The organism is Streptomyces yangpuensis, from assembly GCF_001005295.1.
Lineage (GTDB): Bacteria > Actinomycetota > Actinomycetes > Streptomycetales > Streptomycetaceae > Streptomyces > Streptomyces yangpuensis.
Window position 1 is genome coordinate 382,735 of the sequence record NZ_LBMK01000001.1, and the last position, 57,671, is coordinate 440,405.

Annotated in this window: 46 protein-coding genes, 2 tRNA genes and 2 pseudogenes (1 of these 50 running past the window's edge); 43 read left to right on the forward strand and 7 right to left on the reverse strand. The window is 71.4% G+C overall.

Annotation, left to right across the window (positions count from 1 at the left end; all coding sequences use genetic code 11):
* From AAT21_RS01660 to galE, 8 genes are all read left to right on the forward strand, one after another.
* The coding region (locus tag AAT21_RS01660; RefSeq protein ID WP_046774915.1) for a LamG domain-containing protein at positions 1-1,392 on the forward strand (1,392 nt) is incomplete at its 5' end.
* A gap of 94 nt (positions 1,393-1,486) precedes the next feature.
* Positions 1,487-8,386 (forward strand): RHS repeat-associated core domain-containing protein, encoded by a 6,900-nt coding sequence (locus AAT21_RS01665; RefSeq protein ID WP_079025382.1) that lies wholly within the window; start codon positions 1,487-1,489, stop codon positions 8,384-8,386.
* Positions 8,387-8,395: 9 nt separating this feature from the next.
* On the forward strand, positions 8,396-8,836 hold the full coding sequence (locus tag AAT21_RS34300; protein ID WP_052757613.1) for a hypothetical protein: 441 nt from the start codon (positions 8,396-8,398) through the stop codon (positions 8,834-8,836).
* Positions 8,837-9,024: 188 nt separating this feature from the next.
* The gene (gene rplU / locus AAT21_RS01675; protein ID WP_015033583.1) at positions 9,025-9,345 is read left to right on the forward strand and encodes a 50S ribosomal protein L21; all 321 of its coding nucleotides are present in this window, start codon (positions 9,025-9,027) and stop codon (positions 9,343-9,345) included.
* A gap of 13 nt (positions 9,346-9,358) precedes the next feature.
* Positions 9,359-9,613, forward strand: a complete 255-nt coding sequence (gene rpmA / locus AAT21_RS01680) for a 50S ribosomal protein L27 (protein WP_030840805.1) — start codon at positions 9,359-9,361, stop codon at positions 9,611-9,613.
* Between the two features lie 176 nt (positions 9,614-9,789).
* Entirely contained in the window at positions 9,790-11,235 is a 1,446-nt protein-coding gene (obgE, locus tag AAT21_RS01685; protein ID WP_030840809.1) for a GTPase ObgE, read from the forward strand.
* Between the two features lie 59 nt (positions 11,236-11,294).
* On the forward strand, positions 11,295-12,911 hold the full coding sequence (locus tag AAT21_RS01690) for a glycosyltransferase family 2 protein (protein WP_046774916.1): 1,617 nt from the start codon (positions 11,295-11,297) through the stop codon (positions 12,909-12,911).
* Positions 12,912-12,970: 59 nt separating this feature from the next.
* The gene (gene galE, locus AAT21_RS01695; RefSeq protein WP_046774917.1) at positions 12,971-13,984 is read left to right on the forward strand and encodes a UDP-glucose 4-epimerase GalE; all 1,014 of its coding nucleotides are present in this window, start codon (positions 12,971-12,973) and stop codon (positions 13,982-13,984) included.
* Between the two features lie 115 nt (positions 13,985-14,099).
* Here the strand turns inward: galE and AAT21_RS01700 are convergent, their stop codons facing one another.
* Both AAT21_RS01700 and AAT21_RS01705 read right to left on the reverse strand, forming a co-directional pair.
* A complete protein-coding gene (locus tag AAT21_RS01700) occupies positions 14,100-15,248 on the reverse strand; it encodes a glycosyltransferase (protein WP_046774918.1) in 1,149 nt (382 codons plus the stop codon).
* Entirely contained in the window at positions 15,245-18,124 is a 2,880-nt protein-coding gene (locus tag AAT21_RS01705; protein WP_046774919.1) for a bifunctional glycosyltransferase/CDP-glycerol:glycerophosphate glycerophosphotransferase, read from the reverse strand. The genes AAT21_RS01700 and AAT21_RS01705 overlap by 4 nt, the downstream gene beginning before the upstream one ends.
* Positions 18,125-18,302: 178 nt before the next feature.
* Here AAT21_RS01705 and AAT21_RS01710 point away from each other — a divergent pair, with 178 nt between their 5' ends.
* The 7 genes from AAT21_RS01710 (at position 18,303) to AAT21_RS01740 (ending at position 24,772) form a co-directional block, all read left to right on the forward strand.
* A complete protein-coding gene (locus AAT21_RS01710) occupies positions 18,303-19,298 on the forward strand; it encodes a glycosyltransferase family 2 protein (protein ID WP_046774920.1) in 996 nt (331 codons plus the stop codon).
* A complete protein-coding gene (locus AAT21_RS01715; RefSeq protein ID WP_046774921.1) occupies positions 19,295-19,732 on the forward strand; it encodes a GtrA family protein in 438 nt (145 codons plus the stop codon). The genes AAT21_RS01710 and AAT21_RS01715 overlap by 4 nt, the downstream gene beginning before the upstream one ends.
* 77 nt (positions 19,733-19,809) lie before the next feature.
* Positions 19,810-20,937, forward strand: coding sequence for a glutamate 5-kinase (gene proB / locus AAT21_RS01720; protein WP_079025440.1), 1,128 nt, complete (start codon positions 19,810-19,812; stop codon positions 20,935-20,937).
* Between the two features lie 105 nt (positions 20,938-21,042).
* Complete coding sequence (locus AAT21_RS01725) at positions 21,043-21,444, forward strand: hypothetical protein (RefSeq protein WP_386390950.1); 402 nt, start codon at positions 21,043-21,045, stop codon at positions 21,442-21,444.
* A gap of 192 nt (positions 21,445-21,636) precedes the next feature.
* Positions 21,637-22,920, forward strand: a complete 1,284-nt coding sequence (locus AAT21_RS01730; RefSeq protein ID WP_046774924.1) for a glutamate-5-semialdehyde dehydrogenase — start codon at positions 21,637-21,639, stop codon at positions 22,918-22,920.
* Positions 22,921-22,997: 77 nt separating this feature from the next.
* The gene (locus tag AAT21_RS01735; RefSeq protein WP_046774925.1) at positions 22,998-23,564 is read left to right on the forward strand and encodes an SCO2584 family spore wall biosynthesis protein; all 567 of its coding nucleotides are present in this window, start codon (positions 22,998-23,000) and stop codon (positions 23,562-23,564) included.
* A gap of 68 nt (positions 23,565-23,632) precedes the next feature.
* Positions 23,633-24,772 (forward strand): SCO2583 family membrane protein, encoded by a 1,140-nt coding sequence (locus tag AAT21_RS01740; RefSeq protein WP_046774926.1) that lies wholly within the window; start codon positions 23,633-23,635, stop codon positions 24,770-24,772.
* Here the strand turns inward: AAT21_RS01740 and AAT21_RS01745 are convergent.
* Positions 24,756-25,850 carry a M48 family metallopeptidase gene (locus AAT21_RS01745; protein WP_046774927.1) on the reverse strand — a complete coding sequence of 365 codons (1,095 nt, stop codon included), beginning with the start codon at positions 25,848-25,850 and terminating at the stop codon, positions 24,756-24,758. The genes AAT21_RS01740 and AAT21_RS01745 overlap by 17 nt on opposite strands.
* A gap of 139 nt (positions 25,851-25,989) precedes the next feature.
* Between AAT21_RS01745 and AAT21_RS37880 the strand changes: the two genes are divergently transcribed.
* The 14 genes and pseudogenes from AAT21_RS37880 (at position 25,990) to AAT21_RS01815 (ending at position 40,113) form a co-directional block, all read left to right on the forward strand.
* On the forward strand, positions 25,990-26,157 hold the full coding sequence (locus AAT21_RS37880; RefSeq protein WP_037661433.1) for a hypothetical protein: 168 nt from the start codon (positions 25,990-25,992) through the stop codon (positions 26,155-26,157).
* A gap of 36 nt (positions 26,158-26,193) precedes the next feature.
* The gene (nadD, locus tag AAT21_RS01755; protein WP_030760999.1) at positions 26,194-26,811 is read left to right on the forward strand and encodes a nicotinate-nucleotide adenylyltransferase; all 618 of its coding nucleotides are present in this window, start codon (positions 26,194-26,196) and stop codon (positions 26,809-26,811) included.
* 24 nt (positions 26,812-26,835) lie between these two features.
* Positions 26,836-28,530: an LCP family protein gene (locus AAT21_RS01760; protein ID WP_046774928.1), complete on the forward strand. Its 1,695-nt coding sequence runs from the start codon at positions 26,836-26,838 to the stop codon at positions 28,528-28,530.
* 119 nt (positions 28,531-28,649) lie between these two features.
* Positions 28,650-29,096, forward strand: coding sequence for a ribosome silencing factor (gene rsfS, locus AAT21_RS01765; protein WP_030027741.1), 447 nt, complete (start codon positions 28,650-28,652; stop codon positions 29,094-29,096).
* On the forward strand, positions 29,093-29,749 hold the full coding sequence (locus AAT21_RS01770; RefSeq protein WP_046774929.1) for a histidine phosphatase family protein: 657 nt from the start codon (positions 29,093-29,095) through the stop codon (positions 29,747-29,749). The genes rsfS and AAT21_RS01770 overlap by 4 nt, the downstream gene beginning before the upstream one ends.
* 124 nt (positions 29,750-29,873) lie before the next feature.
* Positions 29,874-29,946: transfer RNA gene (locus AAT21_RS01775), tRNA-Ala, on the forward strand.
* 143 nt (positions 29,947-30,089) lie between these two features.
* Positions 30,090-30,323 (forward strand): hypothetical protein, encoded by a 234-nt coding sequence (locus AAT21_RS01780; protein ID WP_008738908.1) that lies wholly within the window; start codon positions 30,090-30,092, stop codon positions 30,321-30,323.
* 131 nt (positions 30,324-30,454) lie between these two features.
* Positions 30,455-30,527, forward strand: a tRNA-Ala gene (locus tag AAT21_RS01785).
* Between the two features lie 254 nt (positions 30,528-30,781).
* A complete protein-coding gene (gene leuS / locus AAT21_RS01790; RefSeq protein ID WP_046774930.1) occupies positions 30,782-33,646 on the forward strand; it encodes a leucine--tRNA ligase in 2,865 nt (954 codons plus the stop codon).
* 132 nt (positions 33,647-33,778) lie between these two features.
* Positions 33,779-34,516: a hypothetical protein gene (locus AAT21_RS01795; RefSeq protein ID WP_046774931.1), complete on the forward strand. Its 738-nt coding sequence runs from the start codon at positions 33,779-33,781 to the stop codon at positions 34,514-34,516.
* 279 nt (positions 34,517-34,795) lie between these two features.
* The gene (locus AAT21_RS01800; protein ID WP_046774932.1) at positions 34,796-35,641 is read left to right on the forward strand and encodes a DegV family protein; all 846 of its coding nucleotides are present in this window, start codon (positions 34,796-34,798) and stop codon (positions 35,639-35,641) included.
* A 317-nt stretch (positions 35,642-35,958) separates the two neighbouring features.
* A complete protein-coding gene (locus AAT21_RS01805) occupies positions 35,959-36,723 on the forward strand; it encodes a helix-hairpin-helix domain-containing protein (RefSeq protein WP_412180290.1) in 765 nt (254 codons plus the stop codon).
* Positions 36,720-39,095 (forward strand): annotated as a pseudogene (locus AAT21_RS35085) (ComEC/Rec2 family competence protein); the annotation flags it as partial. The gene AAT21_RS01805 and the pseudogene AAT21_RS35085, both read left to right, overlap by 4 nt.
* A 136-nt stretch (positions 39,096-39,231) precedes the next feature.
* On the forward strand, positions 39,232-40,113 hold the full coding sequence (locus AAT21_RS01815) for a YceI family protein (RefSeq protein ID WP_046774933.1): 882 nt from the start codon (positions 39,232-39,234) through the stop codon (positions 40,111-40,113).
* A gap of 12 nt (positions 40,114-40,125) precedes the next feature.
* Here the strand turns inward: AAT21_RS01815 and AAT21_RS01820 are convergent, their stop codons facing one another.
* Positions 40,126-40,368 carry a hypothetical protein gene (locus tag AAT21_RS01820; RefSeq protein ID WP_046775519.1) on the reverse strand — a complete coding sequence of 81 codons (243 nt, stop codon included), beginning with the start codon at positions 40,366-40,368 and terminating at the stop codon, positions 40,126-40,128.
* Between the two features lie 76 nt (positions 40,369-40,444).
* On the opposite strand from AAT21_RS01820, the gene holA reads away from it, so the two are divergent.
* Positions 40,445-41,437: a DNA polymerase III subunit delta gene (gene holA / locus AAT21_RS01825; RefSeq protein ID WP_200904320.1), complete on the forward strand. Its 993-nt coding sequence runs from the start codon at positions 40,445-40,447 to the stop codon at positions 41,435-41,437.
* 179 nt (positions 41,438-41,616) lie between these two features.
* Here holA and rpsT read toward each other — a convergent pair whose 3' ends face one another.
* Positions 41,617-41,877 carry a 30S ribosomal protein S20 gene (rpsT, locus tag AAT21_RS01830; protein ID WP_030030523.1) on the reverse strand — a complete coding sequence of 87 codons (261 nt, stop codon included), beginning with the start codon at positions 41,875-41,877 and terminating at the stop codon, positions 41,617-41,619.
* Positions 41,878-42,133: 256 nt separating this feature from the next.
* Between rpsT and lepA the strand changes: the two genes are divergently transcribed.
* The 4 genes from lepA (at position 42,134) to AAT21_RS01850 (ending at position 48,197) form a co-directional block, all read left to right on the forward strand.
* Positions 42,134-43,999: a translation elongation factor 4 gene (gene lepA / locus AAT21_RS01835; protein ID WP_046774935.1), complete on the forward strand. Its 1,866-nt coding sequence runs from the start codon at positions 42,134-42,136 to the stop codon at positions 43,997-43,999.
* A gap of 234 nt (positions 44,000-44,233) precedes the next feature.
* Entirely contained in the window at positions 44,234-46,126 is a 1,893-nt protein-coding gene (locus AAT21_RS01840) for an AMP-dependent synthetase/ligase (RefSeq protein ID WP_046774936.1), read from the forward strand.
* Positions 46,127-46,285: 159 nt separating this feature from the next.
* Positions 46,286-47,518 (forward strand): radical SAM family heme chaperone HemW, encoded by a 1,233-nt coding sequence (hemW, locus tag AAT21_RS01845; RefSeq protein ID WP_046774937.1) that lies wholly within the window; start codon positions 46,286-46,288, stop codon positions 47,516-47,518.
* 82 nt (positions 47,519-47,600) lie between these two features.
* A complete protein-coding gene (locus tag AAT21_RS01850; RefSeq protein ID WP_046774938.1) occupies positions 47,601-48,197 on the forward strand; it encodes a Uma2 family endonuclease in 597 nt (198 codons plus the stop codon).
* On the opposite strand, the gene AAT21_RS01855 is transcribed toward AAT21_RS01850, so the two are convergent.
* Together AAT21_RS01855 and AAT21_RS01860 are read right to left on the reverse strand one after the other, a co-directional pair.
* Positions 48,175-48,984, reverse strand: coding sequence for a DUF3097 domain-containing protein (locus tag AAT21_RS01855; RefSeq protein WP_046774939.1), 810 nt, complete (start codon positions 48,982-48,984; stop codon positions 48,175-48,177). The two genes, AAT21_RS01850 and AAT21_RS01855, sit on opposite strands and share 23 nt — an antisense overlap.
* A gap of 34 nt (positions 48,985-49,018) precedes the next feature.
* Positions 49,019-49,738, reverse strand: coding sequence for an MBL fold metallo-hydrolase (locus AAT21_RS01860; RefSeq protein ID WP_046774940.1), 720 nt, complete (start codon positions 49,736-49,738; stop codon positions 49,019-49,021).
* 163 nt (positions 49,739-49,901) lie between these two features.
* Between AAT21_RS01860 and hrcA the strand changes: the two genes are divergently transcribed.
* From hrcA to AAT21_RS01900, 9 genes and pseudogenes are all read left to right on the forward strand, one after another.
* On the forward strand, positions 49,902-50,918 hold the full coding sequence (hrcA, locus tag AAT21_RS01865; RefSeq protein WP_030027783.1) for a heat-inducible transcriptional repressor HrcA: 1,017 nt from the start codon (positions 49,902-49,904) through the stop codon (positions 50,916-50,918).
* Entirely contained in the window at positions 50,919-52,058 is a 1,140-nt protein-coding gene (gene dnaJ / locus AAT21_RS01870; protein WP_030840893.1) for a molecular chaperone DnaJ, read from the forward strand.
* A gap of 158 nt (positions 52,059-52,216) precedes the next feature.
* Positions 52,217-53,308, forward strand: a complete 1,092-nt coding sequence (locus AAT21_RS01875) for a nitronate monooxygenase (protein WP_046774941.1) — start codon at positions 52,217-52,219, stop codon at positions 53,306-53,308.
* On the forward strand, positions 53,305-53,968 hold a 664-nt coding region (locus AAT21_RS01880), incomplete at its 3' end, for a 16S rRNA (uracil(1498)-N(3))-methyltransferase (protein ID WP_235438644.1). The genes AAT21_RS01875 and AAT21_RS01880, both read left to right, overlap by 4 nt.
* A 1-nt stretch (position 53,969) precedes the next feature.
* A pseudogene (locus tag AAT21_RS38540) lies at positions 53,970-54,072 on the forward strand (16S rRNA (uracil(1498)-N(3))-methyltransferase); the annotation flags it as partial.
* Positions 54,073-54,151: 79 nt separating this feature from the next.
* Positions 54,152-54,511, forward strand: coding sequence for a histidine triad nucleotide-binding protein (locus tag AAT21_RS01885; RefSeq protein WP_046774943.1), 360 nt, complete (start codon positions 54,152-54,154; stop codon positions 54,509-54,511).
* A 3-nt stretch (positions 54,512-54,514) separates the two neighbouring features.
* On the forward strand, positions 54,515-55,420 hold the full coding sequence (locus AAT21_RS01890) for a ribonuclease Z (protein WP_046774944.1): 906 nt from the start codon (positions 54,515-54,517) through the stop codon (positions 55,418-55,420).
* A 181-nt stretch (positions 55,421-55,601) separates the two neighbouring features.
* Positions 55,602-56,696: a PfkB family carbohydrate kinase gene (locus AAT21_RS01895; protein ID WP_046774945.1), complete on the forward strand. Its 1,095-nt coding sequence runs from the start codon at positions 55,602-55,604 to the stop codon at positions 56,694-56,696.
* A 175-nt stretch (positions 56,697-56,871) separates the two neighbouring features.
* Positions 56,872-57,671: the 5' portion of a PhoH family protein gene (locus AAT21_RS01900; RefSeq protein WP_079025385.1), read on the forward strand. Its footprint extends 238 nt past the window's final position; 800 of the gene's 1,038 nt are visible here — the first part of the coding sequence; its start codon is at positions 56,872-56,874; the stop codon falls past the right edge of the window.

Sequence of the window (57,671 nt, forward strand, 5' to 3'; positions counted from 1 at the left end):
CCCCCCCCCCGCCACTCCTTCTACGTCGCCGCGGGCGCGGCCGCGGCCGCGCAGTGGAACCTCGCCGACGAGGCGGGCGGCAACGCCGCCGACGAGGAGCAGGGCAAGTACCCGGCCGCCTTCGGTCCGGGTGTCACCTTCGGCGTGCCCGGACCGGGCGGGACCATCGACCGCGCGGCCCGCTTCGACGGCACCGCCGGCAGCTGGGTCGACGCGGGCAGCACGGTGCTGGACACCCTCAAGGGCTTCAGCGTCAGCGCCTGGGTCCGGCCCGGCGACCTGAGCCGGGACATGACGGTGGTCAGCCAGGACGGCACCGGTGAGCCGGGCTTCGTCCTCGGCTACGACGCCACGGCCAAGACCTGGAAGTTCTCCATCCCGGCCGGCGACGTCGACACCCTCGGTGAATGGAAGGCCGTGTCCACCGGTGTCACCCCGGTCAAGGACCAGTGGGTGCTGCTGACCGGCATCTACGACGGCGCCGCGGGCAGGATCCAGCTGTACGTCGACAAGGACCTCAAGGGCGAGACGGTCCGCCGTTCGACCTGGAAGTCGTACGGCGCACTCCAGATCGGCCGCCACATCGACAAGGCGGGCTACGAGGACGCCTTCGTCGGTGACCTCGCCGAGGTCCGGGTCTTCAGCCGGCCGCTGCTGCCCGCCCAGATCACGGACATCAAGACGGTCCGCCCGGAGCGCAAGGGCTACTGGAAGCTCAACGCCGTCCAGTCCGGCGCCTCTCCCGAGGCCGGCGGCGGCCAGGCCCTGACGATGGCGGGCAACGCGGCCATCTACATCCCGAACCCCGACCCGCTGGCCGACCCGCCGCCGGTCGACGCCATGGTCGGCACCGGCCACCTGGTCCTCGACGGCAACGGGGACTACGCCTCCACGGCGGCCGCCCCGGTCACCGGAGCCACGAGCTTCACGCTCTCGGCGCGCGTCCAGATCGCCTCGCAGGACGCCACGGCCTCGCAGACCGTGTTCTCGCTGCCCGGTACGAACGCCAACCGGGTCCAGGTCCGCTACCAGGGCGCCACCAAGCGCTGGGAGCTGGCCGTGGCCACGACCGACACGGCCGGAGCCACGGTGAAGGCCTTCTCCGAGACCCAGGTCCTGCCGGAGACCAACCCGGTCGGCCAGCACCTTGCCGTCGTCTACGACGCGTTCGCCGGCCAGATCCGCCTGTACGTCAACGGCCAGCTGGCCGCGGCGCAGGGCGTGGACAACACGACCTGGGCCGCCACCGGCGGCCTCCAGGTGGGCCGTTCGCTCCGCGGGAACGCCGAGTACTTCGCCGGAGCCATCGACGAGGTCCGCGCCTACAACGGCGCCCTCGATCCGGTCTCCGTCGTCCAGCTCGCCGGCACCGTCGAGCTGACGGAGAGCTAGACCCTTCCCGGACAGGTGTGCCCGCCCCTCGCAGGGCGGGCACACCTGTCCGTTTCCGCAGCACCTTCCTGCCCCTCTTCTGTGGAGTGCACTGATGTCTCTACGCGGCCGATTGCTCAATCGGCGCATACACCGGCGAACACTGGGCTCGGTCGTCATCGGCCTGAGCCTCGCCCTGTCCGCCTCCTCCGTCCAGGCGCTGGAAACGGCCCCCGGCGGCACCAAGCGGCCCGGAGTCCAGAACTTCGGCGACCCCGTCAAGGGAACCAAGGCCAAGTCCAAGGGGCGCCCGGCGAACGCCACCGCGAAGGCGGCCGTCAAGAAGCTGGACAAGCCCGTCTGGCCCGGCACGGGCAGCGCCGAACTGGCCGTCCCGGCCACCGGCGGAACGCCTGCGGCCCAGGTGAAGGTGGGCGGCCTGCCCGTCACCGTCACCGCCCCGAAGGAAGCCGGCGCGAAGGCCTCGGCCACCTCCTTCTCGGCCGCCGCCATCGGCGGGGCCAAGCAGCCCGGCAAGGTCCGGGTCGACGTCGTCGACCCGAAGCGCGCCACCCAGCTCGGCGCCGGCGCCCTGCTGCGCGTCCAGCGGGCCGACCAGGCTGCCGACGGCGGTCAGGTCCGGCTGAACGTCGACTACGCGGCGTTCGCCGACGGCTTCGGCGGCAGCTACGGATCCCGCCTCCAGCTGGTCGAGCTCCCGGCCTGTGCGGCGGTCGCCGACCCCGGCACCGCGGCCTGCCCCGAACTCCCCAAGCCGCTCAAGACGGTCAACAACGCGAAGACGAAGACGGTCTCCGCGGACCTGACCGCTCCGGCGCGCCCGGCCGGCATGTCCGTGATGGCGGCCGGTCCCGCGGCGGGCGGCTCGATGGTGGCCCTCGCGGCGAGCGGCTCCTCCTCGCAGGGCAACTACGCAGCCACTCCGCTCGCCCCGTCGGCGAAGTGGAGCGTGTCGAACTCCTCGGGCGGCTTCTCCTGGTCGTACCCGCTGCGCACACCCCCGGTCCCCGGTGGCCAGGTGCCGTCGCTCGGCCTCGGCTACTCCTCCCAGTCCGCGGACGGCCGCACCTCCGACACCAACAACCAGGGCTCCTGGGTCGGTGAGGGCTTCTCGTACGAGCCCGGCTATGTCGAGCGCAGCTACAAGCCCTGCGCGAAGGACGGCCAGAAGACCTCCGCCGAGCAGTGCTGGGCCTTCGACAACGCCACCGTCATGCTCAACGGCTCGGCCACCGAGCTGATCAAGGGTGACGCCGACGGCAAGTGGCGGCTCGCGTCCGACGACGGCTCCAAGGTCGAGCAGCTCAACGGCGCCGTGAACGGCGACAACGACGGCGAGCACTGGAAGATCACCACGACCGACGGTACCGAGTACTACTTCGGCAAGAACCGTCTGCCGGGCTGGGCCACGGGCAACGAGGAGACCTCGTCCGTGTGGACGACCCCGGTCTTCGGCAACAACACCGGCGAGCCCTGCTACAACGCGACCTTCGCGAACGCCTCCTGCCAGCAGGGCTGGCGCTGGAACCTGGACTACGTCAAGGACCGCCAGGGCAACGTCATGTCGTACTTCTACGGCAAGGAGACGAACCACTACGCCCTGAACGGCAAGACCGACGTCAACGGCACCCCGTACACGGCGGGCGGCTACCTCAAGCGCATCGACTACGGCCAGCGCGAGGCCACCGTCTACTCCGCCAAGGCCCCGGCCCGCGTCGTGTTCACCACGAAGGAGCGGTGCCTGGAGACCGATACCTTCAAGTGCCTCCCGGCCGACTTCAAGACGGCGAACGCCGCCCACTGGCCGGACGTCCCGATGGACCGCTACTGCGCGCCGAACACCAAGTGCAATGCCACCCAGGTCGCGGCCTCCTTCTGGACCCGCCAGCGGCTGACCGGCGTCACCACGCAGATCCGCAAGGACGCCACGACCTACGACGACGTCGAGGCCTGGACGTTCACGCACCAGTTCACCGACAACGGTGACCAGTCCAAGACCCTGTGGCTGTCCAAGATCGACCACGAGGGCCGCAGGGGCGGCACCGCCAAGGTTCCCTCGGTCGAACTGATGGGTACCCAGCTCAAGAACCGGGTCGACGGCCTGAACGAGAGCATCGATCCCTTCTACCGCTTCCGCCTGTCCACCGTCCTGAGCGAGACCGGCGCCCAGCTGGACGTCAACTACGCCCCGGCGGAGTGCACCAAGGACACCCTGCCCAAGCCGGGCGAGTCCACCAAGCGCTGCTACCCGGTCGTCTGGTCCCCGCCGGGATTCCTCGAACCGATCACCGACTGGTTCCACAAGTACGTCGTCGCCCGGGTCATCGAGACCGACCGGACCGGCGGCGCCCCGGAACAGGTCACCGAGTACGACTACCAGGGCCCCGCGGGCTGGCGTAAGGCCGAGCCGGACGGCATGACCGAGGACAAGTACCTCACCTGGGGCGGCTGGCAGGGCTACGGCAAGGTCAAGGTGACCACCGGCGGCACCGCCACCACCAAAACCCGGATCGACTACACGTACCTCCAGGGCCTGGACGGCGACAAGAAGCCGGACGGCACCGCCCGCTCGGTGACGGTCGCCGACTCCGAGGGCGGCACGTACACCGACCACAAGGAGTTCAGCGGCCACGAGCTGGAGTCCGCCACCTACGACGGCGACAAGCTCGTCTCCAAGGTCATCAAGACCCCGATGCGGCACTACACCGCGACGGACACCAACACCTGGGGCACCAGCCACGCCTCGCTCACCAGGACCGTCAAGACGCGCGGCTACACGGTGACCGAAGGCGGCGACGGCCGTCGCGAGTCCGAGTCGAACGCGACGTACGACCTGACGAACGGCACCGGCCGGATCCTGCAGGCGGAGGACCTCGGCGACCTGTCGACCACGGCCGACGACACCTGCACCCGCACGTCCTACGCGGACAACGCGGCGGCCAACATCCTCGGCGCGGCCTCCCGGGTCGAGTCCGTCTCGGTCAAGTGCGCCACCACCCCCGACCGCAGGACGCAGGTGATCTCGGACGAGCGCACCGCGTACGACGGCCTGGCCTTCGGCGCCGCGCCCACCGTGGGCAACGCGACGCAGACCGAGCGCATGACGTCCCACAACGGGACGACGGCCACCTACAAGGTCACCGGTACGACCACGTACGACGCCTTCGGCCGGCCCGCCTCGCAGACCGACGCCCTGGGCGCGGAGACCAAGACGGCGTACACCGACGTCAACGGCCTCATCTCCCAGACCAAGGTCACCAACGCCCTCGGCCACGTCAACACGAGGGACTTCGACCCCGCCTGGGGCCTGTCCACCGGTCAGACCGACCCCAACGGCAAGCGCGGCGACCTCGCGTTCGACCCGCTCGGCCGCCTGGTCTCGGTCTGGCTCCCGGACCGCTCGAAGAGCGGTGGCCAGACGCCGAGCATCAAGTACAGCTACAACTACCGTCTCGACAAGCCGGTCTCCGTGAAGACCGAGAAGATCGAGATCGACGGCTCCTACGGCGCCGAGTACGAGCTCTACGACAGCCTGCTGCGTCCGCGCCAGAAGCAGACGGAAGGCCCCTCCGGCACCCGCATGGTGGCGGACACCTTCTACACGCCGACCGGCAAGATCGCCAAGGTCAACGCCACGTACAACGCGGCGGGTGCGGCCTCCGACGAGCTGCTGATCGTCCGCAACGGCGACGTCGGCGCGCAGACCCTCTACGAGTACGACGGCCTGGGCCGCACCACCGCCCAGATCAGCGCGGTGGCCGGCGGTGAGCAGTGGCGCACCACGATCGTCCACGGCGGCGACCGCATCCACGTGGACCCGCCCGTCGGCGGCACGCCCACGACGAGGCTGACCGACGGCCAGGGCCGGACCACCGAGGTACGTCACTACAAGGGCGCCTTCCCGGTGCCGAACGGTCCGACCTCGGGCTACGACACCACCAAGTACTCGTACACGCCGACGGGCAAGCTCAAGCAGCTCACCGACCCGGCGAACAACGTGTGGACCTACAAGTACGACCAGCTCGACCGGCCGGTCGAGGCGATTGACCCGGACTCGGGCAAGCGCACGACCACCTACGACGCGGCCGACCGGCCGACGTCCACCACGGACGCCCGCGGCAAGACGGTCTCGACGGTCTACGACAAGCTCGACCGCGTCCTGACGACGTGGGACGGCCCCGCGGACACCGGGACCAAGCTCACCGAGCAGCGGTACGACAAGGCGGGCTGGCTGGGCAAGCAGTGGGCCTCGCTGCGCTACGTCAACGCGACGGAGTACTTCGCCTCGGTCACCCAGGCGATGGACGAGTTCTACCAGCCGCTGAAGACGGCCTACACGGTCCCCGCCTCCTCCGGCACGGGCCTGGCCGGCACCTACGTCTTCGCCAGCGCCTACAACCGTGACGGCACCAAGCAGAGCGACTCGCTCCCGGCGGCGGGCGGCCTCGACGCCGAGACCCTCGCCTACGGCTACGACGACATCCAGCGCCTGAAGAGCATGACGGGCACGACGTCGTACGTCACCAACGCCATCTGGTCCGGCCGCACCCTCCTGCAGCAGCTGGAGCTGAACAACGGCGGCAAGAAGGTCTGGCAGACCTTCCAGTACGAGACCGGTACCGACCGGCTCATGAGCTCCAAGGTGGACGTCTACGGCTCCACCACGGGTCCGGTGAAGGAGTCGAACTACTCCTACGACCAGATCGGCAACGTCCGGTCCATCGCCGACGTCGCCGGCAGCGGCACGCCCGACCTGCAGTGCTTCGCGTACGACTACCAGGCCCGCATGACGGAGTCCTGGACCCCGGCCACCACCAAGGCCGCGGCCGCCGCGTCCGGCACGGTCGGCAGCCAGGTCCCGGTCTCGGGCTCGGGTCCGGCGGCCTGCAACACGGCCCCCGGCTCCGCCGCACTGGGCGGTCCGGCCCCGTACTGGAACTCGTACACCTTCGACTCGGTCGGCAACCGCCTCACCGAGACGGCGCACGACACCGGGCTGAACGCCACGAAGGACGTCAAGCGCACCTTCACCTACAAGGCGGGCAGCCACCAGGTCCAGAAGGTCGTGGAGAACACCCCGACCGGTGACCGCCAGTACAGCTACGGCTACGACGCGGCCGGCAACACCACCACCCGCACGATCGGAGGCAATACCCAGACCCTGGAGTACGACGCCCTCGGCGACCCGGTGAAGAACAGCCGGCCGGACGACGTCACCACGCCGGGCACGAACGAGGCGTCGGAGACGACGTTCCTCTACGGCCCCGACGGCGGCCGGGTCCAGCGCAAGGACGCCACCGGTACCACCGTGTACCTGCCGGGTATGGAACTGCGCCTGGACGCGGGGACGACCACGGCCAAGGCGACGCGCTACTACGCCTTCGCGGGACAGAGCGTCGCGATCCGCACCCCGGACAAGAAGCTGTCCTTCCTGGCCTCCGACCACCACGGCACGGCCGAGATGTCGATCGACGCCACGACGGGCGCGGTCACCCAGCGGCGCATGGACCCCTACGGCAACAGCCGCGGGACTCCGCAGGGCACCTGGAAGGGCGAGAAGGGCTTCGTCGGCGGCACGATCGACGCGTCCACGGGCCTCACGACGATCGGGGCCCGCGAATACGACTCGTTCCTGGGCAAGTTCATCACCCCGGACCCGGTCGTCGACACGAATGACGCGCAGCAGCTGAACGCGTACGCCTACGCGCACAACCGCCCGGTCTCGGCGAGCGACCCGAGCGGTCTGTACGACCCGGACATGCGGGAGTTCTGCCGGGGCCGAACCGACTGCACGGGCGGCAGGTGGACCCCGAAGCCGGACAAGAATCCCGACCCGCCGACCACGGAGGCCGAAACCAACCTTCGCAACGCCGAGGGCGAGCACAACCGCACCAAGACGAAGATCAAGAACGCCGTCAAGCAGATCACCAAGATCCTCATGGACGAGCTCGGTGTGACGGCGGCTCTGGACTGCTTCTCCAGTGGCGACCTGGGCGCGTGTGGTGAAACAGCGCTCAACATCGCGAGCAGCTTCGCCGGCGGCATCGCAGGCAAGGTCCTCAAGAAGTACGGGTGGCCGACCGAGTGGAAGAAGGCCGGCGCCCTCATCAAGAAGCTGGGCGGGCTCGCGCTCGACCTGGTGGACGGGGTCAAGACCTGGTTCAAGACCTCGGAGAAGGTCGAAAAGGCCAAGGGAGCCCTGGCGGCGGCCAAGGCCCGGTTCAAGGGATCCGGCGGCAGCTGCCCCGTCCCGCACAGCTTCCTGCCGGGCACCGAGGTCCTTCTCGACGACGGATCGACGAAGAAGATCGAGGACGTCAAGGTCGGGGACCGTATCACCACGACGGACCCGTCCACCGGCGAGACGCTTACGCGCGAGGTCGTCGGCACGATCGTCACCCGCGACGACAAGCATTTCGTCGACCTGACGATGAGCACCGCATCGGGCGAAGCGGCACTCGTCTCCACCGTCACCCACCCGTTCTGGGTTGAGTCGGAACAGCGTTTCATCGAGGCCGGCGATCTCAAGCCGGGAATGCGCCTGCGTACGCCAGACGGTGACACGGTTCCGCTGACGGGGCTGCGCTTCTTCGAGGAACGCAGCCGGACTCACGATCTCACCATCGACGGCATTCACGCGTATTACGTCCTTGCAGGGGAGACCCCCCTGCTGGTGCACAATCAGGATCAGGCCTGCCCGACCCCTCGCGGATACCCGAACCGTGAGCTTCCGAGGAACGCCCGCTCCGGTGAGCCGTCCCCCGATCCGGCTGCCGAGGGATACCCGCACACCCAGCTAGGGGTGAAGAAGAGCAAGCGCAATCCGCCATATGCCCAGGCGCGAGAATTTGATGCGGACGGGAAGCCCGTCAGAGACGTGGACTTCACCGACCACGGGCGTCCCCAGAACCACGACAATCCGCACCAGCACACTTGGGATGAGAACGCCACCGGTGGAACCCGGAGCCGGTCGGGCCCCAAGCCCATGGATTAGAGGTGACCGATGAGTGACTTCATTGAGTTTCCGATGCATGACGACAAGGGAGGGGTGCGCCACCTCGACGATCTGCTGTCCCTGGTCCCGGACAATGACTGGACATGGAGCGTGCTCGAATTCGATGGAATCGGACACGGCCCCGCGGAACAGGGCTACGCGGAATTCCGGGAGAAGGTGAACGCCTCGCCTCAGGGGTACGTAATGTCATGGCCGGAGGTGGCTGAGTTCTCCGCCGGCATCCGCCAGTACTTCGACCTGATCTTGGTGGCGGCGAGCAATCGCGACCTGCTCAGCGCGGAGAGACTCGAGGCTCAGGACTTCGGCCAGTGCCTTGTGGTCTTCACCGCAGGTGACAGCACTTGGTGGGCCGTGCGAGTCGACGAAGCAGTCGAGGCGGCCTCCGGTCTCGTGGCCGGCCTCCGGGCCCGCTACGGAGTCGCGCAATAGGTGGGGGCCCCGGTTTGACCCATCAAACCGGGGCCCGTAACCTAGGTCGCTGGCGTGTCTACGTGCACGCCATCCACTGAGCACCTCACCTCCCGCACCGCCTCGCGGCGCGGGGGAGGCCGGTCTGCGGGTTCCCGCGGGGCCGGCTGGCTTCAGGGGTTCCCGAATCGAGTGAGAGAGAGATCCGCGTGTACGCCATCGTGCGCAGCGGTGGTCGCCAGCACAAGGTTGCTGTCGGCGACATCGTTGAGGTTGACAAGATTTCCACTGCCAAGGTTGGCGACACGGTCGAGCTCTCGACCCTGCTCGTTGTCGACGGCGACGCCGTGACCAGCGACCCGTGGGTCCTGGCCGGCATCAAGGTCACGGCCGAGGTCGTGGACCACCACAAGGGCGCCAAGATCGACATCCTGCGCTACAAGAACAAGACCGGCTACCGCCGTCGCCAGGGTCACCGCCAGCAGTACACGGCGATCAAGGTCACCGGTATCCCCGCGGCTGCGAAGTAAGAGGGACTGAGACATGGCACACAAGAAGGGCGCATCGTCCACCCGGAACGGGCGCGACTCCAATGCCCAGCGGCTCGGCGTGAAGCGCTTCGGCGGTCAGGTCGTCTCCGCCGGCGAGATCCTCGTCCGCCAGCGCGGCACCCACTTCCACCCGGGCTCGGGTGTCGGTCGTGGTGGCGACGACACGCTGTTCGCGCTGCAGGCCGGTTCCGTGCAGTTCGGCACGCACCGTGGCCGCAAGGTCGTCAACATCGTTCCGGCCGCCTGATCCAGCTTCGGCTGATCGAGCGTTCGTAACTTCCCGAGGGCGGATCTCAGCTCTTCCCGGCTCAGGCCGGGAAGAGAGGTCCGCCCTCGGCGCGTTGTCCCATAGACACGTTTAATGGCAGCAAGGCCTGCCACCGGACATTCCGGACTATCACCGCTGTATCTGGAGGAACAACCATGACCACCTTCGTGGACCGCGTCGAGCTGCACGTCGCCGCGGGTAACGGAGGCCACGGCTGCGCCTCCGTTCACCGGGAGAAGTTCAAGCCGCTCGGCGGCCCCGACGGCGGCAACGGCGGCCGTGGCGGCGACGTCATCCTGGTGGTGGAGCAGGCGATCACCACCCTGCTGGACTACCACCACAGCCCGCACCGCAAGGCCACCAACGGCAAGCCCGGCGAGGGCGGCAACCGCTCCGGCAAGGACGGCCAGGACCTGATCCTGCCCGTTCCGGACGGCACCGTCGTTCTCGACAAGCAGGGCAACGTGCTCGCCGACCTCGTCGGCCAGGGGACCACCTACGTGGCCGCCGAGGGCGGCCGCGGCGGCCTCGGCAACGCCGCGCTCGCCTCCGCCCGCCGCAAGGCCCCCGGCTTCGCCCTCCTCGGCGTCCCCGGCACCACCGGCGACATCGTGCTGGAGCTCAAGACCGTCGCGGACGTGGCGCTGGTCGGCTTCCCGAGCGCCGGCAAGTCCTCGCTGATCTCGGTGCTCTCCTCCGCCAAGCCGAAGATCGCGGACTACCCCTTCACCACCCTCGTCCCGAACCTGGGCGTCGTCACCGCCGGCTCGACCGTCTACACGATCGCCGACGTCCCGGGCCTGATCCCCGGCGCCAGCCAGGGCAGGGGCCTCGGCCTGGAGTTCCTGCGGCACGTCGAGCGCTGCTCGGTGCTCGTGCACGTCCTGGACACGGCCACCCTGGAGACCGACCGCGACCCGATCGCCGACCTCGACGTCATCGAGGAGGAGCTCAAGCTCTACGGCGGCGGCCTGGAGAAGCGCCCGCGTCTCGTCGTCCTCAACAAGGTCGACATCCCCGACGGCCAGGAGCTCGCCGACATGGTGCGCCCCGACCTGGAGGCGCGCGGCTACAAGGTCTTCGAGGTCTCCGCTGTCGCCCGTACGGGCCTGAAGGAGCTCTCCTACTTCCTCGCCGAGGTCATCGCCAAGGCCCGCGCCCGCAAGCCGAAGGAGGAGGCGACCCGTATCGTCATCCGCCCGAAGGCCGTGGACGACGCCGGCTTCACCGTCGCCTACGACGAGGCCGAGGACGTTTACGTGGTGCGCGGCGAGAAGCCGGAGCGCTGGGTCCGCCAGACCGACTTCAACAACGACGAGGCCGTCGGCTACCTGGCCGACCGGCTCAACCGCCTCGGTGTCGAGGACGCGCTCAAGAAGGCCGGCGCCCGCGCCGGTGACGGCGTCGCCATCGGCTCCGACGAGAACGCGGTCGTCTTCGACTGGGAGCCGACCATGATGGCCGGTGCCGAGATGCTGGGCCGCCGCGGTGAGGACCACCGCATGGAGGCGCCGCGCCCGGCCACCCAGCGCCGCAAGGAGAAGGAAGCCAAGCGCGGGGACTCGGCGCAGAAGGAGTACGACGAGTTCCGGCCGTTCTAGGGGGTGTCCGCCCGGAGGGTTTGAAGGCGTCTTTATACGGGTCGCCTAGGATCCTCCGGGTGAACAGCAGCAACCTCCCCACGGTCTCCGTCGTGGTCATCGCGTACAACGACGCCGGGCTCGTGGGCGAGGCCGTCTCCTCGGCCCTCGCCCAGGGCCCGGTGGTCGCCGAGGTCATCGCGGTGAACGACGCCTCCTCCGACGGCACCGCGCGGGTGCTGGACGAGCTGGCCTCCGTCCATCCCCGCCTCAAGGTCGTGCACCGGACGGAGAACAGCGGCGGGTGCGGCACCCCCCGCAACGACGGGATCGCCGCGGCCTCCGGCCGGTACGTGCTCTTCCTCGACAGCGACGACATCCTGCCGCCGGGCGCGGCGGACGCCCTGGTGCGCACCGCCGAGAAGCACAACGCCCCGGTCACCGTCGGCGCGGCCGTACGGCGCGAGCTGCCCCAGCACCACGACGTGCCGTGGATGCCCGGTCTCTACACCCCGGGCGACGTCATCGAGCGCCCGGCGGACCGGCCCGAGATCGTCCGCGACACCCTCTGCGTCAACAAGCTCTACGAGCGCGCCTTCCTGGAGGAGCACGGCCTGCGCTTCCCGGACGGCCGCTTCATCTACGAGGACTTCGTCTTCACCTCCCGCGTGCTGGCCGCGGCCCCCCGCATCGCCGTCACCGGCGACCTCGTCTACGTCTGGCACGTGCGCCGCAGCGCTGCCCAGGTGTCGATCTCCCTGGACCGCAAGGACGTCGGGAACTGGCGCTTCCGCATCGAGGCCCACCGCACGGCCGCCCGGACCCTCGCCGCGGCCTCCCCGGTCCTCGGCAGCGCCTGCCAGGTGAAGTTCCTGGAGTACGACCTGCGCATGTACCTGCGCGAGCTCGGCACGGACCCCGACTACCGGGCCGCCTGGTGGACCCTCACCCGCGAGTACCTCGACACCTTCGCCGAGGCGGACGTCGAGGCGGCCGCGGCCCACGCCCGCTGGATCGTCCGGGTGCTGCGCGCCACCGCGGCGCCGCCCGCCGACGTCGAGCGGCTCACCCGCCTGGCCGCGCAGCCGCCGCGCCTGCTGCCCCCGTACGCCCTCGGCGCCTCCGGCGAGCCGGTGTGGAGCGAGGACCTCCCCGTCGAGCTGGACGGCCTGCCGACGCTGCCGGCCGAGGAGCTGCCCGTCACCGTCGACGCCGAGCCGGCCGGCCGCGGCGCCGTCCGGATCCGCGTGCACGACCTCTACGGACGCCTCGCCGAGGCCGGCCCGCAGACCGCCCGGCTGAGCTTCATGCCCCGCGCCGGGGGCGAGCCCGTCCTCGCGCACCCCGTCGAGCTGCTGCCCGACCGCAGCGGCGGCTGGACGGCCGTACTGCCGTTCCGGCTCGCCGACCTGGCCGTCACCGGCCGCCGCCAGGGGCTGCGCAGGATGCAGGCCTGGAACGTCGGGGTGGGCGTGCAGTGTGCCGACGGGAGCTCGGTGCACACCTCCCTGCGCCCCCGCGGCCGGCTGCTCCGCCGTCGGGCCCTGCCCAGCAGCCGGTACGGTGTTCTGCTGGCGCAGCCCTACCGGACGGGGGCCGGCGCCCTCGCGCTGCGCCTCGCGCCGGGCGCCGAGGGAGCCCTGCAGCTCGTACGCAACCGCCTCCACCGGGCCCGGGCGGCCCGGGGGGCGGGCTGAACCGGATGCGCCCCGCTGCGCTTTCCCCACCGAAGTCGGACAGGACCAAGGAGATACACATGACGTTTCTGATCACCGGTGGCGCCGGTTACATCGGCGCGCACGTCGTCCGCGCGATGCTGCTCGCGGGGGAGGAGGTCGTCGTCCTCGACGACCTGTCCACGGGCAACGAGGACCGCGTCCCGGAGGGCGTCCCGCTGGTGGTCGGTTCCGTCCTGGACCGGCTGGTGCTGGAGAAGACCATCCGCGAGCACAAGATCACGGGTGTGGTGCACCTGGCGGGCAAGAAGCAGGTCGGCGAGTCCGTCGAGAAGCCGCTGTACTACTACCACGAGAACGTCCAGGGCCTCACGGTCCTGCTCCAGGCCGTGGCCGACGCGGGCGTGCGCAACTTCCTCTTCTCCTCCTCCGCCTCCGTGTACGGCATGCCCGACGTGGACCTGGTCACCGAGGACACCCCGTGCGCGCCGCTGAGCCCGTACGGCGAGACCAAGCTGGCCGGCGAGTGGCTGGTCCGCGCCGCGGGCAAGGCGCACGGCATCTCCACCGCCTGCCTGCGCTACTTCAACGTGGCGGGCGCCGCGACCCCGGAGCTCGCGGACACCGGCGTCTTCAACCTGGTGCCGATGGTCTTCGAGCGGTACGACGCCGGCGAGGGCGCCAGGATCTTCGGAGACGACTACCCGACGCCGGACGGCACCTGCATCCGCGACTACATCCACGTCGAGGACCTGGCGGAGGCCCACGTGGCGGCCGCCCGCAAGCTGGCCGAGTGGGCCGCGGCCGAGGACTACAAGGACCTCACCGTCAACATCGGGCGCGGCGAGGGCGTCTCGGTCGCCGAGATGGTCGAGCTCCTGAACAAGGGCACCGGACACGACCGCGCCCCGGTGATCCTCCCGCGCCGCCCCGGCGACCCGGCGAAGGTCGTGGCCTCCGCCGACAGGATCAACACGGTGCTCGGCTGGAAGGCCCGCCACGACGTCAGCGAGATGGTCACCTCCGCCTGGGCCGGCTGGGAGGCCAACAAGGTCGCCCGCAAGGACGCGCACCGCGACGTCCACAAGGCCTGACGGGTACCGCCCGCCGTACGACGAAGCCGCCCGCCCGGGGATGTCCGGGACGGGCGGCTTCGCCGTGTCGTGTGCGGCCGTGCCGGCAGCGACCGGCAGCGGTCGTCAGTGACGGTCAGCGCTCCAGGAAGGAGAACAGCTCCTCCCACCGGTCGGTGATCTCGGTGCTGGAGTAGCGCTTCACCGAACGGAAGGCGTTGTCCCCGAGCCGGTCGCGCAGCTCCCGGTCGGACATCAGCGCGTGCAGATGGCCGGCGAGCTCCATCGTGTTGCCCAGCCGGGCCAGCAGGCCGTCCTCGCCGTGCTCGACGATCTCCCGTACGCCCGGCGCGCAGTCGAAGGCGGCCGGAGCCACGCCCGCCGCCATCGCCTCCAGCAGCGTGATGGGGAAGCCCTCGGCGCGCGAGGCCTGCGCGAACACCGAGGCCTCGCGCAGCGCCCCGAGCACGTCGTCGGTGCTGCCCATCCATTCGACACTGTCGTCGAGGCCGAGCGCGGTGCAGTGCGCCCGCAGCGCCGCCTCCTCCACGCCCGCGCCGTAGATCCGCAGGACCCAGTCGGGGTGGTGCGGGGCGGCGTCCGCCCACGCGTCGAGCAGCAGGTCGACGCCCTTCTCGAAGGCGAGGCGGCCGACGCTCGCCACGACCTTCCCGGTGCGCGGAGCGGGGGTGTCGGGCATGAAGGGGATCGGATTCGGCATGCTGGCGACGTTCTCCATGCCCGCCCGGATCCACAGGTCCGCGTCCTCGGCGGTCAGCACCAGCAGCCGGTCGACCTCCGGGTAGTACCGGCGGACCCGCTCGCCGCGGGTGGACTTCTGGCTGGCCTCGAACGACTCGTGGCTCATGCCGATGACCGACAGCCCCTTGGTGTCGGCGAGCGCCACCCACTCCATCGCCCACACCTGGGTGACGATGACGACCCCGCCCGGACGGGCCCCGCGCAGCAGCTCGCTCAGCCGGTCCGCCTTGACCCGCATCTGCGCCCGGCGGGCCGCCTGGCGGCGCCGCTCGGGCGCGTTCAGCCGGCCCTTGATGCCGCGCAGCCGGCGCGCCGACGGCGGGTGGGCCTCGTACAGCGTGGTCGTCGCGTAGGGAAGGTCCTGCGGCAGCTTCTGCCGGATCTCCTCGGCGACCGGGGCGATGCCGACGACGTGCACCCTGTGCCCGCGGTCGGTGAACTGCCGGGCCATCTGGTGCGACCAGGTGGTCACGCCGCCGATCTCGTCGACGCTGTTGGAGACGATGAAGATGTCCCGGCTCACTTGCCGCTCCCGGTGAAGAACTTCTCGACGATTCTGCGGGCCGCGTCCCCGCGGTCGTACTCGCCGAACTCGGTGAGGAAACGCTGCCGCGCCTCCGCGTACTTGGCGTCCGCCTCCTCGAAGGCCGCCAGTGCCTGCAGGAGTTCGTCGGCGGTCGCCACCACCGGGCCCGGAGCCTTCTCCTTCAGGTCGAAGTACGTGCCGCGGATGTCGGTGGCGTACTTCTCGTAGTCGTACGCGAAGAACACCATCGGCCGGTCCAGGACCGCGTAGTCGAACATCACGGACGAGTAGTCGGTGATCAGTCCGTCGGCGAGGGCCAGCAGCGGGGTGATGTCGTGGTGCCGTGACACGTCGACGACCCGGCCGGCGACCGACGGCGGCAGCGAGACGCTGTTGAGGTAGTGGGTCCGCACCAGCAGCGTGAAGCGGTCGCCGAGCCGGTCCGCGAACTCCTCCACGTCGAAGGGGAAGGTGAAGCCCTCCACCGCGCCGTCCGCGCCCGCCCGGAAGGTCGGCGCGTACAGCAGCACCTTCTTGTCCGGGTCGATGCCCAGTTCCGCGGCGAGGGCGCCGCGGACCCGCTCGCCGCTGTCGACCTCGGCCCGGTGCGCCTCGACGAGGGCGTCGTTGCGCGGGTAGCCCGTGCGCAGCAGTACCTCGTCGCGCAGCCGGAAGCCCTTGGCGAGGGTGCGGGCGTCGTGCTCGGAGCGGATCAGGAAGTGGTCGAAGCGGTCGACGGCCGCCTGGAAGCGGGCCTGCCCGGCCCGGCCCTGCGCCTTGGTACGGGGCTCGTGGAAGCCCATCCGCTTGAGCGCGGAGCCGTGCCAGGTCTGGATGTACGTGGTGCCCGGCCGCTTGGCGAGGGCCAGCGGGAAGCCCTGGTTGTCGATCCAGAACTCGGCCTGGGCCAGGGCGCGCAGGTACTGCCAGCTCCAGCGCTTGACCAGGGTGGCCTCCTTCGGGAAGCCGGTGGGCTTGGCGCCCGCGTACGACCAGATCGCCTCGAAGGGCACGCCCTGGCGGACCATCTCCTCGTAGACGGCCTTCGGGCTGTCGCTGTACTGCTTGCCCATGTGGCTCTCGAAGACGACCGTGCCCTTCTTGATCGGCAGCTTCGAGAAGACCTCGTGGTAGATCTTCACCTTCTGCTCGCCGGAGCCCATGTTCCGGCGGGCCCGCAGCGCCTTGCGCAGCCCCCGCTTGACCACCCCGGCCGCCTTGCCCTGTATGGCGTTGTTGATCAGCGACTGGGTGCGGACGGCGGCGGCGCCCTCGGCGGTCAGGACGTAGGAGAGGTTGCCCTTCTTGGTCATCTCCGCCGCGAAGCGGTCGGAGACCAGACGGGTCAGCCGCGGCCGGACGCGCAGCCGGGCCGCCGAGTCCAGGTCGAGGCCGCCGACCGAGACGCGGGTGATGATCTTCTCGCCGCCGGCGGTCAGTCTGAGGCGGACGTCCCAGACGGCGTCGATGATGCCGAGGGGGCGGACGGTGCCGCCGATGTCGGCCGTGGTGCGCCACTCGATCGTGTCACCGGCGTGGCGCACGGTTGCCACCGGGAAGCTGAAGGAACGCACGCCGACCTGGCGGCGGGCCCGGAGCTCCAGCGTGGCCTTCAGCTCGGCGTCGTCGGCGATGCGGCCCAGCGGGTTCACGACGGTGCCGGACAGCGTGACGGTGCCGCGGCCGTCGTCCTCGTAGGAGGTGAGGCGGTTGCCCAGGGTGAGGGAGGGGAGCGGGGTGGTGTGGAAGCCCTGCTCGGTGACGTCCAGTATCCGGCGGGCCTCGGCGGCGTCGGGGCCGTCGAGGTGCTGTGCGCACCAGTAGACGCGGCCGTCGCGCTCGGCGAGCGGGGAGGTCAGCCGACCCTTGTTGATCATGGCGTCGGCGGCCGGGAGCAGGTTGTCCCAGTCCTCCTTGCCCAGCAGGTACGCGCAGATCGCCTGGAGGTGCGTGACGTGCTCGTACGCCTCCGGGTCGATGCCGGCGAGGTAGCCGTTGGCGAGGCCCGCGAACTCCTGGCGGTACTCGTCGCTCAGCAGCGGCAGGTCGCGCAGGTGCAGGACCAGGTCGTGCTTGAGGAACTTGGCGTCCTTGGCGGACTTGATGTCCGTGTGGCCCTTGGCCGCCAGCAGCTCGTCGACACGCCGGTGGATCTCCATCCGGTGGACGAAGTTCGCGATCTCGTGGCGCCGGTTGCTGATCGACTTGGCCGCGGCCTTCTCGACCACGTTCCAGAAGTACACGTGGTTGGGGATCAGCGTGATCCGCCGGGCCGCCACGTACGCCTGCGCGGAGAACAGCAGGTCCTCGTAGTGGATGCCGACCGGGAACTCCAGGCCCTGCTCCAGCAGGAACGCACGCCGGTAGCACTTGTTGGTGGAGAGCGTGTCGTAGACCAGCAGGTCCGGGAACTCGGTGATCGACTCCAGCGTGCGGGTGTGCGCGTAGATCCAGGGGTACCACTCGGTGGTCTTGCCCCACCGGTTGTCGAGGTGCACGCGTACGCACATGCCCGAGACCAGGTCGGAGCCGGTCCGCTCGGCGGCGGCCAGCATGTTCCGGCAGGCGTTGCGCTCCAGCACGTCGTCGCTGTCCAGGAACATCACGTACGTTCCGGTCGCCTGCTGGATGCCGTGGTTGCGCGGCGCACCGCAGCCGCCGCTGTTCTGCGGCAGCTGGAAGGCACGCACCCTCCCCGGGTGCGCGGACTCGAGTTCCTGGGCGACCGCGAAGGAGCGGTCCTGGCTGCAGTCGTCGACGATCACGACCTCGACACCCTGAAGTGTCTGGTCGAGAACCGACTGGACTGCTGTCGACAGACGCTCTGCGTCGTTGTAGACGATGACGACCACGGAGACGTCGGGCACGTGCACCTCGATCCCTTCGTTTCGTTCCGCTCATTCCGCTTATCCCGTCAAAGCTACCGTGTGCCGCCCTCGGCTCAGGCAGGGCGACTCTCGGCAGCCCCTCGCCGTGCATACTTCTAAGGAAGAGGTGAGAGGCGGGTCCGGTCGCCGACAATCACCCGTTCGGATCCAGCAGGAAGTGTCCATGACCAAGCTGTCCGTAGTTGTCCCCTGCTACAACGAAGAAGCAGTCATCGACCGGTTCGACTTGGAGATCCGCAAGGTCCTGGACGCCCTCCCCGTCGAGTACGAGGTCTGCTACGTGGACGACGGAAGTCGCGACGGGACCCTCGACAAGCTCCGGAAGATCGCCGCGGAACACGGCGAACAGACCCGCTACGTCTCCTTCAGCCGCAACTTCGGCAAGGAGGCCGGCATGCTCGCCGGCCTGCGCGAGGCCACCGGCGACGCCGTCGTGATCATGGATGCGGACCTGCAGCACCCGCCGGAACTAATCGCGACCATGCTGGAGCACCACCGGCAGGGCCACGACCAGATCATCGCCCGCCGCACCCGCGAGGGCGACAAGAAGGTACGCTCCGCGCTCAGCCGCCTCTACTACCGGGGCGTCAACCGCTGGGTCGACGTGGAGCTCACCGACGGCGTCGGCGACTTCCGGATGCTGTCCCGCCCGGCCGTGGACGCCCTGCTGTCCCTGCCGGAGTACAACCGCTTCTCCAAGGGCCTGTTCTCCTGGATCGGCTTCGACACCGTCCACTTCGACTACCGCAACGCCCAGCGCGAGGCCGGCGAGACCAAGTGGAAGTTCGGCTCCCTGCTCAACTACGGCATGGACGGCCTGATCTCCTTCAACAACCGCCCGCTGCGGATCGGCATCTGGTTCGGCGTGTCGCTGGTCGCCCTGACCGGGCTGTACGCGCTGTGGATCACGATCATGGCGATCACCTACGGCGTGGACTCCCCGGGCTACGTCACCCTTGTGGCCATCATCACGGGCCTGGGCGGCGTGCAGCTGATCATGCTGGGCCTCGTCGGCGAGTACATCGGGCGCATCTACTACGAGACCAAGCGCCGGCCGCACTTCCTGGTGAAGGAGTCGCACGGCTCCGCGCCCCCGCCGAGGACCGCAGGCACCACCTCGGCGGCGGAACCGACGATCGTGGAGCGCAGCGCCCGATGACCCGCAAGGAGCAGCTCGGCCAGGTATTCCGCTTCGCCCTCGTGGGCGGGGTCAACACCGGCACCTTCTTCGGCATCTACCTGCTCCTGCACCCGTGGATGCCGTACTTCGCCGCCTACTCGCTCGCCTTCGTGCTGGCGATGGTCGGCTCGTTCTTCATGAACACCTACTTCACCTACCGGACCCGGCCGACCTGGAAGAAGTTCCTGCTCTTCCCGCTGACGAACGTGACCAACTACGTCATCCAGTCCGCCGGCCTGTACGCCCTGGTGACCTGGGCGGGCATGGACACCCGGATCGCCCCGCTGGTCGCGGCGGTCGTGGCCATCCCGTTCACCTTCCTGCTGTCCCGCAAGATCCTCGTGCCCGGCGCCGCCCGGGCCGCCGGGGAGGAAGAGCGCCAGGGACGGACCAGGACCTCGTCCACGGTCTGAAACCCCTGAGCGGCTCCCGTCCGCCACCCCGTAGATTGAGGTGGCAGGCAATGAAGGCAAGGGGCAAGGGGAAGAACGTGTCAGCGGCTAGGCAAGGTGTCGTGGACGCCCGCAGGATCGTGGTCAAGGTCGGCTCCTCCTCCTTGACCACCGCGGCCGGCGGACTCGACGCCGACCGGGTGGACGCCCTCGTCGACGTCCTCGCCAAGGTCCGCAGCGGCGGTGAGAAGGAGATCGTCCTGGTCTCCAGCGGAGCCATCGCCGCCGGGCTCTCCCCGCTCGGCCTGCGCCGCCGGCCCAAGGACCTGGCCCGCCAGCAGGCCGCCGCCAGCGTCGGGCAGGGCCTGCTCGTCGCCCGCTACACCGCCTCCTTCGCGCGGTACGGCCTGCGCGTCGGCCAGGTGCTGCTCACCACCGACGACACCAGCCGGCGCGCCCACTACCGCAACGCGTACCGCACCCTCGACCAGCTGCTGGCCATGGGCGCCCTCCCGGTCGTCAACGAGAACGACACCGTCGCCACGGACGAGATCCGCTTCGGCGACAACGACCGGCTGGCCGCCCTCGTCGCCCACCTCGTCCGCGCGGACCTCCTCGTCCTCCTCTCCGACGTCGACGGCCTCTACGACGGCGACCCGTCCCAGCCCGGCACCACCCGCATCGAGGAGGTCCGCGGGCCCGAGGACATCGCGCACGTCTCCATCGGCAGCGCCGGCAAGGCGGGCGTGGGCACCGGCGGCATGGTCACCAAGGTCGAGGCGGCCCGGATCGCGGCCGCAGCGGGGATCCCGGTGGTGCTCACCTCCGCCAGCCAGGCCGCCGACGCCCTGGCGGGCCGGGGGACCGGCACCTTCTTCCACGCGACCGGGCGCCGCTCCGCCGACCGGCTGCTCTGGCTCCAGCACGCCTCGACCCCGCAGGGCCATCTGGTCCTCGACGACGGGGCGGTCAGAGCGGTCACCCAGCGCGGCAGCTCGCTGCTGCCCGCGGGCATCGCGGCCGTCGAAGGCGACTTCGTGGCCGGGGACCCGGTGGAGCTGCGCTCCGCCGACGGCCGCGCCGTGGCCCGGGGGCTCGTCAACTTCGACGCCAAGGAGCTCCCGCAGCTCCTCGGCCGCTCCACTCGCGAGCTCGCACGGGAACTCGGACCCGCGTACGAGCGGGAGGTCGTCCACCGTGACGATCTGGTCCTGCTCCAGGGCTGAGGTTCGGCAAAACCGCAGCGCGGCCGCCCGGGGACTGGTCAACTGTGATGGGCGGAGCAGGCGGACACGCGTAGCGGAGACAGGAGGCGGCTGGTGAGACGAGCGCTGACCAGCGTCGGTCCGGGGGACGGTGACGGCGGCGGCCACGAGCACGAACAGGACCAGGCCTCGCGCCTGTGGCACGTGACCCTGAGCGTCTCCGGCAAGCCGGCCCCGCTGTCCGAGGTCCGGCGGGGACTGGAGCAACTGGCCCATGACCACCCCTTCCTCCTGACCAGCCGGTACGCCGACGACCACGCGGAGATCCGCTACTGGGAGGAGGCCCGCGACCTCCACGACGCGGCGGCCGTCGCCCTGCGCCTGTGGGGCGAGCACCGCTCCTCGGCGCAGCTGCCGCCGTGGGAGATCGTCGGCCTGGAGGTCATCGACCGCCCCACCTACCACCTCCGCGTCGCGGAGGGCTACGGCCCGCCCCCGGCCCACCCCGTAGGCGTCCACCCGTACTGACCTCGAAGCCCCGCCGTCACCCTTCGAGCCCCGCCGGCGATCGAGGCCCCGGGGCTCCGGGGGCGGAGCCCCGGGGAAACGGCGGAAGGGCGGGGCGGGGAGCAGGCTCCGCGCGGCGGCGTCCCGCAGAGCCCGTCTCGCGGGATGGAAGCCCCACCGGGAGTGTGTCCCCGGCGCACTACCCTGGACGGCATGACCTCGCTCGATGCCACCACCGCCACCTCGCCCGTCCTCACCGCCGCGCACCGCGCCCGGACCGCCGCCGCGGCCATCGCCCCACTCCCGCGGTCCGCCAAGGACACGGCCCTGCTGGCGATCGCGGACGCGCTGGAGGCCCGTACCGCCGAGATCATCGCGGCCAATTCCGTCGACACGGACAAGGCCCGCACCGCCGGCACGAGCGAAACCGTCATCGACCGCCTCACCCTGACCCCGGAGCGCATCGCCGCCATCGCCTCCGACGTACGGGACGTCGCCGCCCTCCCGGACCCCGTCGGCGAGGTCGTCCGCGGCAGCACCCTGCCCAACGGCATCGACCTGCGCCAGATCCGCGTCCCCCTCGGGGTCGTCGGCATCATCTACGAGGCCCGCCCCAACGTCACCGTCGACGCCGCGGCGCTCTGCCTGAAGTCCGGCAACGCGGTCCTCCTGCGCGGCAGCTCCTCGGCCTACGCCTCCAACACCGCTCTCGTCGCCATCCTCCGCGACGCCGCCCTGAGCACCGGACTGCCCGCCGACGCGATCCAGCTCGTCCCCGGCGAGTCCCGTGACTCCGTCCGTGAGCTGATGCGCGCCCGCGGCCTCGTCGACGTACTCATCCCGCGCGGCGGTGCCTCCCTCATCAGGACCGTGGTCGAGGAGTCCACCGTCCCGGTCATCGAGACCGGTACCGGCAACTGCCACGTCTACGTCGACGCCCAGGCCGACCTCGACATGGCCGTGGACATCCTCATCAACTCCAAGGCGCAGCGGCCCTCCGTCTGCAACGCCGCCGAGACCCTCCTGGTCCACCGCGAGATCGCCGACGCCTTCCTGCCGCGCGCCCTCGACGCGCTCGCCGGCGCCGGCGTCACCGTCCACGGCGACCCGGCCGTCCTCGCAGCCGCCGAGGGCACCAAGGCCACCGTTCTCCCCGCCACCGACGAGGACTGGGCCGCGGAGTACCTCTCCTACGACATCGCCGCGGCCGTCGTGGACTCCCTCGACGACGCCGTCACCCACATCCGCCGCTGGACCTCCGGTCACACCGAGGCGATCGTCACCACCTCGCAGGCCGCCGCGCGCCGCTTCACCCAGCTGGTCGACTCCACCACCGTCGCCGTGAATGCATCCACCCGGTTCACCGACGGTGGCCAGTTCGGTTTCGGTGCCGAGATCGGCATCTCCACGCAGAAGCTGCACGCCCGGGGCCCGATGGGGCTTCCCGAGCTCACCTCCACCAAGTACATCGTCACCGGCGACGGTCACGTTCGGTAGTTCCACCACCCACCCCGGGTGGCCGGAATTCGGCATTCACCCTGCCCAACGGTGCCCCTCAGGTCTACGCTGTTCCCGTGCCGGACGACGTGGGGGGCAAGCCGTTCCCGGACGACGGGGAGCCCGACGACGACCGCGGAGGCGCGGAAGAGTACTTCGCCTCCGTGGTGTTCGACGAGGACTTCGTCCGGAACGCCGAGATTCATGAACCGAGCGCCGCCGAGCGCCAGCGGGCGGCCGACCGGGCGCGCGCGGAGGCGGAAGCCGCCCGTGCCGTCCCCGGCGGCTGGACGGGCGACGACGACCACGACGGCTACGGCTACGGCCACCCCGACGGGTACGACGCCGACGGATACGGCTGGGAGTACGGCGGCGACCACGAGCGGGGCCATGGCCACCCCGACGGCCCGTACGGGGCGTACGGCGGCAGCCTGCGCCCCTACCGAGGCCGCGCACCGTGGCTGCGGCCGGTCGCCTGGGTGCTCGCCTTCGTGATGGGCCTCGGCATGGTCGCGCTGGCCTTCAGCGCCGTCTACCGCAGTGCCTCGGGCGAAGCGGACCCCGCTCCGGCGCCCGCCAGCACCCCCGGGCGCGAAGTCACCGGCGTCGGCGCGTTTACGTACCCCTCAGTACGCCAACCCTGAAGGTACGACCCCGCTCGCGTCCGCCGGAGCTGGGGGCTTCTCTGAAGCGGGGACAGCGGGGAGAAGCGATGGCCGTGCCAGGAGATCCACCCAACGGCACCCCCGACGGTACCGGCGGGGGCGACGACGACTTCCGGTCGGACGAGTACCGGTCGGTGGTGTTCGACGAGGACTTCGTCCGTGCTGCCCGGCTCCAGGAGTACTCCGCCCAGGAACGCATGGGCGAGCACGCCCGGGCCGTCCGCAGCCGGTCCATCTGGTCCGGCGGTTCCACGCCCGGGACCAGCACCCCCGGCCGTGGCGCCCGGCAGGGCATGCTGCTCGTGCTGCTCATCGCCACGGCCTTCGCCGTCGCCGTCTACCTGGGGCTGCGCAACCCCTATGTGCCCCCGCCCGGCGGGCCCGCCCAGGCGCTCACCAGCACCGTGGTGCCGCTCGCGCCGGCCGCCGCCGTGCCCGGCGGGCTGCCGCCCGAGCTGTTCGCGAAGAGCCCCGCCGCCGACTACCGGGTCGGCGCGGCCGGCATCACCCTGCCCGCGGTGCGCCGCACGCACCACTTCACCGACGTCCAGGTCGTCACCGCGCTGTCCATCGCCAAGGACTACCTGGTGCAGTCCTCGCTGGACCCCGACGTCCTGGCCGGATCCGCCACCCGGCCCGTGCGCGTGCTGCTCGACCCCGACCAGCTGGCGCAGTTCGACCGCAGCATGACCTCGCCCTCCGGCGACGGCCGGCACGCGGTCACCGGCTGGCTGGTCCGCTTCGATCCCGCCACCGCCGTCATGGCCGACTCCCGGGTCCGGGTGAGCGGCACCCTCGCCTTCGAGGAGGTGGCCCAGGACGTCCTGGAGGTCACCACCGATCACACCTTCGTGTACGCCGTACGGCCGGCCACCGGGGCCCCGTCGGCGGCCGACGGCGCATCGCTCTTCACCGTCCGGCGCGAGCTGCGGATGCGCTTCGACCGCGACGACCTGAGCGCCCGCCGGCTGGAGCTGGCATCGGCCTATGTGATGGCCGGACCGCAGGACTGCTCCGCCGACCCGGCCGGGGGCTTCCGTCCGCTCCTGGCCGGGGCCGGCCCCACCACCGTGGGACCGGCCGCGAGCGACCCGTACGCCAGCGGTCAGCCCCGGCGCTCGGCCGGGCTGTGCGGCGTACTGGCCCCCTCCGCGACTCCGGGCGCCCCGGTCAGCCCTGCCCCGTAGCCCCGCCCTTGCCCCCGGAGGCCGTGTCCGTACCGGAGCCGCCACCGGACCCGGCACCGGCTCCGGTGAACTTGTCACGGAGCCTGCCGCCCATGTCGGCCGCCCCGCCCGCGATGTCGCCCACCAGCTTGAACAGCGGGTCCTTGCTGGTGCGCACGGAGTCCGCGTAGTGCGCGGCCGACTCCCGGAAGGAGTCCGTCACCGAGGTGTCCTTGTCCTCCTCGCGTCGCGGGTAGTGGCCGTCCATGACCCGCTGGTAGTCCCGGCTCTGCGACCACTTCTTCAGCTCGGCCGCCCGGACCGTGGTGAAGGGGTGCGTGCGCGGCAGCATGTTGAGGATCTTCAGCACGGAGTCCCGCAGGTCGCCGCCCTTCTCGTACTCGTCGGCCTGCTCCAGGAAGGCGTCCACGTTCATCTCGTGGAGGTGGTTGCCGCCCGCCAGCTTCATCAGGCCGCGCATGGAGGCGGTCACGTCCTGACCCACCAGCAGCCCGGCCCGGTCGGCCGAGAGCTCAGACTTGCGGAACCACTCCCGCAGCGCGGTCACCAGCGTCATGATCGCCACATTGCCCAGCGGGATCCACGCGACCTTGAGCGCCAGGTTCGTCAGGAACAGCAGGATCGTGCGGTACACCGAGTGCCCCGACAGGGCGTGGCCCACCTCGTGGCCGACCACCGCCCGCATCTCCTCCTCGTCGAGCAGCTCGACGAGGCTCGTGGTCACCACGATGATCGGCTCGTCCAGCCCGATGCACATGGCATTGGGCCGCGGGTCCTGCTGCACGTACATCTGCGGGACCTTCTCCAGGTCCAGGATGTAACAGGCGTCGCGGAGCATCGCGTGCAGGTGCGGGAACTGCGTCTCGCCCACCCGCACCGAGTCCGACAGGAACAGCAGCCGCAGGCTCCGCTCCGGAAGGAGACCGCTGAGGGCCTTGAAGACCGTGTCGAAGCCGCTCAGCTTGCGCAGCGCCACCAGGGCCGAACGGTCCGCCGGGTGCTCGTACGCCCGCGAGGAGATTCCGGGGAACCTCCTGCGGTCCCGCGCCGGTACCTTCTCGAAACCCGTCTCCGTCATTGCGCCCTCCCCTGATGGAACTGCCGGACCATGCGTCTATCCTCTCCAACGCCTGAGTCGGCGCGAGCGTGCCCCGGGCACCCGCATACGATGTGAGCGAAGTCTCCGCCCGCTCCCCGACTCGATAGGTACCTGCCTGATGAGCCTCTCCTCCACCGCCCACAACCTGGTCGTCCTCGCCTCGGAGGGGGCCGAGCAGCACGGCGGCAACCACGACAGCCTCAACCCCTACGTGACCGGCGGCGCCGCCTTCATCATCCTGATGCTGATGCTCTGGGTCACCACGCGTCTGAACCGCGACCGCTAGTCGAACCGGCCCGCCGGGCCAGTAGGCTCTGCGCTCATGGGAGAGCAGGAGACGCCTACCGGTCCGGTCAAGCGCCGGCTCGGCGTGATGGGCGGGACATTCGACCCGATCCACCACGGACACCTGGTGGCCGCCAGCGAGGTGGCCGCCCTGTTCCACCTCGACGAGGTGGTGTTCGTGCCGACCGGTGAGCCGTGGCAGAAGTCCCAGCGGGCCGTCTCGCCCGCCGAGGACCGCTACCTGATGACGGTCATCGCCACGGCGTCGAACCCGCAGTTCTCGGTGAGCCGCATCGACATCGACCGCGGCGGACCGACCTACACGATCGACACCCTGCGGGACCTGAAGGCGCTGAACGACGACGCCGACCTGTTCTTCATCACGGGTGCCGACGCGCTCGCCCAGATCCTGACCTGGCGGAACGCCGACGAGCTCTTCTCGCTCGCCCACTTCATCGGAGTCACCCGGCCGGGCCATGTGCTCACCGACGACGGGCTCCCCGAGGGCGGCGTCTCCCTGGTAGAGGTGCCCGCACTGGCGATCTCGTCCACGGACTGCCGCGCACGGGTCGCCCAGGGTGATCCCGTCTGGTACCTGGTGCCGGACGGCGTGGTGCGCTACATCGACAAGCGTGAGCTGTACCGGGGAGCCTGAGCTTCCGGAGAGAGGGGCCCCGCGGTGAACGACCGACAGGATCAGTACGGCCGATACGATCCGCATACAGCCCACGAGCAGCAGCTCATCGGCTACGACGCGTACGGGCGGCCGGTGTACGGCCGGGCGCCCGCGCAGTCCGCCCCCCAGTACGAGCAGCAGCAGGGCTACGCCTACGACTACCAGGACTACGGGCAGCAGCAGCAGTACTACCAGCAGCAGCCGACGGCCCAGGAGTACGGGCAGCAGGAGTACACCCAGGCGCCCTCCTACGGGTACGACGCGCAGCAGAGCCCCCAGCAGGCCCCGCAGCAGACGCAGCAGCAGGCCCAGCAGTGGATCCCGCAGCAGACGGCGCCCGAGCCGGCGCCGGCCGGGCAGCCCGCCTCCCCGGCGCAGCGGCCGGCCGCCCAGGTCCCCGAGCCGCGCCGGCCCGAGGGCGGGTCCGAGGCGGGGCGGGACTACCGCACCGAGATGTTCGCCTTCATCGACCAGCCGGACGAGGACTCCGAGGACGTCATCGACTGGCTCAAGTTCACCGAGAGCCGCACCGAGCGCCGCGAGGAGGCCCGCCGCCGCGGCCGCAACCGGGTGGTCGCGCTCATCGTCGTCCTGGCGGTGTTCGTCGTCGCCGGCCTCGGCTACCTCTGGTACGCGGGCAAGCTGCCGTTCCTCGACGGTCCCGGGAAGAAGACCGCCGCCACCGCGGAGGCCGGCGCGCAGAAGCGCGACATGATCGTCGTACATCTGCACAACACCAAGAAGGGCGGCACCTCCTCGGCGCTGCTCGTCGACAACGTCACCACCAAGCAGGGCGCCACCGTCCTGCTGCCGAACACCCTCGCCCTCACCGGCCAGGACGGGACCGCCACGGCACTCGGCAAGGCGGTCGGGGAGGGCGGCCTCGGCACCCGCGAGGCTCTCGACTCCGTGCTCGGCACCCGCATCGGCGGCACCTGGCGCCTGGACACCCCCTTCCTGGAGAACCTGGTCGAGCTGGTCGGCGGCATCGAGGCCGACACCGACACCGCGGTCCCGGCCGACGACGCGGCCAGGACCCCGGCCGTGGGCCAGGGCCAGAAGCAGAGCCTGAGCGGCCCGATGGCCGTCGCGTACGCCACGTACCGCGCCCAGGGCGAACCGGAGGCCAAGCAGCTGGAGCGCACGGGCAAGGTGCTCCACGCGGTCCTGCGCAAGTTCCCGAGCGACCCGAAGGCGGGGGCGGTCACGGTCGAGAGCATCGGCCAGATCCTCGATCCCGCACTGAACGCGCAGACCCTCGGGACGATGCTGTCCAAGCTCGGCGCGCACGCCAAGGTGGGCGCCTACCGCACCGACGTCATCGCGGTGAAGCCGGACGGGACGCTCACGGACGACGCCAACAAGAAGGTCGTCAAGGAGGTGCTCGGCGGCTCCGCTGGCGCGGCGCAGCCCGGCGCCAGCCCGCGCGTCGGTCTCAAGGACGCCTCCGGCGACGAGAAGACGCAGGTCGCGGCCAAGGCGGCGCTGATGAACGGCGGCTACGCCTTCGTGGACGGCGGCAAGGCCGACAAGACCGCGGCCGCCTCGCAGATCACCTACCAGGACGACGCCCAGCGCGACCGCGCGATCGAGGTCGCCAAGACGCTGGGGTTGCCGGAGACGGTCGTGAAGAAGGCCGAGAACGTCGTGAACGCCGACGTGGTGGTGATCCTCGGGAAGGACTACAAGGCCCCCTGACCGGGCCGCGGCCCGGTCGGCAGGGGGCGCTCGCGCCCGCGCGGAACGTTCCGCGCGGGCGTCGTCGGCGTACATGAGACCCTTGTAAGGATCTGCCCGCCAACCCGAAAGCATGGCCAGTGACCGCCACGGACCGCTCCATCGAGCTCATCACCACCGCTGCCCAGGCCGCGGCCGACCGGCTCGCGCACGACATCATCGCGTACGACGTCAGCGACGTGCTGTCGATCACCGACGCCTTCCTGCTCGCCTCGGCGCCCAACGACCGTCAGGTCAAGTCGATCGTCGACGAGATCGAGGAGCGCCTGCAGAAGGAGCTCGGCGCCAAGCCGGTGCGCCGTGAGGGCGACCGCGACGCCCGCTGGATCCTGCTCGACTACGTCGACATCGTCGTCCACGTCCAGCACAGCGAGGAGCGGGTCTTCTACGCGCTGGAGCGCCTGTGGAAGGACTGCCCCGAGATCGAGCTCCCCGAGGACGCCAAGCTCACCATCGGCAAGGCCGAGGAGCATGCCAAGCTGCGCGAGGCGGCGGGCGACGACGACCTGGACGGTGATCTGTTCTGAGCGCGACCACCTCGGGCCGGTCCGGCCGGAAGATCGTCCTCTGGCGGCACGGCCAGACCTCGTGGAACCTGGAGCGGCGCTTCCAGGGCTCGACGGACATCGAGCTGACCGAGACGGGCCTGGCGCAGGCGCGCCGCTCGGCGCGGCTGCTCGCCTCGCTGAAGCCGGACGCCATCGTCGCGTCCGACCTGAAGCGCGCCGCCGCCACGGCGGCCGAGCTGGCCGCGGTCACGGGCCTGCCCGTGACGCACACCGGCGCGCTGCGCGAGACGTACGCCGGCGAGTGGCAGGGCCTGACGCACGAGGAGATCGTCGAGAAGTACGGCGAGCAGTACGCGGCGTGGAAGCGCGGCGAGCCGGTCCGCCGGGGCGGCGGTGAGCTGGAGACCGAGGTCGCCGACCGCGCCGCGCCCGTGGTGCTGGACCACAGCGACCGGCTGCCGGTGAACGGCACCCTGGTCGTGGTCAGCCACGGCGGCACCATCCGTACGACCATCGGCCGGCTGCTGGGCCTGGAGGCGCGTTCCTGGGAGAGCCTGGGCGGGCTCTCCAACTGCTGCTGGTCCGTCCTCGGCGAGGGCGCACGCGGCTGGCGCCTGCTGGAGCACAACGCCGGCACCCTGCCGGAACCGGTGCTCGGCGACGACGACTGAGCGGGCTCCCTGCCGCTTCCCACAGGGGCTCCGACCCGGATTTCACTTTCCGGCTGGTCACAGGCTAGAGTTCTTCTTGTTCGCAGCGAAGAACACCGGAGACGGGGGAAGCGCAGCGGAGAGCGGGGCTATAGCTCAGTTGGTAGAGCGCCTGCATGGCATGCAGGAGGTCAGGAGTTCAATTCTCCTTAGCTCCACAATCAGGATCCCGTCCCCAAGTGGGGGCGGGATCCTTGTTTTTGTACCCTTTGCGTTTGCTGACCTGGCCCGCACCGGCGTGGCAGAATCGGACGGCCGGAGGGGGAGTCGACGGCCCGACGCGGGAGGGAGTCGCGAACGGATGGGTGCACACCGGCGCCGGTGCGACTGGTGCAACAACGGGACGCCGATCGTGCGGGACATGGACCCGGTCAACCCCGACTACCAGTACTGGTGCGAGGAATGCGCGCGGGCGCTGATCATAAAAGGCGACCCGATCGAGACGTACCGGGAGCTGGAAGGGGAGCCGATCTACGGACGGCTGCTCGACGAGCACTGCACGCTCAAACGGTTCTATCAGTTCGCGAGAGCGTGACAGACCGTCGCAAAGCGGACATGGCCCGAGGTTGATGGAAACCGATTTTTGGACCAGGGCCATGACCGTGTAATGTTTGGGACGTCGCCAAGGGGAACCAGCAAGGGAAACCGAAGCGGCAGGCAGGGCAAGGGGCTATAGCTCAGTTGGTAGAGCGCCTGCATGGCATGCAGGAGGTCAGGAGTTCAATTCTCCTTAGCTCCACAGTGAAGAAGCGGGCCACCCGGATCGGGTGGCCCGCTTCTCGTTGTGTCACCGGGTGGAACGGCCGAGCGTCGGCGGGGGCCGCTGCGGTACCCTGACGCCATGCGTGCCGTACGCCTCCTGCTTACCGAGCCGCGCTGATCAGTACCGACCTTCGAAACGGTCGGCCTCGGCGCGGCGCCCCCTCCTGTGCGAGGGGTTTTTTCGTTTGGACAGCAGAGACGGCAGAGACGATCGATGGAGCTTCAGAAATCATGAGCGAGACGAACACCCCGGCCCCCGAGGCGGCCGAGGCGCACCGTTACACGGCTGCCATGGCCGCCGACATCGAGGCACGCTGGCAGGACGTCTGGGACGCGCAGGGCACCTACGAGGCCCCGAACCCGACCGGTGACCTGGCCGGGGACCCGGCGGTCGTCGCGCGGCCCAAGAAGTTCATCATGGACATGTTCCCCTACCCGTCCGGCGCGGGCCTGCACGTCGGTCACCCGCTCGGGTACATCGCCACCGACGTCTATGCCCGCCACCAGCGGATGACCGGCCACAACGTCCTGCACACCCTGGGATTCGACGCCTTCGGCCTGCCGGCCGAGCAGTACGCCGTGCAGACCGGCACGCACCCGCGCGTGTCGACCGAGGCCAACATCGAGAACATGAAGATCCAGCTGCGCCGGCTGGGCCTGGGCCACGACAAGCGCCGGTCGTTCGCCACGATCGACCCGGACTACTACAAGTGGACCCAGTGGATCTTCCTGCAGATCTACAACTCCTGGTACGACGCGGCCGCGAAGAAGGCCCGGCCGATCGCCGAGCTGGTCGCTGCCTTCGAGGACGGCTCCCGTGAGGTCCCCGGCGGCCGCGCCTGGGCCGCCCTGACCGCGGCCGAGCGGGCCGACGTACTGAACGGTTTCCGGCTGGCCTACTCCTCCGACGCGCCCGTCAACTGGTGCCCCGGGCTGGGCACCGTACTGGCCAACGAGGAGGTCACCGCCGACGGCCGCTCCGAGCGCGGCAACTTCCCGGTCTTCAAGTCCAAGCTGAGCCAGTGGAACATGCGGATCACCGCGTACGCCGACCGGCTGCTGGACGACCTGGACGCGCTGGACTGGCCCGAGGCCATCAAGCTGCAGCAGCGCAACTGGATCGGCCGCAGCGAGGGCGCGCGCGTCGACTTCGCGCTGGGCGACGAGGCCATCACCGTCTTCACCACCCGCCCGGACACGCTGTTCGGCGCCACGTACATGGTGCTGGCGCCCGAGCACCCGCTGGTCGAGAAGTTCATCCCGGCCGCCTGGCCCGAGGGCACCCACGACGTGTGGACGGGCGGGCACGCCACCCCGGCCGAGGCCGTCACCGCCTACCGCAAGCAGGCTGCCTCGAAGTCGGACGTCGAGCGCCAGGCCGAGGCCAAGGACAAGACCGGTGTCTTCACCGGCGAGTACGCGATCAACCCGGTCAGCGGCGACAAGGTCCCCGTCTTCATCGCCGACTACGTCCTGATGGGCTACGGCACCGGCGCGATCATGGCCGTTCCGGCCCACGACAGCCGGGACTTCGAGTTCGCGCGCGCCTTCGAGCTGCCGATGCGCTGCGTCGTGCAGCCCTCCGACGGCCGCGGCACCGACCCGGCCGAGTGGGACGACGCCTTCGCCTCGTACGACGCGAAGCTGGTCAACTCCACGGGCGAGGGCATCTCGCTGGACGGCCTGGGCGTCGTCGAGGCGAAGGCCGCGATCACCGAGTGGCTGGCCGAGCGCGGCATCGGTGAGGGGACGGTCAACTTCCGCCTGCGCGACTGGCTGTTCAGCCGTCAGCGGTACTGGGGCGAGCCCTTCCCGATCGTCTACGACGAGGACGGCGTCGCGCACTCCCTGCCCGAGTCGATGCTGCCGCTGGAGCTGCCGGAGGTCGAGGACTACTCGCCGCGCACCTTCGAGCCGGACGACGCGGACTCGCAGCCGGAGACCCCGCTGTCGCGCAAGGCCGACTGGGTCAACGTCGAGCTGGACCTGGGCGACGGCGTGAAGTCCTACCGGCGCGAGACCAACACCATGCCCAACTGGGCCGGTTCCTGCTGGTACGAGCTGCGCTACCTGGACCCGAACAATGCCTCCGCGCTGGTCGACCCGGAGATCGAGCAGTACTGGATGGGCCCCCGCGAGGGCGCTCCGCACGGCGGTGTCGACCTGTACGTGGGCGGCGCCGAGCACGCGGTGCTGCACCTGCTGTACGCCCGCTTCTGGTCGAAGGTGCTGTTCGACCTGGGCCACGTGTCGTCGGCGGAGCCGTTCCACAAGCTGTTCAACCAGGGCATGATCCAGGCGTACGCCTACACCGACGAGCGCGGTGTGTACGTCCCGGCGGCCGAGGTCGAGGAGCGCGACGGCGCGTACTTCCACGAGGGCAAGCAGGTCAAGCGCGAGCACGGCAAGATGGGCAAGTCCCTGAAGAACGCCGTCACGCCCGACGAGATCTGCGAGGAGTACGGCGCCGACACGCTGCGCCTGTACGAGATGGCGATGGGCCCGCTGGACGTCTCCCGTCCGTGGGACACGCGCGCCGTGGTCGGCCAGTACCGGCTGCTGCAGCGCCTGTGGCGCAACATCGTGGACGAGGAGAGCGGCGCGGTCACCGTCGTCGACGCCGAGCCCGCCGAGGACACCCTGCGCGCGCTGCACAAGGCCATCGACGGGGCCGGCGCCGACCTGGCGGGGCTGCGGTTCAACACCGCCATCGCCAAGATCACCGAGCTGAACAACACCCTGACGAAGGCGGGCCGCCCGCTGGAGCGCTCGGTGGCCGAGCGGCTGGTCCTGCTGGTCGCCCCGCTGGCCCCGCACATCGCGGAGGAGCTGTGGCACCGGCTGGGCCACACCGACTCGGTGGTCCACCAGGACTTCCCCGTGGCGGACCCGGCGTACGTCGTGGACGAGACCGTCACGTGCGTGGTGCAGGTCAAGGGCAAGGTCAAGGCGCGCCTGGAGGTCCCGCCCGCGATCACCGACGCCGACCTGGAGCAGCTGGCCGTGACCGACGCCGGTGTCGTCGCCGCGCTGGGCGGCGCGGAGATCCGCAAGGTGATCGTGCGCGCGCCGAAGCTGGTGAACATCGTGATCTGAGCCGCCGGAAGGCGCCACCCCCGCATGGGGGAGATCCCGTACGGGCAGGTTGGGGGTTCGAATGGAACCCCTGGCCTGCCCGTGGCGTTTACCTTGGAGGGGAAGAGCCGACGCCTGGGGAAAGGGGCCGTCATGGAGGCCGCGTTGATCATCTTCGCGCTGATGTTGCTGATGGTCGTGGGCCTCGGCGCGTACCTCACGGTCAAGGCGGTGGGCGCGGCCAAGAGAGGCGTCGAGCGCACCGTCGTACAGGCGCGGCGCACGGTGGAGGACACCACGCTGCGGGCCAAGAGCTTCGGCCAGGTCGGAGTGGCGGGCGCGCTGGCCCAGCTACGGCTCGACCTGCGGACGTCGATGCGCGCCACCCAGCAGGCGCTGGCGGACGGGGCCCGGACGGATGCCTCGCTGCGGGAGTCCCTCACGCTGTTCGAGCGGCTGAGTGCCCACGGGCACGATCTCGACGGCGAGCTGAAGCGACTGGAGCAGGAGCCCGACAAGCAGCGCACGGCACAGCTCCTGCCGGACCTGCGGGAGCGCGCGCGCCAGATCATCGAGGCGGCGGACTCGCTGCGGTGGGCCGCCCGCGACCGGGCCCGGCGCTTCGCGGAGGACGAGCTGTCGCTGCTGTCGGAGCAGATCGAGATGGAGTCGGGCGCGCTGCGCGACTGGTCCCGGGAACCGGTGGACCACCTGGCGGCGGCGGCCGCCGAATGGGACGCGGCCCAGACCTCGCCGAGCCAGTCCCCGACCCCGACCCCGGAACCGGCCCCGAAGCCGGCGTCCACGCCTGCGCCGGCGGCCCTGAACCCGCCGACCCCGACGGTGCAGTACCCCTGGCAGAAGGCCCCCCGCCCGGAGAGCGCGGGCTGACGCGCGGCGCAGCCGGGTACGGGCCCGGGACGGGGTCCGGGGGGCGGAGCCCCTCAGGGGCGTCCCGGGCCTGGCCCCGGGAGCGGGGTCCTGGGGCGGAGCCCCTGGCTTCGGGAAGGGGCGGGGTGGGGGAGAGCCCCGCAGCGCTCCCGGCGCCGACCGCCCGCCACGTGCTCCGTAGGCTCTGCTCACCCCGGCGGGAGCCGAGTGGGGCCCGCTCACGCCCCCGGGAAGGGCCCCGGCTGCCGTCGCGGCCCCGCGAGCGGTAACCTCCGCCTCATGTCCCGCCATGTCGCCATCGTCACCGATTCCACGGCCTACCTGCCCCGACCGGCCATGGCACGGCACGGAATCACCTCCGTCCCGCTCACCGTGGTGCTCGGCGGCGAGGCGCTCGAAGAAGGCACGGAGATCTCGGCACGCAGCCTGGCCCTCGCCCTGCAGAAGCGCCGCTCGGTCACCACGTCCCGCCCCAGCCCGGAGGAGTTCGTCCGGGCCTACCGGGCCGCCGCCGACGCCGGGGCGACCGGCATCGTCAGCCTGCACCTGTCCGCCGAGTTCTCCGGGACCTACGACGCCGCCGTGGTGGCCGCCAGGACCGCGCCCGTACCCGTACGCGTCGTGGACACCGGCATGGTCGCGATGGCCCTCGGGTTCTGCGCGCTCGCCGCGGCCGAGGCCGCGGAGGCCGGCGGCTCGGTGGACGAGGCCGTGGCGGCGGCCGAGAAGCGGGCGGCGGACATGGCCGCCTACTTCTACGTCGACACCCTCGACTACCTGCGCCGCGGCGGCCGGATCGGGGCCGCGCAGGCCCTGCTCGGTTCGGCCCTGGCGGTGAAGCCGCTGCTGACCCTGGACGGCGGGCGGATCGAGATGCTGGAGAAGGTGCGTACGGCCTCCAAGGCCATCGCCCGCCTGGAGGAGCTGGCGGTCGAGCGTGCCGGCTCGGCCGATGTGGACGTGGCGGTGCACCACCTCGCGGCACCGGAGCGGGCCGAGAAGCTAGCGGAGCGGCTCCGCGAGCGGATCCCCGGCCTGGTCGAGCTGCACGTCAGCGAGGTCGGCGCGGTGATCGGCGCGCACACCGGGCCGGGGCTTCTGGCGGCGGTCGTCTCGCCCCGCTGATCACCGGAACGAGTGGCCCGGTTATCCACAACGGGGCGGATATCCACCGGAATTGAAGGGTCCGCGCAGCGGTCGGGATCTGCCCCTACCGTCGTGCCATGACTCTCCGAACGCGTCCTTTCCGTCCTTCCCGTACCTTCCGTCCGTCGGGCGCCACCAGCGGCCCGGGCCGCTCCCGCCTCTCCGACAGCCGTCTGCGCCACGGCGGTGGCCCCGGCAGGCGCCGCCACGGTCTCCGGGCCGCGCCTCCGCCTTCGCCTCCGTATCCCGGTCCGGGTCCCGCTCCCGGTCCGTATTCCGATCCGGGGGCGGAAGCGGTGCGGCGCAGGGCCGAAGCGCTGCTCGGTGGTGGCCCGCCGCAGCAACCGCCGCCGGCCGCGGCGGATCCCCCGGCACCGCCCGGCGAAGCGGCCGGAGCACTGCCCGCCGAGAGGGCGCGCAGGCTGGCGGTGCGGGAGCGGCTGCCGCTGTGGCTGCAGGCCCGGTGTGCGGTGGAGCCGCGCACGGTGGCCGCGGTCGGGGTGGTGCTGGTCGTCGCCGTGGGCCTGGCCGGGCAGCAGTACTGGTCGGCCAGGCCGCAGGAGGTGACCGCCCCGGCGGTGCTGCCGGCGGGGGCCACCGCTTCGGCGGCGACACCGGCCGCGGCGGGCGGCGGCGCGGGGCCCGAGCGGATCGTCGTCGACGTCGGCGGCAAGGTCCGGGATCCGGGAGTGCGGCGGCTGCCGGCCGGTTCCCGGGTCGAGGACGCGCTGGCCGCGGCCGGGGGAGTGCGTCCGGGCACGGACACCACCGGGCTGAACCGGGCCCGGGTGCTGGTGGACGGCGAGCAGGTACTGGTGGGGGTGACGGCGCAGCCGCAGCCGGGAGCGGGCGCGGGCGGGACGGCCGCCGGGCCGCTCAGCCTGGGCTCGGCCACCGTCGAGCAGCTGGACGGCCTGCCGGGGGTGGGTCCCGTCCTCGCCCAGCACATCGTGGACTTCCGCACCGCCCGCGGCGGCTTCCGTTCCGTGGAGGATCTCCGCCAGGTCAACGGCATCGGTGAGCGGCGCTTCGCCGACCTGCGCAAGCTGGTGCGGCCGTGAGCCGCCCGGAGGGGGCGGGCGGCCCGGCGGATCTGCGTCTGGCGGTGCCGGCCCTGGCCGCCTGGGCGGCGGCCGCCCTGGCCCTCGACGCACCCGTCGGGCGCACCGCCCTCGGCGTGGGCCTGGCGGCGGTCTGCGCGGGGCTCCTGCTGCTGGTCCAGGGACGCCGCCCGGGGGGCCTGTGGAGGGTCGCTCCGGCCGCGGCGGCGGCCCTGCTGTGCGCGGCCGCCGGAGCCGGTGTCGCGGGGCTCCAGCTGGCCGAGGCGCGGGCCGGGCCGGTCGCCGGGCTGGCACGGCAGCACGCCAGGGTCCTCGCGGAGCTCACCGTCGATTCCGACCCCAGGACCGCGCGGGGCGGGAGCGGGCCGCCGGTGGTGGTGCTGGACGCGGTGGTGACCCGGGTGACCGGGCCCGACGGGGTGAGCACCCGGGTCGAGACCCCGGTGCGGGTGCTGGCCGCTCACACGGGATGGGCCGGGCTCCTGCCCTCCACCCGCGTGGCGGTGGTCGCCCGGCTGGCCCCGGCGGGGGACGGGGATCGGGCCGTGGCGCTGCTCCGCCCCGGCGGTGACACGCCGCCTGGGGTGACCGGCGGTCCGGACGCCGCCCAGCGGCTGGCGGGGCGGCTTCGGGCCGGGCTGCGCGGGGCCACCGCGGGGCTCGCACCGGATGCGCGGGCCCTGCTGCCGGGACTGGTCGTCGGGGACACCTCCAGGGTTCCGCCCGACCTGCACGAGGCATTCCGGGCCACCGATCTGCTGCACCTGCTGGCCGTCTCCGGGTCGAATCTGACCGTGGTGCTGTTCCTGCTCATCGGGCCCCCGGCGCGCGCCCAGCAGGCGGAGCGGCGCGGGCTGGCGCCCCGGCTCGGACTTTCGCTGCGGGCGACCGCCCTGTGCGGGGCGGCGCTGACGCTGGCGTTCGTGGTGGTATGCCGGCCGGAGCCGAGCGTGCTGCGGGCAGCGGCCTGCGGGGCGGTCACCCTGCTGGCCATCGCCACCGGCCGGCGCAGATCCCTGATCCCCGCGCTGGGGGCCGCGGTGCTGCTGCTGGTGCTCTTCGATCCGTGGCTGGCCCGCAGTTACGGCTTCCTGCTCTCGGTCCTGGCCACCGGGGCGCTGCTGACGCTCGCCCCCCGGTGGAGCGAGGCGCTGCGGCGGCGCGGGATGGGTCCCCGGCTCGCCGATGCCGTGGGCGCCGCCGCTGCCGCTCAGGCGGTGTGCGCGCCGGTGGTCGCCGTGCTCGCGGCCCGGGTCAGCCTGGTGGCGGTGCCCTGCAACCTGCTGGCCGAGCTGGCCGCCGGGCCGGCGACCGTCCTCGGCTTCGCCGCGCTGGCGGCGGCCCCGCTGTCGATGCCCGTCGCGGAGGTGCTCGCCCGGTGCGCGGGGGTGCCCGCGGGGTGGATCGCGGCCGTCGCACGGGCCGGGGCCGGGTTTCCCGGCGCGGAGCTGTCCTGGCCGGGCGGGCTCGCCGGCGGGCTGCTGCTGGCCGCGGTCACCCTGGCGGTCGTCGTCCTCGGTGCCCGGTGGGGGCGGCGGCGGTGGCTTTGCTGCGTGCTGGCGGTGCTGCTGCTCCTCGCCGTGCTGCGGCCGCCGCAGCTCACCCGTACGCTCACCGGCTGGCCTCCGCCCGACTGGAGCTACGTCCAGTGCGCCGTGGGACAGGGGGACGCGGCCGTCCTCTCCACCGGGCCGGGGGAGGCGCTGGTGGTGGACACCGGCCCGGATCCCGGGCCGGTGGACGAGTGCCTGCGCGAGCTGGGGGTGCACCGGGTGCCGATGCTCCTGCTGACGCACTTCCACGCCGACCACGTGGGAGGCTTGCAGGGCGTCCTGCGAGGCCGTTCGGTGGGGCTGATCCAGGCCTCCGTGCTGGAAGAGCCCTCCGGGCAGGCCGAGTTCGTCCGCCGGACCGCGGCAGCCGCCGGGGTACCGGTCGTACGGGCCGTGCAGGGGGAGCGGCGCCGTGCCGGCCCCTTCGAATGGCAGGTGCTGTGGCCGCCACCGGCCGGGTCGTACTTCGAAGGGCCCAACGATGCGAGCGTCGTGCTGCTGGTGCGCGGCGCGGGGCTGACCCTGCTCCTGCTCGGCGATCTCGAACCGGCCTCGCAGGAAGCGCTTCTGAGGGAGCATCCGCAGCTCGGTCCGGTCGATGTCCTCAAGGTCGCCCACCACGGCTCGGCGCACCAGGATCCCGGGCTGCACGAACGGGTCCGGCCGCGCCTCGCGATTGTTCCCGTCGGTACAAAAAACCGCTACGGGCACCCCGCGCCGGGTACGCTCGCCCGCCTGCGGGCCGTGGGTGCGACGGTGCTGCGCACCGACACCGACGGTTCGATCGCGGTCGGTGGAACCGGTGTTCGGCTGCGTGCGTTTCCAGCCAGGGGACGGCGCATTCGACGCGGGCATACCGGGCGTGACCGCTCTGTTTGCCCACAACCCGACAGCATGATCGAATGCCTCTTCGCCAGAACGGTCCAAGTCCACACTGCACGGGGGTGCACACGTCATGTTCGGTCGTCGACGGGGGATGGAGTCGGCCGGAAGTTCCAGCCCGCACACATCCGCGACACTGACGCTGCCGCCGACGGCGCGTCTGCTCAGCTGCCGCGTCCTCGACACGGTCCACCGGCCCATCCGGCAGGCCGCGTTCGAGGTCACGGATCCGATCGGCCGCCGGATCGTCAGCGGCGAGACCGATCCGTTCGGCGGCTTCACGGCCGCCGTACCGGAGGGGGAGTACCGGCTCTCCGTCACCGCCGAGGGGTACACGCCCTTCCACGGGGTCACGCTCGTGGGAGATCCGGCACAGCCCGGCACGGGGGAGATCATCCTCGACGCGGTGGAGCCGCCGGTGCTGCCGCAGCCCGGCCACTGGGAGATCGACCCGGCGCATTCGTCCATCGGTTTCACGGCCCGGCACATCGGCATGGCCCGGATCAACGGACGGTTCAACACGTTCGCCGGGGCGGTGCGGATAGCCGACCGCATGGAGGAGTCCTCCATGCACGTGATCATCGACGCGGCGAGCATCGACACCGGGCTGCGGCTGCGCGACGACCACCTGCGGTCGGGGGACTTCCTGGACGCGGCCCGCCACCCCACGGTGGAGTTCTACAGCGAACGGTTCATGCACCGCACCGGCAGCCGCTGGGCCGTCGCGGGCGCACTGACGCTCCACGGGGTGAGCCGGTCCGTCACGCTGGACACCCAGTACCTGGGCCTCGGAACGGGCATGGAGGGCGAGGTGCGGGCGGCCTGCCGGGCCACCGCCGAACTGCACCGCGAGGACTTCACCCTCAACTGGCAGTCGATGCTGGCGCACGGGATCGCCGCGATCGGTTCGAGCGTGGACGTGACGCTGGACGTCCAGATCGTGCACAAGGCCTGACCCCGGCGGGGCTCAGGGGGCCTCCAGCCAGCCTTCGTACTCGGCGGCGAGGCCGTCCAGCGCGGTGGCGTCGAGCCGGTCCTTCGGATCCTCGACGACGACCAGCCACTGGGCGTCCTCGGCGTCGTCCTCGCCGGCCAGCGCGTCGCGGACCAACTGCGGTTCCTCCGGGAGGCCGAAGCGGTCCACGGCTTCCTGCGCCACCTCCTCGGCGGCGTCGCGGTCGGGCAGGACGAGTACATGTCGCACGTTCACCCGGCCATTGTCGGACACCCGGTGGAGGGGGACGGGGCGCGGGTGGCTGTCAGTGCGGCGTGGGATGCTGGAGGCGATGGCCACCAGGAAGAATTCCACCGACGATCCGCTTGCCCCGATCACCCTCGCGGTGGGGCAGGAGGAGCTGCTGCTCGACCGCGCCGTGCGGGAGGTGGTGGCGGCCGCCCGTGCCGCCGACGCCGACACCGACGTCCGCGACCTCACCTCCGACCAGCTCCAGCCCGGCACGCTCGCCGAGCTGGTGAGCCCCTCGCTCTTCTCCGAACGCAAGGTGCTGGTCGTACGCAACGCCCAGGACCTGTCCGCCGACACGGTCAAGGAGGTCAAGGCCTACCTCGCCGCTCCCTACGAGGAGATCGCGCTGGTCCTCCTCCACGCGGGCGGCGTCAAGGGCAAGGGCCTGCTGGACGCGGCGCGCAAGGCGGGCGCCCGGGAGATCGCCTGCCCGAAGATGACGAAGGCCGCGGACCGGCTCGCATTCGTCCGGGGCGAGTTCCGCACGCTGGGCCGGTCGGCGACCCCGGAAGCGTGCCAGACCCTGGTCGACGCGATCGGCAGCGACCTGCGGGAGCTGGCGAGCGCCGCGGCGCAGCTGTGCGCGGACGTCGAGGGAACCATCGACGAGGCCGTCGTCGGCCGCTACTACACGGGCCGGGCCGAGGCCTCCAGCTTCACGGTCGCCGACCGGGCGGTCGAGGGGCGCGCGGCGGAGGCCCTGGAGGCCCTGCGCTGGTCCCTGGCCACAGGGGTGGCCCCGGTCCTGATCACCAGTGCCCTGGCGCAGGCGGTCCGGGCGATCGGCAAGCTGGCCTCCGCCCCGCGCGGCGCCCGGCCCGGGGACCTCGCCCGGGACCTCGGCATGCCCCCGTGGAAGATCGACCGGGTCCGCCAGCAGATGCGGGGCTGGTCGGCGGACGGCGTCGCGGACGCGCTGCGCGCGGTGGCCGCCGCCGACGCGGGGGTCAAGGGCGGGGGCGACGATCCCGAGTACGCGCTGGAGAAGGCGGTCGTCGCGGTCGCCCGCGCCGCCCGCCCCCAGCGCCGCTGATCCCGGCAACGCGAAGGCCCCGGTCGTCGTCCTGGGGAAGGACGGCGACCGGGGCCTTCGGTCACTGCTTGTGCGCCGCACCCGCGTGGCGAACGCTTCGTGTGCGGAGCGGGGTGCCGGTCAGGAGCGGGAGAGAGGGCCCGCTGGGTCCCTTCCGGCGATCACATCGAGTGCGGAACTCAGATGGCGGCAACCTTGGAGGCCAGCGCCGACTTCTTGTTGGCGGCGGCGTTCTTGTGGATGACACCCTTCGAGACGGCCTTGTCCAGCTTCTTGGAAGCCAGGCGGGCCGCGGCGGTGGCCTTCTCCGCGTCGCCGGCGAGGATCGCCTCGTTGGCCTTGCGGATGAAGGTGCGCAGCTCGGACTTGACCGACTTGTTGCGAAGGCGAGCCTTCTCGTTGGTCTTGTTCCGCTTGATCTGGGACTTGATGTTCGCCACGAAAGAGCCTTTTCAGGTTCAGAGGTTGATCTTCGGATTGTGTCCCGACGGCTGAGAGGGCACACGAGACACAGCTGCCCAGGCTACCAGGCACGCTCCCGGCGGCCCAAACCGAGCGCACTGCCCCGTCCATGGGACCATGGAAGCCTGCGTATGGACCGACATCGCGCCGCCGAGAGCGACCGGAGCCGGACTGTCCGCTGCGACCGACGCTCCGAAAACGCTTCCGACTGCGACCCGAGAATCAGGACACTGCGTGCCCGCGATCCCCAGCCACGTGCCCGAGCCGAGCCGTACCGACCCGGCGCTGATCCGCAACTTCTGCATCATCGCGCACATCGACCACGGCAAGTCGACCCTTGCCGACCGGATGCTCCAGCTCACCGGTGTCGTCGATCAGCGGCAGATGCGCGCCCAGTACCTCGACCGCATGGACATCGAGCGTGAGCGCGGCATCACGATCAAGTCCCAGGCGGTGCGACTGCCCTGGGCGCCCACCACGGGCGAGGGTCAGGGCAGCACCCACATCCTCAACATGATCGACACCCCCGGGCACGTCGACTTCACCTACGAGGTCTCGCGCTCCCTCGCCGCGTGCGAGGGCACGATCCTCCTGGTGGACGCCGCCCAGGGCATCGAGGCACAGACCCTCGCCAACCTGTACCTGGCGATGGAGAACGACCTCGCGATCGTCCCCGTCCTCAACAAGATCGACCTGCCGGCCGCCCAGCCGGAGAAGTTCGCCGAGGAGCTCGCGAACCTGGTCGGCTGCGACCCCGACGACGTGCTGCGCGTCTCGGCCAAGACCGGCATGGGCGTCGACGCCCTGCTGGACAAGGTCGTCGCCACCGTCCCGGCCCCGGTCGGCGTCAAGGACGCCCCCGCCCGCGCGATGATCTTCGACTCGGTCTACGACTCGTACCGCGGCGTCGTCACGTACGTCCGTGTGGTCGACGGCCAGCTCAACAAGCGCGAGCGCATCCGGATGATGTCCACGGGCGCCACCCACGAGCTGCTGGAGATCGGCGTCTCCTCCCCGGAGATGACCCCGGCCGACGGCATCGGCGTCGGCGAGGTGGGCTACATCATCACCGGCGTGAAGGACGTGCGTCAGTCCAAGGTCGGTGACACCATCACCAGCCTGCACAACGGCGCGACCGAGGCCCTCGGCGGCTACAAGGACCCCAAGCCGATGGTGTTCTCGGGCCTCTACCCGCTCGACGGCTCCGACTACCCGGACCTGCGCGAGGCCCTGGACAAGCTCCAGCTCAACGACGCCGCGCTGGTCTACGAGCCCGAGACCTCGGCGGCCCTCGGCTTCGGCTTCCGCGTCGGCTTCCTCGGCCTGCTCCACCTGGACGTGGTCCGCGAGCGCCTGGAGCGCGAGTTCGGCCTCGACCTGATCGCCACCGCGCCGAACGTGGTCTACCGGGTGGTCCTGGAGGACGGCAAGGAAGTCACCGTCACCAACCCGAGCGAGTTCCCCGAAGGCAAGATCAAGGACGTCTTCGAGCCGGTCGTGCGGGCCACGGTGCTCGCCCCGACCGAGTTCATCGGCGCGATCATGGAGCTCTGCCAGCAGCGCCGCGGCACGCTCCTCGGCATGGACTACCTCTCCGAGGACCGTGTCGAGATCCGCTACACCCTCCCGCTCGCCGAGATCGTCTTCGACTTCTTCGACCAGCTGAAGTCCAAGACCCGCGGCTACGCCTCCCTCGACTACGAGCCCACCGGCGAGCAGGCCTCCAGCCTGGTCAAGGTCGACATCCTGCTGCACGGCGACAAGGTCGACGCCTTCTCCGCCGTCTGCCACAAGGACGCCGCCTACGCCTACGGCGTGCGCCTCGTCGCCAAGCTGCGCGAGCTGATCCCGCGGCAGGCCTTCGAGGTGCCGGTCCAGGCCGCCATCGGCTCCCGCGTCATCGCCCGCGAGACCATCCGCGCCATCCGCAAGGACGTCCTCGCCAAGTGCTACGGCGGTGACATCTCCCGTAAGCGGAAGCTGCTGGAGAAGCAGAAGGAAGGCAAGAAGCGCATGAAGATGGTCGGCTCCGTGGAGGTCCCGCAGGAGGCCTTCATCGCCGTCCTCTCCAGTGACGAGTCCGGCGGCAAGAAGAAGTAGCCACCTGTCCGTCACCCGGCGTACACAGGCCCCCGCGCATCGGCGCGGGGGCCTGTTTCGTTATGAACCGGCCGCTCGCGGGCTCTTACGCGGGCGCCGGACGCGCTCTAGTCTGATCACTGCTCGACGGTTACTCGCCAGTTCAAGAAGTCAACGGCTGCATACCCGCCAGTCCCAAGCGCGCCCAGCGCCCCACGCCCACGCGCCGCCGCGTGGATCGGTCCGGAGGATGTCGTGAGCGACACACAGACCTATCTCGAGAACCGCCCGCCCACCGTGGCGGTGCTCTTCCGTGAGCGCGTCGCCGCGACGCCGAACGACGAGGCCTATCGCTATCCGGTGCCGGCGACCGACGGGCGGGGCGCCACCGACGACTGGAAGTCCCTGAGCTGGAGCCAGGCGGCCGAGCGCGTCTACGCCATCGCCGCCGGAATGATCTCCCTCGGCCTCGGAACGGAGGAGCGCGTCGCGCTCGCCTCCAACACCCGGGTCGAGTGGATCCTGTCCGACCTCGGCGTGATGTGCGCCGGCGGCGCGGTCACCACGATCTACCCCAGCACCAACGCGGACGAGTCGGCGTTCATCCTCGCGGACTCCGAGAGCCAGGTGCTCATCGCCGAGGACGCCGCGCAGCTGGCGAAGGCCCGCGAGCGCCGCGCCGACCTGCCGCACCTGCGCCACGTCGTGGTCATGGAAGCCGCGGACGCGGTGCCCGCCGAAGGCGACCCCGAAGGCTGGGTGCTCTCGCTCGCCGACCTGGAGGCGAGAGGCCGCGAGTACCTCGCCAAGCACCCGGAGGCGGTCGACGAGCGCATCGCGTCCATCACCTCCGAGCAGCTCGCCACCCTCATCTACACCTCCGGCACCACGGGCCGCCCCAAGGGCGTCCGGCTGCTGCACGACAACTGGTCGTACCTGGCCAAGGCCATGGTCGCCACCGGTCTGATCGGCAAGGAGGACGTCCAGTACCTGTGGCTGCCGCTGGCCCACGTCTTCGGCAAGGTCCTGACCTCCGGGCAGATCGAGGCCGGGCACGTCACCGCGGTCGACGGCCGTATCGACAAGATCATCGAGAACCTGCCGGTCGTGCAGCCGACCTACATGGCGGCCGTCCCGCGCATCTTCGAGAAGGTCTACAACGGCGTGGCCGCCAAGGCCCGGGCCGGTGGCGGCGCCAAGTACAAGATCTTCCAGTGGTCGGTCGGAGTCGCCCGCGAGTACGCCAAGGTCACACAGGACAACTTCCGGCGCACCGGGCGGGCCACCGCCCCCTTCGGTCTCACCACCAAGCACAAGGTCGCCGACGCGCTCGTCTACTCCAAGCTCCGCGACGCCTTCGGCGGCCGGCTGCGCGCCGCCGTCTCCGGCGCGTCCGCCCTGGCCCCCGACATCGGCTTCTTCTTCTCCGGCGCGGGCGTCCACATCCTGGAGGGCTACGGCCTGACCGAGTCCAGCGCGGCCTCCTTCGTCAACCCGGGCGAGGCCTACCGCACCGGCACGGTCGGCAAGCCGCTCCCCGGCACCGAGGTACGCATCGCCGACGACGGCGAGGTCCTGCTGCGCGGCCCCGGCATCATGCAGGGCTACCACCGGCAGCCGGACAAGACCGCCGAGGTCCTGGAGTCCGACGGCTGGCTGCACACCGGTGACATCGGCGAGCTGTCGGCCGACGGCTACCTGCGCATCACCGACCGCAAGAAGGACCTGATCAAGACCTCGGGCGGCAAGTACGTCGCCCCGGCGGAGATCGAGGGCCAGTTCAAGGCGATCTGCCCGTACGTGTCGACCATCGTCGTGCACGGCGCCGACCGGAACTTCTGCTCCGCACTGATCGCGCTCGACGAGCCGTCGATCCTGACCTGGGCGGCCGAGAACGGGCTGGAGGGCAAGACGTACAAGGAGGTCCTGGCCGCGCCCGAGACCGACCGGCTGATCGAGACCTACGTCCAGACCCTGAACGAGGGCCTCCAGCGCTGGCAGACGGTCAAGAAGTTCCGGATCCTGCCGCGCGACCTGGACGTCGAGCACGGCGACCTCACCCCCAGCCTCAAGCTGAAGCGCCCGGTGGTCGAGCGTGAGTTCAAGCACCTGATCGACGAGATGTACGAGGGCACCCGCGAGGCGTAGCGCCCGCCGCGGGCCTGCGGGGCGGGGCGGGGGCCCCCCCCCCCCCCCCCCCCCCGCNGGGCGGGGACCCGCCCCGCACGCCCCTCCCGGCGCCCGCCCCGGGCCCCGCTCCCCGAAGAGCGGGGCGGAGCCCGGTGACGGGTGCGGGATGATGGGGGTATGCCTTCCGCACTCCCCGACGGTGAACCCATGCCCGAAGACGGCTCGCTGCCGTCGCATGCCCTGGCGGGCGCGGGGGAGCGGCCGCTCGGGTTCTACCTGCACGTCCCGTACTGCGCCACGCGCTGCGGGTACTGCGACTTCAACACCTACACGGCCACCGAGCTGCGGGGCACCGCAGGCGTGCTCGCCTCCCGCGAGAACTACGCCGACACCCTGATCGACGAGGTCCGCCTCGCCCGGAAGGTCCTCGGCGACGATCCCCGCGAGGTCCGGACCGTGTTCGTCGGCGGCGGCACGCCGACGCTGCTGCCCGCCGCCGACCTCGTACGGATGCTCGCGGCGATCCGGGACGAGTTCGGCCTGGCCGACGACGCCGAGATCACGACCGAGGCCAACCCGGAGTCCGTGGACCCGGCCTACCTCGCCGAGCTGCGCGCCGGGGGCTTCAACCGGATCTCCTTCGGCATGCAGAGCGCCAAACAGCACGTCCTGAAGGTCCTGGACCGCACCCACACCCCCGGACGCCCCGAGGCGTGCGTCGCGGAGGCCCGCGCGGCGGGCTTCGAGCACGTCAACCTCGACCTGATCTACGGGACGCCCGGCGAGACGGACCAGGACTGGCGGGACTCCCTCGCCGCCGCCCTCGGGGCCGGCCCGGACCACGTCAGCGCCTACGCGCTGATCGTCGAGGAGGGCACGCAGCTGGCCCGCCGGATCCGCCGCGGCGAGGTCCCCATGACCGACGACGACGTCCACGCCGACCGCTACCTGATCGCCGACGAGGTCATGGACCGGGCCGGGTACTCCTGGTACGAGGTGTCGAACTGGGCCAGCTCGGAGGCCGGGCGCTGCCTGCACAACGAGCTGTACTGGCGCGGCGCCGACTGGTGGGGCGCAGGTCCCGGCGCGCACTCGCACGTGGGCGGGGTGCGCTGGTGGAACGTCAAGCACCCCGGCGCGTACGCCGCCGCCCTCGCGGAGGGGCGCTCCCCGGGTGCGGGGCGCGAGCTCCTCTCGGACGAGGACCGCCGCGTGGAGCGGATCCTGCTGGAGCTGCGCCTGGTGGACGGTGTCCCGCTGTCCCTGCTGGCCCCCGCCGGCCTCGCGGCGTCCCGCAGGGCCCTCGCGGACGGGCTCCTGGAGCCGGGACCCTACGAGGCCGGGCGGGCCGTGCTGACCCTGCGCGGGCGGCTGCTGGCCGACGCGGTGGTCCGGGACCTGGTCGACTGATCACCCGGCGGAGTGAATACCCCCGGATCCTTGTCCGGACTGCCTACGCTGTCCCTAGGCTGCCGCCGACAGCACGCGGCGGATGTGGAGGACCACGGAGATGACCGCTGTGGACGAGCGTGGGATGGCCAAGTTCTTCGAGGGGTTCCAGCCTCCCGACGGAGTCAAGGCCGAGCTCCTCCGGGGGGAAATCGTGATGATGGCCGGCCCCGATCTGGTGCACAACCTGATCGTGGAGGACGTGCAGGATCAGATTCCGCGCAAGCGGTGGGCGCGCCTCCAGACCCAGGACGTCGACATCGTCGACGAGGCGAGCGAACCCGTGCCCGATCTGGTGGTCCTGGATCGCGAGGCGCAGCCGGGGTCGGGCCGTCTCCTGCCCTCGCAGCTGATCACGCTGGTGGTGGAGGTCGTCTCCAAGACCAGCGTCGACCGCGACTACGTGGTCAAGCGCTCCGTCTACGCCGCGGGCCGGGTGCCCGCCTACCTGATCATCGACCCCATCGTCGCGCAGTGCGTCCTGCTGACGATCCCGGCCGGCAGGGGTGACGACGCCGACTACCGCTCCCAGAGGGTCTCGAAGTTCGGTGAGCCGCTGCCGCTGGAACTGCTCGGCATCGAGCTGGACACGAGCGACTTCGGAACCTTCGAGGGTGTCAGGCCCCACCGTCACCCGTGACGAAGTCGATCAGTTCCTCCACGCGGCCCAGCAGGGTCGGCTCCAGGTCCTTGTAGGACGTCACCCGGGACAGGATGTGCTGCCAGGCGGCCCCGGTGTTCTCCGGCCAGCCCAGGGCGCGGCAGACGCCCGTCTTCCAGTCCTGGCCGCGCGGGACCACCGGCCACGCGGCGATGCCCAGCGCCGAGGGCTTCACCGCCTGCCAGACGTCCACGTACGGGTGACCCACCACCAGCACGTCCGGCGAGGTCACCGCTGCGGCGATACGGGACTCCTTCGAGCCCGGCACCAGATGGTCCACCAGCACCCCCAGCCGGGCGTCCGGCGCCGGGCCGAACTCCGCCACCACCGCCGGGAGGTCGTCGACGCCCTCCAGGTACTCGACCACCACGCCCTCGATGCGCAGGTCGTCGCCCCAGACCCGCTCCACCAGCTCGGCGTCGTGCCGGCCCTCGACGTAGATCCGGCCCGCCCGGGCCACCCGCGCCCGGGCTCCGGGGACGGCGATCGACCCCGAGGCCGTACGGGCCGCCGCCGCCGGGCCCCGCGGCGGGCGGACCAGGGTGACCACCGCGCCCTCCAGCAGGAAGCCCCGCGGCTCCATCGGGAACACCCGGCGCTTGCCGAAGCGGTCCTCCAGGGTCACCGTGCCCGCCTCACAGGCCACCACGGCGCCGCAGAAGTCCGTACCGGCCACCTCGACCACCAGGTCGGGCTCCGCCGCCACCTCGGGCACGGCCTTCGGGCGCTTCCACTGCGGGGTCAGGTCGGGGGAGTACTCGCGCATCCGGCCGACACTAGGAGAGCCGTGCGCGTCCCGCCTACGACACGCCGGAACGGGCCGCCAGTGTGGCGCGTTGCGCACGGACGAACCCGGCGGTGACCACCGTTCCGTGACCGGGCACGTACAACGCGTCCTCGCCGCCCAGTGACAGCAGCCGGTCCAGGGCGGCGGGCCACTGCCGGGGCATCGCGTCCGGGCCCGCCATCGGCTCGCCCGACTCCTCTACGAGGTCCCCGCAGAACACCGTCTCGCGGTCGCCCGGGACGAAGACGGCCAGGTCGTGCCCGGTGTGCCCGGGCCCCACGTTGGCCAGCAGCACCTGCACCCCGCCCAGGTCCAGCGTCCACTCGCCCGACACCTGATGGCCGGGCAGCACCAGCCGCTCCACGGCCTCGGCCGCCTCCGCCTCGGCGAGCCCGTGCCGCACCGCGTCCCCGCGCAGCTCCTCGCGGTCCGAGGCGAGCAGCGCGGCCAGCCCGACAGCCCCGTAGACCTCGGCCCCCGGGAAGGCCGCCGCACCCAGGACGTGATCGAAATGGCCGTGCGTGAATGCGATATGGGTCACGCTCCGGCCCGTCAGCCGCTCGGCCTCGGCCCGCACCCCGGCACCCTCGCGCAGGCACGACCCCGGGTCGATCAGGAGTACGGAATCGTCCCCCACCACCAGCCCCACCGTGCAGTCCCACACCGGCAGACGCCGCCGGCCGGCCCGCCCGGTGAGCCGTTCCCAGCCCGCCTCTTCCCATCGCACGTCCATGGCGCGACGCTACCCTGGCGGGCCTCCCTTGCCACGGTCTTACTGCCCGGCCGTACACTGAGCGGGGGCTCTCTGGCACTCGAACACGCAGAGTGCCAACGAACGTCAGAACACGTCGGAACACGTCGGAACACGGCAACGGATCACGCTGGAGGTGTGCGCGATGCTCAGCGAACGCAGACTCGAAGTGCTGCGCGCCATCGTCCAGGACTACGTCGGGACGGAGGAGCCGGTCGGCTCCAAGGCGCTCACCGAGCGGCACCGGCTCGGCGTCTCGCCCGCCACCGTGCGCAACGACATGGCGGTGCTGGAGGAAGAGGGCTACATCGCCCAGCCCCACACCAGCGCCGGCCGGATCCCCACCGACAAGGGCTACCGCCTCTTCGTCGACAAGCTGGCGGGGGTCAAGCCGCTGTCCACGCCCGAGCGCCGGGCCATCCAGAACTTCCTCGACGGTGCCGTCGACCTCGACGACGTCGTCGGCCGCACGGTGCGGCTGCTCGCGCAGCTCACCCGGCAGGTGGCGGTCGTCCAGTACCCGAGCCTGACCCGGTCGACCGTCCGGCACGTGGAGCTGCTCTCGCTCGCTCCCGCGCGCCTGATGCTCGTACTGATCACGGACACCGGACGCGTCGAGCAGCGGCTCGTCGACTGCCCGAGCCCCTTCGGCGAGGCCTCGCTGGCCGACCTGCGGGCCCGGCTCAACAGCAGGGTCGTCGGCCGTCGCTTCACCGACGTGCCCCCGCTCGTCCAGGACCTGCCGGAGTCCTTCGAGGCCGACGACCGCGGCACGGTCTCCACCGTGCTGTCGACCCTCCTCGAAACGCTGGTGGAGGAGGCGGAGGAGCGGCTGATGATCGGCGGTACCGCCAATCTCACCCGCTTCGGACACGATTTCCCCCTGACGATCAGGCCGGTGCTGGAGGCGCTGGAGGAGCAGGTCGTGCTCCTCAAGCTGCTCGGCGAGGCCAATGAGTCGGGGATGGCCGTAAGGATCGGGCACGAGAACGCCTACGAGGGGCTCAACTCCACGTCGGTCGTCTCGGTCGGTTACGGTTCGGGCGGCGAAACCGTCGCCAAACTCGGCGTGGTCGGACCGACCCGCATGGACTACCCCGGAACGATGGGAGCGGTACGCGCAGTGGCACGTTACGTCGGACAGATCCTGGCGGAGTCGTAAGTGGCCACGGACTACTACGCCGTTCTCGGCGTGCGCCGCGACGCATCGCAGGACGAGATCAAGAAGGCCTTCCGGCGCCTCGCGCGTGAACTCCACCCGGACGTGAATCCGGATCCGAAGACGCAGGAGCGCTTCAAGGAGATCAACGCGGCCTACGAGGTGCTCTCGGACCCGCAGAAGAAGCAGGTCTACGACCTCGGCGGCGACCCGCTGTCCGCCTCCGGCGGTGGCGGCGGAGCCGGCGGCTTCGGCGCGGGCGGCTTCGGCAACTTCTCCGACATCATGGACGCCTTCTTCGGCCAGGCCTCGCAGCGCGGCCCGCGCTCGCGGACCCGGCGCGGCCAGGACGCCATGATCCGCCTCGACCTCGAGCTCGACGAGGCGGCCTTCGGGACCACCAAGGACATCCAGGTCGACACGGCTGTCGTCTGCACCACCTGCTCCGGCGAGGGCGCCGCCCCCGGCACCTCGGCGCAGACGTGTGACATGTGCCGCGGCCGCGGTGAGGTCTCGCAGGTCACCCGGTCCTTCCTGGGCCAGGTCATGACCTCGCGTCCCTGCCCGCAGTGCCAGGGCTTCGGCACCGTCGTCCCGACCCCGTGCCACGAGTGCGCGGGCGACGGCAGGGTCCGCTCCCGCCGCAGCCTCACGGTCAAGATCCCGGCCGGTGTCGAGAACGGCACCCGGATCCAGCTCGCGGGCGAGGGCGAGGTCGGCCCCGGCGGCGGCCCCGCCGGCGACCTGTACGTGGAGATCCACGAGCTGGCGCACCCCACCTTCCAGCGCCGCGGGGACGACCTGCACTGCACGGTCACCATCCCCATGACGGCGGCCGCACTGGGCACCAAATGCCCGCTGGAGACACTCGACGGGCTGGAGGAGATCGACATCCGGCCCGGTACCGGGTCCGGCCAGGCGATCCCGCTGCACGGGCGCGGCGTCACCCACCTGCGCGGCGGCGGGCGCGGCGACCTGATCGTCCACGTCGAGGTCACCACCCCGACCAAGCTGGACGCCCAGCAGGAGGAACTGCTGCGCCAGCTGGCGAAGCTGCGCGGCGAGGAGCGGCCCATGGGCCAGTTCGCGCCGGGCCAGCAGGGCCTGTTCAGCCGTCTGAAGGACGCGTTCAACGGTCGCTGACCGACAGGCCGCGCACCGCTTCGAGCCCGGCCCGGGGACGCCCCCGGCCGGGCTCTTCGCGTGCCCCCGGCAGCCGCCCTCAGGCCCGCAGGGAGCGGACTATGCCAGGCGAATGCGGTGATTCGGCCCCATGGGCGGGACGTGGCACGATGCAGTGCATGTCCACCGCCGCGAACGGTCTCTCCCCCCACCCGATCGTGCAGGCTCCCATGGCGGGCGGCGCCTCCTGCCCGCCGCTCGTCGCCGCCGTGTGCGAGGCGGGCGGACTGGGCTTCCTCGCCGGGGGCTACAAGACCGCCGACGGGATGTACCAGGAGATCAAACAGGTGCGCGCGCTCACCCGGTACCGCTTCGGCGTGAACCTCTTCATGCCGCAGACCGGGTACGCCGACCCGGCCGCGGTGGAGGCGTACCGCGGGCAGCTGGCCGGCGAGGCGAGCTGGTACGAGATCTCGCTCGCCGAGGAGGACATCATCGGCACCAGCGACGACGGATACGACGCCAAGCTGGCCATCCTCCTCGAAGACCCGGTCCCGGTGGTGTCGTTCACCTTCGGCTGTCCCGACCCCACGGCCCTCGCCGCCCTGCGCAAAGCCGGTACGTACACCGTCGTCACCGTGACCTCCGTCGAGGAGGCCCGCACCGCCCAGCAGGCGGGCGCCGACGCCGTCTGCGTCCAGGGCGTCGAGGCGGGCGGCCACCAGGGCACCCACCGGGACGACCCGCAGATCGACGGCACGGCGGCCGTGGGACTGCTCGCGCTGGTGGCGCAGGTACGGGAGGCCGTGGCCCTGCCGATCATCGCCGCGGGCGGGGTCATGCGGGGCGCGCAGATCGCCGCGCTGCTGGCGGCCGGCGCGGCGGCGGCGCAGCTCGGCACGGCCTTCCTGGTGTGCCCCGAATCGGGGGCGGACCCCGTCCACAAGAAGGCGCTGACCGATCCGCTCTTCGTCCGGACGGAACTGACCCGGGCCTTCTCCGGGCGGCCGGCCCGGGGGCTGGTCAACCGCTTCGTGCGGGAGCACGGCCCCTACGCCCCGGCCGCCTACCCCCAGGTCCACCATCTGACCTCGGGGCTGCGCAAGGCGGCCGCCGCGGCCGGGGACCCGCAGGGCATGGCCCTGTGGGCCGGACAGGGGCACCGGCTGGCGAGAGCGCTTCCGGCGGCACAGCTGGTCGAGGTGCTGGCTGCCGAACTGGCCGAGGCGCAGAGCACGTTGAAGGAAATGCAGATGAGGAGTGCGTCATGACGGCCCCGGTGTTCGTGGTCGAAGAGGTCCCCGCAGGCCCGGAGTTCGTCCTGGACGGCCCCGAGGGCCGGCACGCCGTGTCCGTGAAACGGCTGAACCCGGGCGAGCAGGTGGTCCTCACCGACGGCCGCGGCGGCTGGGCGGAGGCGGTCGTCAAGGCCGCCGAGGGCAAGGACCGGCTCGTCGTCGCGGTCGCCGCCGCCGGGCAGGAGGCGGAGCCCGGCGTCCGCATCACCGTGGTCCAGGCCCTGCCGAAGGGGGACCGGGGCGAGCTGGCCGTCGAGACGATGACCGAGACCGGCGTGGACGCGATCGTGCCCTGGCAGGCCTCGCGCTGCATCACGCAGTGGCGCGGCGACCGCGGGGCCAAGTCCCTGGCCAAGTGGCGGGCCACGGCCCGCGAGGCGGGCAAGCAGTCCCGCCGCGTCCGCTTCCCGGAGGTGGCCGAGGCCATGTCCACCAAGCAGGTCGCCGCGCTGCTGGCCGGCGCCGACCTGGCGATGGTCCTGCACGAGGACCGCGACACCCCGTCGCAGGCCCTGGCCACGGCCGAGCTGCCCGCCTCCGGTTCCGTCGTCCTGGTGGTCGGCCCGGAGGGCGGCGTCTCCCCCGAGGAGCTGGAGGTCTTCGCCGCGGCGGGGGGCCGCCCCCCCCCCCCCCNGGGGGCCCGCCCCTACCGCCTCGGCCGTTCCGTCCTGCGGACCTCCACCGCCGGCACCGCGGCCGCGGCGGTCCTGCTCGCCCGTACCGGACGCTGGGCCTGACCGGCCGGAATGCGCGCCCGCGGCGGGCCCCCGGCTGGATACGATGCCCGGACCGATCAACATCACGGGAGGGTGAGCAATGGCCGGGGAACCGCAGGCCGACTGCCTGTTCTGCAAGATCGTCGAGGGTGCCGTCCCGGCGACGGTGGTCCGGGAGACCGAGACCACCGTCGCCTTCCGGGACATCAACCCGCAGGCGCCGACGCACGTGCTCGTCATCCCCAAGGTGCACTACCCCGACGCGGCCTCCCTCGCGGCCGCCGAGCCGGGCATCGCCGCCGACATACTGCGTGAGGCCGCACAGGTCGCCGCCGACGAGAAGATCGACGACCACGGCTACCGGGTCGTCTTCAACACCGGCTCCGGCGCCGGCCAGACCGTCTGGCACGCGCACGCGCACGTCCTGGGCGGGCGCGGCCTCCAGTGGCCCCCGGGGTAGCACGTGTCCGCCAGAGAGTTCGTGGTGCTGGGCACCGCCAGCCAGGTGCCCACCCGCCACCGCAACCACAACGGCTACCTGCTGCGCTGGGACGGCGAGGGCATCCTCTTCGACCCGGGCGAGGGCACGCAGCGCCAGATGCTGCGGGCCGGCGTGGCCGCGCACGACATCGACCGCATCTGCATCACCCACTTCCACGGCGACCACAGCCTCGGCCTCGCCGGGGTGATCCAGCGGATCAACCTCGATCAGGTCCCGCACCCCGTCGCCGCGCACTACCCGGCGTCCGGACAGAAGTTCTTCGACCGGCTCCGCTACGCCACGGCCTACCGGGAGACCGCGGAGATCCTGGAGCAACCGGTCTCCGGGGACGGACCGGTGGCGCAGGGCGCCTCGTACGTCCTTCAGGCCCGGCGGCTCTCGCACCCCGTGGAGTCCTTCGGCTACCGGATCACCGAGCCCGACGGGCGCCGGATGGTGCCCGAACTGCTCGCCCGGCACGGGATCAAGGGCCCCGACGTGGGCCGGATCCAGCGGGACGGGCGCCTCGGCGAGGTCACGCTGGAGGAGGTCAGCGAACCCAGGCCCGGACAGCGCTTCGCCTTCGTCATGGACACCCGGCTCTGCGGCGGCGTGGACGAGCTCGCCGAGGGCTGCGACATGCTGGTGATCGAGTCGACCTTCCTCGACGAGGACGAACGCCTGGCCACCGACCACGGGCACCTCACCGCCGGCCAGGCGGCCCGGGTGGCGCGGGACGCGGGCGTGCGCCACCTCGTGCTGACGCACTTCTCGCAGCGGTACACCGACCCCACCGAGTTCGAACGCCAGGCACGGGCGGCCGGGTTCGAGGGGGAGCTCACCGTGGCCGCGGACCTGATGCGGGTGCCGTTGCCGAAGCGGGGCTGACACGGTCGGCGACCCGGGGCGCGTACGTGCGTCCCGGGCCGCGGCGCGGCGTGCGGTGACCGGCCCGGAGGGCATCGTGCGGGTGATCTGCGCCACACTGGGTTCTGATCCCGCCCGGGGCGGGGAGACCTGGCAGCTTTCACCGAGAAACGGCCCTTCGAGACCGACAGGGGAGACCACCGTGACCAGTGGGGACCTCGACAGCCGCACCGCAGCCCTGGACCCGCTCGGGCCGCTGCGCGACCCGGAGGAACCGGGCTGCGACGTCTTCCTGACCGGGACGGTCTTCCTCGACATCATCTTCACCGGACTGGACTCGGCGCCGGTGCGCGGTACGGAGTCCTGGGCGCGCGGCATGGGCTCCAGCCCCGGCGGCGTCGCCAACATGGCCACCGCCCTGGCCCGGCTCGGCCTGCGCACCTCACTGGCCGCGGCCTTCGGCGACGACCACTACGGCGAGTACTGCTGGGACGCCCTGGAGCAGGGCGAGGGCATCGACCTGGCCATGTCCCGGACCGTCCCCGGCTGGCACAGCCCCGTCACCGTCTCGATGGCCTACGAGGGCGAGCGCACGATGGTCTCCCACGGCCACGAGGCCCCTCCGCCGGCAGGCCCCGGCCCCTTCCCGCAGTGCCCGCCGAGGGCCCGCGCCGCCGTCGCCTCGCTGGAGCCCGGCCGCGGCGAGGCATGGATCGCAGAAGCCGCCCGGCGCGGTTCGCGGATCTTCGCGGACGTGGGCTGGGACGAGAGCGGACGGTGGGACCTGGGGGCCCTGGCCGACCTGGAGCACTGCGAGGCCTTCCTGCCGAACGCGGGCGAGGCCATGCGGTACACGCGCACCGATTGCCCGCGGGCGGCGGCCCGCGCACTGGCCGAGAGGGTCCCGGTCGCGGTGGTGACCATGGGCGCGGAGGGCTCGTACGCGGTCGACAGCCGCACCGGGGAGACCGCCCACGTCCCCGGGATCGCCGTGGAGGAGCTGGACCCGACGGGGGCGGGGGATGTCTACGTGGCGGGCTTCGTCACCGGCACCCTGGCGGGCTGGCCGCTGGCGGACCGGCTGGCCTTCGCCGGGCTGACCGCGGCCCTGTCGGTCCAGGAGTTCGGCGGGTCCCTGTCGGCGCCCGGCTGGCCGGAGGTGGCCCACTGGTGGCAGGCCGCCCCGCACGCGCTGCGCGGCCGCTACGGCTTCCTGGACGAGCTGATTCCGCCGGCCGCGACCCCGGCCGCCCGGCGCAGAGCCGTGCCGACCATCGGCTTCCGGCACTCCGCTTAGCCGCAGGACCGCGGACGCGGCCCGGGGCCGGGCCGGGGCTGGGCGAGTGCCGGGCCCGGGCGGCGCTGAAAACCTCTCGGGGAAGCCGCGGCGGCGACGTACGCTTGGTACTCCGGAGGTCGTCGATCGGCGCGGCCCCTCAGCGGGAGGTATGCGCAGGCCACAGTGCCGGCCCATGACTCAGACATCGACAGCCCACATCCCTGCGCCGGGGCAGGCGCGAGCACATTTCACCGTACCGGCGACACACCCGATGGTGACGGTGCTCGGCTCGGGCGACGCCCTGTTGCGCGTGATCGAGAAGGCCTTCCCGAAGGCCGACATCCATGTTCGGGGCAATCAGGTCAGCGCGATCGGAGAAGCGGCGGAAGTCGCCCTGATCCAGCGACTGTTCGACGAGATGATGCTGGTGCTCCGCACCGGGCAGCCGATGACGGAGGACGCAGTGGAACGCTCGATCGCCATGCTCAAGGCGAGCGGCAACGGCAACGGGCCGGAGGAGACCCCGGCGGAGGTGCTCACCCAGAACATCCTCTCCAGCCGCGGCCGGACCATCCGCCCCAAGACCCTCAACCAGAAGCGGTACGTCGACGCGATCGACAAGAACACGATCGTCTTCGGCATCGGCCCCGCCGGTACCGGAAAGACCTACCTCGCCATGGCCAAGGCGGTCCAGGCCCTCCAGTCCAAGCAGGTCAGCCGGATCATCCTGACCCGGCCCGCCGTCGAGGCGGGGGAGCGGCTCGGCTTCCTGCCGGGCACCCTCTTCGACAAGATCGACCCGTATCTGCGCCCGCTCTACGACGCGCTGCACGACATGCTCGACCCCGACTCGATCCCGCGGCTCATGGCGGCGGGCACGATCGAGGTGGCCCCTCTGGCATACATGAGGGGCAGGACCCTCAATGACGCGTTCGTGGTGCTCGACGAGGCCCAGAACACGACCACCGAGCAGATGAAGATGTTCCTGACCCG

Bases quoted from the DNA above. Each gene is read 5' to 3' on its own strand.
- hemW (WP_046774937.1), top strand. From the start codon at position 46,286: ATGCCTTCCGCACTCCCCGACGGTGAACCCATGCCCGAAGACGGCTCG.
- AAT21_RS01710 (WP_046774920.1), top strand. From the start codon at position 18,303: ATGACCAAGCTGTCCGTAGTTGTCCCCTGCTACAACGAAGAAGCAGTC.
- AAT21_RS01745 (WP_046774927.1), bottom strand. From the start codon at position 25,850: ATGACGGAGACGGGTTTCGAGAAGGTACCGGCGCGGGACCGCAGGAGG.
- AAT21_RS01715 (WP_046774921.1), top strand. From the start codon at position 19,295: ATGACCCGCAAGGAGCAGCTCGGCCAGGTATTCCGCTTCGCCCTCGTG.
- leuS (WP_046774930.1), top strand. From the start codon at position 30,782: ATGAGCGAGACGAACACCCCGGCCCCCGAGGCGGCCGAGGCGCACCGT.
- holA (WP_200904320.1), top strand. From the start codon at position 40,445: ATGGCCACCAGGAAGAATTCCACCGACGATCCGCTTGCCCCGATCACC.
- AAT21_RS01860 (WP_046774940.1), bottom strand. From the start codon at position 49,738: ATGGACGTGCGATGGGAAGAGGCGGGCTGGGAACGGCTCACCGGGCGG.
- AAT21_RS01730 (WP_046774924.1), top strand. From the start codon at position 21,637: ATGACCTCGCTCGATGCCACCACCGCCACCTCGCCCGTCCTCACCGCC.
- AAT21_RS37880 (WP_037661433.1), top strand. From the start codon at position 25,990: ATGAGCCTCTCCTCCACCGCCCACAACCTGGTCGTCCTCGCCTCGGAG.
- AAT21_RS01855 (WP_046774939.1), bottom strand. From the start codon at position 48,984: ATGCGCGAGTACTCCCCCGACCTGACCCCGCAGTGGAAGCGCCCGAAG.
- AAT21_RS01780 (WP_008738908.1), top strand. From the start codon at position 30,090: ATGGGTGCACACCGGCGCCGGTGCGACTGGTGCAACAACGGGACGCCG.
- AAT21_RS01850 (WP_046774938.1), top strand. From the start codon at position 47,601: ATGTGGAGGACCACGGAGATGACCGCTGTGGACGAGCGTGGGATGGCC.
- AAT21_RS01800 (WP_046774932.1), top strand. From the start codon at position 34,796: ATGTCCCGCCATGTCGCCATCGTCACCGATTCCACGGCCTACCTGCCC.
- hrcA (WP_030027783.1), top strand. From the start codon at position 49,902: ATGCTCAGCGAACGCAGACTCGAAGTGCTGCGCGCCATCGTCCAGGAC.
- rpmA (WP_030840805.1), top strand. From the start codon at position 9,359: ATGGCACACAAGAAGGGCGCATCGTCCACCCGGAACGGGCGCGACTCC.
- AAT21_RS01885 (WP_046774943.1), top strand. From the start codon at position 54,152: ATGGCCGGGGAACCGCAGGCCGACTGCCTGTTCTGCAAGATCGTCGAG.
- galE (WP_046774917.1), top strand. From the start codon at position 12,971: ATGACGTTTCTGATCACCGGTGGCGCCGGTTACATCGGCGCGCACGTC.
- AAT21_RS01875 (WP_046774941.1), top strand. From the start codon at position 52,217: ATGTCCACCGCCGCGAACGGTCTCTCCCCCCACCCGATCGTGCAGGCT.
- obgE (WP_030840809.1), top strand. From the start codon at position 9,790: ATGACCACCTTCGTGGACCGCGTCGAGCTGCACGTCGCCGCGGGTAAC.
- nadD (WP_030760999.1), top strand. From the start codon at position 26,194: ATGGGAGAGCAGGAGACGCCTACCGGTCCGGTCAAGCGCCGGCTCGGC.
- AAT21_RS01740 (WP_046774926.1), top strand. From the start codon at position 23,633: ATGGCCGTGCCAGGAGATCCACCCAACGGCACCCCCGACGGTACCGGC.
- AAT21_RS34300 (WP_052757613.1), top strand. From the start codon at position 8,396: ATGAGTGACTTCATTGAGTTTCCGATGCATGACGACAAGGGAGGGGTG.
- AAT21_RS01795 (WP_046774931.1), top strand. From the start codon at position 33,779: ATGGAGGCCGCGTTGATCATCTTCGCGCTGATGTTGCTGATGGTCGTG.
- AAT21_RS01815 (WP_046774933.1), top strand. From the start codon at position 39,232: ATGTTCGGTCGTCGACGGGGGATGGAGTCGGCCGGAAGTTCCAGCCCG.
- AAT21_RS01665 (WP_079025382.1), top strand. From the start codon at position 1,487: ATGTCTCTACGCGGCCGATTGCTCAATCGGCGCATACACCGGCGAACA.